The sequence below is a fragment of the Streptomyces sp. NPDC002701 genome (genome assembly GCF_042889045.1).
Taxonomy (GTDB): Bacteria; Actinomycetota; Actinomycetes; order Streptomycetales; family Streptomycetaceae; genus Streptomyces.
This window is the reverse complement of sequence record NZ_JBIAQL010000010.1, coordinates 230,687-285,322: the sequence shown is the minus strand read 5'-3', so window position 1 is coordinate 285,322 and position 54,636 is coordinate 230,687. Positions and strand designations below refer to the sequence as shown.

Genomic DNA, 54,636 nt, shown 5'->3' with positions numbered 1-54,636 from the left:
GCAGAGCGGTGTTCGAGTATTCGACGGTCTCCGCTCTCACCGACGGTGAAAACCGGAGCGCCCCGCGGCGGTCCGGTGAAGCTCTCAGGTCGCGATGACAGAGGGGGAGGCCGCTCGGGCCCCACACCGTGGTGCCCTCGAAGGTCGTCAGACCAGGAGGCCCCCGCCATGACCGCCCCTCGTATTCCGCTCTCCGAGCTCGAACAGGGAATCCCCTTCGAGCAGCGTCACATCGGGCCCGACTCCGAGGCCCGCGCCAAGATGCTCGCGCAGGTGGGGTACGGCTCGCTCGACGAGCTGACGGCCGCCGCGGTGCCGGACGTGATCAAGAACGCCGACGCGCTCGACCTGCCGGGCGCGCGCACCGAGGCCGACGTGCTGGCCGAGCTGCGCTCCCTCGCGGACCGCAACCAGGTGCTGGACTCCATGATCGGGCTCGGCTACTACGGCACCTTCACGCCGCCCGTCATCCTGCGCAATGTGATGGAGAACCCGGCCTGGTACACGGCATACACGCCTTACCAGCCCGAGATCTCCCAGGGGCGGCTCGAGGCCCTGCTGAACTTCCAGACCATGGTCGCCGACCTGACGGGGCTGCCGACCTCCGGTGCCTCCCTGCTCGACGAGGGCACGGCGGCCGCCGAGGCCATGGCGCTGTCGCGGCGCATGGGGAAGAACAAGAAGGGTCTCTTCCTCATCGACGCGGACACCATGCCGCAGACCGTCGCCGTGATCCGTACCCGCGCCGAACCCGCCGGTGTCGAGGTCGTCGTCGCCGACCTGAGCGACGGCATCCCCGCCGGGCTCGCCGAGCGCGACATCAACGGCGTGCTCCTGCAGTACCCCGGCGCCTCCGGTGCCGTACGGGACCTCAAGCCCGTCGTCGACCAGGCGCACGAGCTGGGCGCGGTCGTCACCGTCGCCGCCGATCTGCTCGCCCTGACCCTCCTCACCTCGCCCGGTGAGCTGGGCGCCGACATCGCCGTCGGTACGACGCAGCGCTTCGGTGTGCCGATGGGCTTCGGCGGGCCGCACGCCGGATACATGGCCGTACGGGAGAAGTTCGCGCGCAGCCTGCCCGGCCGGCTCGTCGGTGTCTCGGTCGACGCGGACGGCGACAAGGCGTACCGGCTCGCCCTGCAGACGCGTGAGCAGCACATCCGCCGTGAGAAGGCCACCAGCAACATCTGTACGGCGCAGGTGCTGCTCGCCGTGATGGCCGGGATGTACGCCGTGTACCACGGGCCCGAGGGCCTGCAGACCATCGCGCGGCGTACCCACCGGTACGCCACGATACTCGCCGCGGGCCTGGCGGCGGGCGGAGTCGAGGTCGTCCACGAGGCGTACTTCGACACCCTCACCGTGCGGGTGCCGGGCCGGGCGGCCGAGGTGCTCGCCGCCGCCCGCCGGGGCGGGGTCAACCTCCACCTGGTGGACGCCGACCACCTGTCCCTCTCCTGCGACGAGACGACCACGCGGGCCCAGCTGGCCGCCGTCTGGTCGGCGTTCGGCGTCGACGGCGACGTGGCGGCACTGGACGCGGCGGCCGAGGACACGTTGCCGGCGACGCTGCTGCGCACCGACGTGTACCTCGCCCACCCGGTCTTCCACCAGTACCGCTCCGAGACCGCGATGCTGCGCTACCTGCGCCGGCTCGCGGACCGTGACTACGCGCTGGACCGGGGCATGATCCCGCTCGGCTCGTGCACCATGAAGCTGAACGCGACCACCGAGATGGAGCCGGTCACCTGGCCCGAGTTCGGGCAGCTGCACCCCTTCGCGCCCGCCGAGCAGGCGCAGGGCTACCTCACGCTCATCCGTGAGCTGGAGGAGCAGCTCGCCGAGGTGACCGGCTACGACAAGGTGTCGCTGCAGCCGAACGCCGGTTCGCAGGGCGAGCTGGCCGGTCTGCTGGCCGTCCGCGGCTACCACCGGGCCAACGGCGACGAGCAGCGCACCGTCTGCCTGATCCCGTCCTCCGCGCACGGCACGAACGCGGCCAGCGCCGTGATGGCCGGTATGAAGGTCGTCGTCGTGAAGACCGCCGGGGACGGCGAGATCGACGTCGAGGACCTGCGGGCCAAGATCGAGCAGTACCGTGACGAGCTGTCCGTGCTGATGATCACGTACCCCTCGACGCACGGTGTGTTCGAGGAGCACGTCGCCGACATCTGCGCGCAGGTGCACGAGGCGGGCGGCCAGGTCTACGTGGACGGCGCCAACCTCAACGCGCTGGTCGGGCTCGCCAAGCCGGGTCACTTCGGCGGCGACGTCTCGCACCTCAACCTGCACAAGACGTTCTGCATCCCGCACGGCGGCGGTGGCCCGGGCGTCGGCCCGGTCGGGGTGCGCGCGCACCTGGCGCCGTACCTGCCCAACCACCCGCTGCAGCCCGCCGCGGGACCGGAGACGGGCGTGGGCCCGGTCTCGGCGGCTCCCTGGGGCTCCGCGGGCATCCTGCCGATCTCGTGGGCGTACGTCCGGCTGATGGGCGGCGAAGGGCTCAAGCAGGCCACGCAGGTCGCCGTCCTCAGCGCCAACTACGTCGCCAAGCGTTTGGAACCGCACTTCCCGGTCCTCTACACGGGTCCCGGTGACCTGGTGGCGCACGAGTGCATCATCGATCTGCGGCCGCTGACGAAGGCGACCGGTGTGAGCGTCGACGACGTCGCCAAGCGGCTCATCGACTACGGGTTCCACGCGCCGACGATGTCGTTCCCGGTGGCCGGCACGCTGATGATCGAGCCCACCGAGAGCGAGGACCTGACCGAACTCGACCGGTTCTGCGACGCGATGATCGCCATCCATGCGGAGATCGAGAAGGTCGGCTCGGGCGAGTGGACCGCGGACGACAACCCGCTGCGCAACGCCCCGCACACGGCGGCGGCGCTCGGCGGGACGTGGGAGCACGCGTACAGCCGCGCGGAGGCCGTGTTCCCGGGCGGCGTCTCGGCGGCCGACAAGTACTGGCCGCCGGTGCGGCGGGTCGACCAGGCGTACGGCGACCGGAACCTGGTCTGTTCCTGCCCGCCGCTGGACGCCTACGAGGAGTAGTCACCGCCGGACATGCGTCGGGGCCGGTCCCGGGAGTGTTTCCCGACCGGCCCCGCAGATGTCCGGGCGGCCTGCCCCGCCGCCCGTGGTGCGCCGTGCCGCTCAGGCGGCGGTCATCACATCCATGGCCAGCGGCCGGTGCGGAGCGATGATCCGGCCGTCCGGCAGGATCTCACCGGTGTCCTCGAAGAGCAGGACGCCGTTGCACAGCAGGCTCCATCCCTGCTCCGGGTGGTGCGCCACGAGGAGCGCGGCTTCCCGGTCGGCGGAGTCGGCTGTCGGGCACGGTCGCTGGTGCTGGCACATGGATGGGATCTTTCGCTTCGGTGTGAGGTCGGTGATCGATGTGTCGTCCGTCTTGCGGCTGGAACCGGTGTCCATGGCCGCCCCCCGTTTGTCAGATGGTCCGGAACCCAGTGTTGCCCTACGGGCGTCAATCCGCAGGGATTTTGCGGCAGCAGTCCTCACAGGTTGATGACGCATCACCCGTGCGGACGGTTCATCCCAACTCCGCCGTCTCTTCGGGTGGTTCGGCATGGCCTGATGGGGCTAGTCCGTACGGGCCGGGGGTGCGCAGCGTTCCCCTGACGTCACTCCACGCGACACCGCCCCCAGGGGTGCCCCGGGCACGCCGATGTGCCCCGCGGCCGGGGTGGCGGCCGCGGGGCACGGGAGCCGGGAAGCTCTCAGGCGGGTGAGCCGAGCAGCGGCGTGGGCGCCGGAGTGAGCCGGTGGGTCAGGACGGGCAGCAGGTCGGCCACGCGGTGTGGGCGGTGGGCGGCGATGCCGGGCGGGGCGGGCGCCAGGGGCACCAGCAGATCCGTGGCGGCCAGGAGACCTCCGGTGCCGTCGGCGGTGAAGTCGCCGTGCAGCCAGAGTGTGAGCATGTACAACTCGGGTACCGAGAGCAGACGTGGCTGGTACGAACCCGGCATCGTCTCCGCCTGGCGCAGCGCGCGCTCGGTCGCGGTGACGTACGGGCCCTCGAAGAAGTGGGAGAAGGCGTAGCCGTCGGGGGTCAGCCGGGTCTCCGCGGCGGCCACGGCGCGTTCGTGGCAGCGGATGAGGAAGCGCCATCCGGCGAGGCGGGTGGCCGAGGTGCCGGCCGGGGTGATCCGGTCGAGCACGTGGACGGGCAGGGGGAGTTCGGCGGTGAGGGGTCCCTGGGTGTCGCGCAGGGACGGGGTACGGGCTTCGCGGACCGCGGTGGGGGAACCGAGGGCCGTGAGCACGGTGCGCAGGGCCGGCGCGGGAGCCGGAGGGACGTGCAGCGGCATGGTGGATCGCCTCTCATTCGACAGGCATGGTGGCGCGGGGGCGGGGGCGGACGACGCTGTCAGCTTCCTGGGTCAAAGGGGGGCGGGGGCGCGGGGCCTGTCGTCGAAGGGACACCTGCCGCGCGATGTCCGGCGCGCGTGCTCACCGCATCGCCGGAGGGACCTGGTGGCGCCGCCATCAGATGTCTCCGGTGCCGTCGCGATCGCACGCACCGGACGCCGCGCGGCACACCCTTCGGCGAAGACGTCACTTCGACGACAGGCTCTGCGACCGCGGGCGCCAACTCTCTGCCTCGTTCGCGGAGTTTATACGACGTATGTTCAGGCGATGTTTCGGCTAGCCGTCCCGCACAGTGAGTGCAAGAGGCAATTAGGTCGTTGTGGCATGCGTTTGACCGGGGTTCCCGGCGGGTACGCGTCGATGACCTCGGAATACTCCGCCGAAGGGGACGGCCGGTTCTCGTCGGCGTTTTTCACGACAGTACCGACCGTCGACAAAACACGGCGCTTCATGCCTGGTGAATGTGCCCGGAGGAATCTGAGTCCAGAGTAGTGCCCGGGGGGTCGCTCCGGGGCGTTATCGATCATATTGGCTGGGCATCATCACCGGTGGCCCGGTACACCAGCGGCCGGTTCTTCGGGCTGCCCGGCCGAGGAGGGAAGCTCCGATGGGGGAGAACGTGGTGGCGGGGACGATCGGTCTGTCCGACCGCCGACGGTACCGAGAAAAGCTCCAGCAGTGCCTGGAGGGACTGGCGCGGTTGTTGGAGGAGAAGCAGTTCGACCGTCCCAAGAATCTCATGGGCATGGAGATCGAGCTGAATCTCGCAGGCCCTGACGGCATGCCGAGAATGATGAATGCGCAAGTACTGGAGCGCATCGCCAGTCAGGATTTCCAAACAGAGCTCGCCATGTTCAATCTGGAAGTAAACATAGCTCCCCACCGGCTGGAAGGCCGCGTATTCGACCGGCTCGCCGAGGAGTTGCGCACTTCTCTCGCGTATGCGCACCGGAAAGCGAAGGAGGTCGACGCCGGAATCGTGATGATCGGCATTCTGCCGACTCTCGCCCGCGACGACCTGATTTCCGCGAACCTCTCCGACGTGGACCGCTACACACTGCTCAACGACCAGATCGTCGCGGCCCGTGGCGAGGACTTCACCCTGGACATCGAGGGCGTGGAGCGGCTCAGCTGCACGTCGGCGTCCATCGCGCCCGAAGCGGCCTGCACCTCGGTGCAGTTGCACCTCCAGGTCACGCCCGACCGGTTCGCCGACGTGTGGAACGCCGCGCAGGTCGCGGCGGCGGCACAGATCGCCGTCGGCGCCAACTCGCCGTTCCTCTTCGGCCGCGAGCTGTGGCGCGAGTCCAGGCCGCCACTGTTCCTGCAGTCCACCGACACGCGTCCGCCCGAGCTGCAGGCTCAGGGGGTGCGGCCGCGCACCTGGTTCGGTGAGCGGTGGATCTCCTCGGCGTACGACCTCTTCGAGGAGAACCTGCGCTTCTTCCCTCCGCTGTTGCCCATCCGCGACGAGGAGGACCCGATGCGCGTCCTCGACGAGGGCGGCATCCCGCGGCTCGCCGAACTCGTGCTGCACAACGGCACCATCTACCGCTGGAACCGGCCGGTGTACGACATCGAGGACGGCGTCCCGCACCTGCGGGTCGAGAACCGCGTGCTGCCCGCGGGCCCCACCGTGATCGACACCGTCGCCAACGCGGTCTTCTACTACGGACTCGTACGCGCCCTCGCCAGCGAGACGCGGCCGGTCTGGACCAGGCTGCCCTTCGAGGCCGCGGCCGCCAACTTCGACCATGCCTGCCGGTACGGCATCGACGCACAGCTGGAGTGGCCGCGGCGCGGCCGGTACGGCGGGGTCACGCGGATGCCCGCGGTGCGGCTCGTGCTGGACGAGTTGCTGCCCCTCGCGGCGGAGGGCCTGGACGCGTGGGGCGTCGAGCCGGCCGACCGGGACCTCTACCTCGGCGTGATCGAGGAGCGGTGCAAGCGCGGGGTCAACGGGGCCTCCTGGCAGTCCCGCACGTTCCACGAGGCGCTGGAGAGCGGCATGGGGCGGGAGGCCGCGCTGGCCGCCACGACGAAGCGGTACAGCGAGCTGATGCACCTCGGCGAGCCGGTGCACACCTGGCCGGTCGGACCGCGGGAGCCCGCGGTGCCCCTGGGGTGACGAGGCCGAGGCCGGGAAGCCGGGTGATGGGGTCAGCTCCTGTTGCCCGCCTTCACGACGGCCTTCAGGATCACCGAGTGGATCTGGGACGGATCGGTGACCGAGTGTCCCGATCCGCCGGTGGCCTCGGCGACCTCGCTCAGCTCGTCCCGGTCGGCCGCCGGGCCCACGGCGATCGCGATCATGGGTACGGGGCGCTCCGGGTCGGTGAGGCGGCGCAGTGCGGCGACCAGCCCGGAGCGCGAGATGCTTCCCGGATCCTGGTTCACACCGTCGGTCAGCAGGACGAGCGCGTTGAACTTTCCCTTGCTGTAGGAGGCGGTCGCCGCCTTGTACGCGGCCAGCGTGGTGTCGTACAGGCCGGTCTGGCCCTTCGGGACCGGCTTGAGCCCGCTGAACGCCGCCGACAGCCGTTCCCGCTGGGTGCTGCCGCCCACCCGGTCACCCAGCCGGCCGGTGGGTACCAGGACGCGGTAGTCGCGCTTGCCGTCGAGCTTCGTGGAGAACTTCCACAGCCCGATCTCGTCCTCCGGGGTGAAGGTGGCCAGGGCCTGGAGCAACGCCGCCCTGGTCACGTCCATACGGGACTCGCTCGTGCCCGGCACCGGGTCCGACATGGACGAGGAGACGTCGACGACCGTGGTGAGCCGGGCGCTCTGCACGGTGATCGTCCAGGTGCCGAGGGCCTCGTCGATCTCCTTGTCCGTGGCCGGCTTCTCCGGCACCTCCTCGTACGGCTGCGGGGCGCGGCCGCCGGCCTTGGACACCAGCTCGGCCGGGATGTCGTCCTCGTCCGTACGGAAGCCGTGCCTCTCCAGGATCCTGCGGCCGTCGGCCTCGCCAAGGAGCGTCATGAACCGCAGCGCCGCCCGGCTCTCGTCCGTGGTCAGAGTCGGCTCGTCGACCAGCGCGAACGGATGGTCGAGCCGCGGCGCGCCGTCCTTCGGGTAGAAGAGGTCGAGGTCGTCGCCGCTGTCCGCCGACGCGTTGTAGGCGAACGCGGCCTGCTCGGAGAGGATCAGTGCCTGGTTGCGCTTCGGGTTGCCCTGCTCGGTGCCGGACAGATCGCGTGGCAGGGTGTCCAGGACCTGGGCGTCGCTGTCGGAGGTGCGCTGCGAGAGGGCTTTCGCGGTGGCCGCCGCGAGGGTGTCGCCGTCCTTCGACCTGCTCGCCGTCCGGGCCAGCTGGGTCAGCGCGAGCAGTCCGGTGGCGCTGCGCGCAGGGTCGCCCGCGCCGAGCTTCAGACGTTCGCTCGCCATGGTCGCGCCCGCCAGCTCGGTCCAGGAGTACTCCTTCTCCGGCCACCCGAGGGACTTCGCGGCCGTCGGGATCATGGCCACTCCGACGGGCGACAGGGCGACGTTGCCGGCGGGCGTCACCGAGGTCGACTGGTTGTCCGCCAGGACCCGGTTCACCCATACGCCCGAGTCCGGTACCCACGCCTCGAAGCCGGCCGCCTCCTTCCGCTTCGACCGCAGGGCGTCCGCGACCTCGTAGGAGTCGCGGGCGGTCACCTGGACGTCGAGGCAGCTGCCGTCGGAGGTCACGTCGTTGTCCCGGGCGTACTCGGCCGCGTCCTTGAGCGCGGGGGCGATGCCGGGAGCGGCGGCGATCCGCAGCCGCACCGAGTCGTCCCAGCAGGACGAGCCGAAGGAGAGCAGACCGCCGTCGACCGCGGCCACGGTGCCGGCGGCCAGGGCCAGCACGAGGGCTGTCGCGAGCGCCACCCTGCGGCGGCGCGCACGTGTCCGGGGGCCGGTGCCGCTCCTGCGTGGCCCGTCGGGCAAGCTGTGACGTCCCATGGCGGTGGTGCCCCTCCCTGATCGAGCCCGGAGCCGTTGAAGCCGTGAAAGGTGAAATGGCCGAATGGTATGGCACAGGGTGAGTGCGCCCCCCATGACGTCCGTCCGTCGACGGCCTGCCGCGCACGATCTTCGTATGTTCTTTCGAGACCCTAGCGGGGCGAAGATGGCGATGCGGCGGGATTACTCAACTGGAGGCAGGAGTGCAGGTGGCGCAGGGGCCGGTGGCTGATTCTTCCCCCGAGGGACGCCCCGCGCGGCGGATTCTCCGGGACGAGACACTGCTCGTGCTGGGAGTCTCGCTCGGGGCGAGCGGGGTCTCCGCGCTCATCAGCTTCGTCGGCTCGGTCACCAGACCCGGAGGTCTCAAGGACCAGGCGGCCACCCTCAACGCCTCGGCCGCCCCCGGCCGTCCGTGGCTCGACCTGGCCTGGCAACTGTTCGGCATCGCGTCCGCGCTGGTGCCGGTCGCCCTCGTCGCGCACTTCCTGCTCCGCGAGGGCGAAGGGCTGCGCACCCTCGGGTTCGACCGCACGCGTCCCTGGTTCGATCTGGCCCGCGGCGCCGGGATCGCCGCGGTCATCGGCAGCTCGGGCATCGCCTTCTACCTGGCGGCCCGCGGGCTCGGGTTCAACCTCACCGTGGTGCCGGAGGCACTGCCCGAGGTGTGGTGGAAGTATCCGGTGCTGATCCTCTCCGCGCTCCAGAACTCGGTCCTGGAGGAGGTCATCGTCGTCGGTTACCTGCTGCGCCGGCTCGGCCAGCTGGGCTGGACGCCGGTCACCGCCCTGGTCGCCAGCTCGGTGCTGCGCGGCTCGTACCACCTCTACCAGGGCATCGGCGGGTTCATCGGCAACATGGTGATGGGCGTGGTCTTCGTCTACCTGTACCGCCGCTGGGGCCGGATCGGACCGCTGGTGGTCGCCCACTCGCTCCTCGACATCGGGGCGTTCGTGGGGTACGCGCTGCTGGCGGGGAAGGTGGGGTGGCTGCCCACCGCCTGAGCGGAACGGCGGCAGGACGAAGGGGCGTACGGCCACACCGTGCGCCCCTTCGTCCTGCCTGCGCCGACACGCCCTAGGCGAGCAGGTCGCCCTCGATCACGGTCACCGCGCGGCCGGAGAGAAGGGTGCGGTCACCGCGCAGCTCGGTGCGGACCCGTCCTGAGCGGGGCGACGCCTGGAGCCCGGTGAGTTCGGGGCGGCCGAGGCGCTGCGACCAGAACGGGGCGAGGGCCGTGTGGGCGCTGCCGGTGACCGGGTCCTCGTCGATGCCGATGTTCGGGAAGAAACAGCGGGAGACGAAGTCGTAACCCCGGGAGGGGTCCTCGGCGCGGGCCGTCGCGATGATTCCGCGCTCGGAGTGGCGGCCGAGGGACACCAGGTCGGGTGCCAGGCCGAGGACGGTCTTCTCGTCGGCGAGTTCGACGAGCAGGTCGCCGATGTTCGGGCCGGTGTCGTGCGTGGTCAGCGGCTCGGCGCCGAGGTCCTCGGCGACACCGGGCGGGATCTCGACCGGGGTGAGCGGGGCGGTCGGGAAGTCCAGCGTGATGGAGCCGTCGTCGAGCGGCGTCGCGATGAGCACGCCGCTTCGCGTCACGAACCGTACGGGGCCCCGGGCGGCCCCCGTGGTGGCCAGGACGTGGGCGGTGGCGAGGGTCGCGTGGCCGCACATCGCGACCTCGGCGGCGGGGGTGAACCAGCGAAGCGCCCAGTCGGTGTCGCCGCCCTCCGGAAGGGGATGGGCGAACGCCGTCTCGGCGTGGTTGACCTCAAGGGCCACGTTCTGCAGCCAGGCGTCGTCCGGGAAGGACGCCGAGGCGTCGAGGAGGAGGACCCCGGCCGGGTTCCCGGCGAAGGGTCGGTCGGTGAAGGCGTCCACGATTCGAATCCGCATACGCCGGACGGTAGGCGCTGACCGGAGGCGCGGGCCAAGGCCAATCCGGGGTCGGTGGACTCGCGGTCCGCACGTCCGGGTTCGGTGAAGCCTTGCCTACCGAACTATTCCGATATATCGTTGACGCATCGCGACAGATCAACGATGGAATGGAGTGATGGCGATGCGTTCCCATGGAGAGGAATACGGACCGGGCTTCGGCCCCGGTCACGGACGGGGTCGTGGGCATGGCCGGGGTGGTCCCGGCGGTGCCGACAGGGGTGGCTTCGAAGGGCTGCGCGCGGCGTTCGGTCCCTTCGGGCCCGGTTTCGGTGGTCCCGGCTTCGGTCCGGGACCCTGGGGCGGGCGCGGAGGCCGGGGCGGACCGCGCGGCCGGGCGCGGCGCGGTGATGTGCGCGCCTCGATCCTGGCGCTGCTCAAGGACCGGCCCATGCACGGCTACGAGATGATCCAGGAGATCGTCGAGCGCAGTGGCGGCGCGTGGAAGCCCAGCCCGGGCTCGGTGTACCCCACCCTGCAGCTGCTGGAGGACGAGGGTCTGATCAGCAGTGCGACCGAGGGCGGCAAGAAGCTGTTCTCGCTGACCGAACCGGGTCGCGTCGCGGCCGACGAGGGTGCGGAAGCCCCCTGGGAGGACGCGGGCCGCGGGGTCGACTGGGAGGCGCTGAGCGACATCCGGCAGGCCGGCTTCGGTCTGATGGAGGCGTTCGGGCAGGTCTGGAAGACCGGCAGCAAGGAGCAGCGCGAGAAGGCCCTGTCCCTCATCAACGAGACGCGCAAGAAGCTGTATCTGATCCTCGCCGACGAGGACTGATGGCGCACCTGGTCCGAAGGGCCGTGACAAGGGGGTACTTCGCCTGCGAAGTACCCCCTTCTGCGTGTGTGCGTGCGGGGTGTCCCTACGTGACCGGCCCGCGCGGTGACAAGGCGGCGCGCGCGGCGACCGGGAGAACGGCGTGATGTCATCCGTGAGGAGGAGGCGCCGGACGCCGGGGCCCACCCTGTGTCGGACGCGAGAATGCTTCCCCGCGAGGATGACCGGGCGCAGGGGGACTGATGAGGTGGATACCGTGCAAGACCGTGATCCCCATCAGCAGGCCGACGGACGCGGCCCGGTCCGCGTGGACGTCGAGAGGTACCTCGGCGCGGAGCTGGCGGCCGTGGTGGCCGGTGCGCGCAGAAGGGCACTGCGGGACGGGGACCGGCAGATCGACACAGCCCATCTGCTGCACTCGCTCCTGGAGTCGGACCCCGAGGTGGGCGACGCCTTCGAGAGCGGCCCGCAGGTCGCCCGGCTGCTCGGCTACCTCGTCCAGCGCAGCATCGGCTACGGGCTCCGCTGGCAGACCTCCGTCGAGAACTCCGGGGCCGTGCCGGCGGTGTCCGGGGAGGCGTGGTCGCCGGTGGCGGCCCGTGCCGTGGTGGCCGCGTACGAGCGTGCCACGGGGCGGGGCGAGCGGCTCGCGGGCGGGGTCGACCTGCTCGCCGCCCTCGTCACCGAACCCGGGTCGCGGGCCGCGGAGGTGCTGGGGCGTGCGGGGATCGACGTGCGGGAGCTGCTGGTGCGCCTGGACGGCACGGCGGAGCGCGGAATAGGCGCCTGAGCCGCGCCGGGCGCGGTCGCCCGGGACGGTGCCGAGGTGCCGCCGAGGTGCCGCCGAAGTGCCCTGCTTGGCCGCGGGACGGTCCGGCACGTCCGACGGCGGGTCCAGCAGGACCAGTGCGTACAGCGCGTCCGGCGCGTCCAGTCGTTGAGACAGGTGTCAACGGACGTGACGCACCTGTCGTCGCCTGTCATCATGTGCCGGTGCATACGTCGACGAGCGGTGAAGGTTCCCACGGGAGAGGCGTCGGGCTCGGGCTGGCGCTCGGGTCGGCGGTCGCCTTCGGGGGATCGGGCGTCGCCGCCAAACCGTTGATCGAAGCGGGACTCGACCCCCTGCACGTGGTGTGGCTGCGCGTCGCGGGCGCCGCACTGGTCATGCTGCCGCTCGCCGTACGCCACCGGCGCCTGGTGCGAGAGCGTCCCCTGCTGCTCGCCGGGTTCGGACTGCTGGCCGTCGCGGGTGTCCAAGCCTGCTACTTCGCCTCGATCTCCCGCATACCCGTCGGGGTCGCGCTGCTCGTCGAATACCTGGCGCCGGCGCTGGTCCTCGGGTGGGTGCGGTTCGTGCAGCGCAGGCCCGTCACCCGCGCCGCGGCCCTCGGTGTCGTCCTCGCCGTCGGCGGGCTCGCCTGCGTCGTCGAGGTGTGGGCGGGGCTGAGCTTCGACGTCCTCGGGCTGCTGCTCGCGCTCGGCGCCGCCTGCTGTCAGGTCGGCTACTTCGTCCTGTCCGACCAGGGCGGCGACGCGGGCGAGGCGGCGCCGGCCCCGCTCGGCGTCATCGCGTACGGGCTGCTCGTCGGCGCCCTCGTCCTGACGGTCGTGGCGCGGCCGTGGGGCATGGACTGGTCGGTCCTGCGGGGCAGCGCGGACCTGGACGGCACGTCCGTCGCGGCCTCACTGCTGCTGGGCTGGATCGTGCTGATCGCGACCGTCGTCGCCTACGTGACCGGCGTCCTGGCGGTGCGCAGGCTCTCACCGCAGGTGGCGGGGGTCGTGGCGTGCCTCGAAGCGGTCATCGCGACCGTCCTGGCCTGGGTCCTGCTGGGCGAGCACCTCTCGGCGCCGCAGATCATCGGCGGAGCGGTGGTGCTGTGCGGTGCCTTCATCGCGCAGACGTCCACGCCCGCCAAGGCGTCCCCGGAGCCGGTGGCGCGCGGTGCCGCGGGCACCGAGAGCGAGCTGTCCGGGCGGGAAACCGCTGTCTGAGGGCCGGTAGGCGACCCGGCGGCGTCGCGTGACCTTGCCGGGTGGGCCCACCCCTGTAGGGCCCACCCGGCACGGACACGCGAGGGGCGTCAGAGCGTCGTCAGGTAGTCGGGGATCTCTATGCCGGGGGCCAGGTCGGCGGCGGGGACGGGTGCTCCGTGGGTCCTGTGGACCGGGACGACTCCGGTCCAGTGGGGGAGGCCGAGGTCCTCGGGCTCGTCGTTCGGACCGCCGGTGCGCAACTTGGCCGAGACCTCGTCGAGGTCCAGCCGCAGCACGGCGGTGGCGGCCAGTTCCTTGGCGTCGGCGGGCCTGGAGTCGTACGAGCGGCCGGGCACCACGTGGTCGACGAGCGCGTCCAGGGCCTGCCGCTTCTCGTCCGGGTCCGTCACCTGCTGCGCCACGCCGTGCACCACCACCGAGCGGTAGTTGATCGAGTGGTGGAAGGCCGAGCGGGCCAGCACCAGCCCGTCGACGTGCGTGACCGTGAGGCACACCGGCAGGCCGGGGTCGGCCTGCCCGGCCATCCGCAGCGGACGCGAACCCGTCGAGCCGTGCACGTAGAGCCGCCGGCCGACCCGCCCGTACAGCGTGGGCAGCACGACCGGCGCCCCGTCCCGGACGAACCCGAGATGGCACACGTATCCCTCGTCGAGGATCGCGTGCACCAGGTTGTGGTCGTACGCGGCGCGCTCCCGGGAGCGGGTGGGGACGGTGCGGTCGGTCGGGGTGTAGCTGTCGGGGCGCGGGGCGGCCGTCTCCGTCATGGTGTCTCTCCAGGTCAGCGTGGTCGTCTGTACGCGCGGGCGGCGGGCTGTCAGGCACCGCGTCCATCTTGCGAAGTGTTTTGCACTAGTGCATACTCTGCTTTGTGCTAGGAGAGTATCGGATCGAAGGCAGACGCGCAGCCGAGATTGCGGCCAGTGTCGAGCGCGCGGTGGGCTCGGGCGAGCTGGAGCCCGGGCAACTGCTGCCGCCCATGCGGGAGTTGGCGACACGGCTGGAGGTGAATCCCAACACCGTCGCGGCCGCCTACCGCACGCTGCGCGAGCGCGGGGTCATCGAGACGGCGGGCCGGCGCGGCAGCCGTGTCCGCCCCAAGCCCGTGACGACCGCTCGGGAGCTGTCCCGCCCGGACGTGCCGCCCGGGGTGCGGAACCTGTCCGACGGCAATCCGGACCCGGCTCTGCTGCCCTCGCTCACGGAGGCGCTGACGGCGGCCGCGGAGCTCTCGGACCGTGCACCGACGCTCTACGGAGCGGCTGCCGTGGATCCCGGCCTGGCGCGGCTGGCCCGCGCGGACCTCGACGCGGACGGCGTGCCGGACGGGCCGGTCGTCGTCACCTCGGGGTCACTGGACGCGATAGAGCGGGTACTGGCCGCCCATCTGCGGCCGGGGGACGCGGTCGCCGTCGAGGACCCCGGCTGGCACAGCGTGCTCGACCTGGTCCCGGCTCTCGGACTACGGGCCGTTCCGGTCGGCGTCGACGGCGACGGGCCGCTGCCCCGCGACGTGCGAGCCGCGCTGGAAGGCGGGGCGCGGGCCCTGGTCGTCACCGACCGTGCGCAGAACCCGACCGGCGCCGCGGTGGGCGCCACGCGCGCGCGTGCCCTTCGCGCCGTGCTGGAGGAGTACCCGCAGACCCTGCTCGTCGAGGACGACCACGGGCACCGCATCGTCGACCTGCCCCCGCATCCGCTGGCCGGCGTGACCCGGCACTGGGCGTTCCTGCGGTCGGTCGCGAAGGCGTACGGCCCCGATCTGCGGCTGGCGGTGGTCACCGGCGACACCGTCACCATGGACCGCGTCCAGGGGCGGCAGCGGCTGGGGCCCGGCTGGGTGAGCCTGCTGCTGCAACGGGCCGTCGTGCGGCTGTGGTCGGGCGGTGCCGTGGACACCCCGGCGGTCGCGTCGGCGTACGGGCGGCGCCGGGACGCGCTGATCGGCGCGCTCGCGGACCGTGGCATCGAGGCGCACGGACGCAGCGGTATGAACGTGTGGGTGCCCGTCCCGGACGAGACCGGGGCCGTCGCGCGGCTGCTGCACGCCGGCTGGGCCGTGGCGCCGGGGGCCCGCTTCCGGATGAACGCGGCACCCGGGCTGCGCATCACCGTGTCGACGCTCGCCCCGGGTGAGGCGGCGGCGCTGGCCGTCGCCGTCGCCGTGGCGGTGGGGCCGGCGCCGGCCCGGCGGTACGTCTGATGCGGTCACGCCGTCCGTGGCGGTGTGACCGCCGGTCCGTCAGGACGGGTTCTTCGGGCGGGACGGCGAGTTTCCGGCCCTGGTCTGGGTGAGTGCCGCACCCGCCAGGACGATGGCCGCGCCCACCGGCGTCGACCAGGTCAGCGACTCGCCGAGGATCGCGACCCCCGCGGCGGTGGCGATGACCGGGATGAAGTACGTGACCATCTGGGCCGTCGTCGGGCCGACCTCGGCGACCAGACCGTACTGGATGAGGACGGCGAAGCCCGTGCCGAGAGCGCCCAGCGCGATCACCGCGAGCAGCGGCACGAGCGCGAAGTGGGTCGGTGCCGAGGTGAACAGGGGTGTCACGACCGCCAGTTGCACCGTCGCGAGCAGCAGTTGGGCGCCGGTCAGCGACAGGTGGGAGTGACCGGAGCCGGCCAGTGTGCGGCGGACGTAGATCCAGCCGATCGGGTAGCTGAGCGAGGCCAGCAGGGCCATGGCGGTGCCGGCGGCGTCCAGGCCGTGGAAGCCCTGCCAGGCGCCGAGCACCGTCAGGACGCCGAGGAACCCGATGCCGAGGCCGGCCACGCGGCGGCGGTTGGGCCGGTCCTCGGAGAGGGCGACCATCGACAGGGCCATGCCCCACAGGGGTGAGGTCGCGTTGCAGATGCCCGCCAGCGTGGACGGGATCGTGAGCTCGGAGTACGCGAACAGGGAGAAGGGCAGCGCGTTGAGGAAGAGGGCCGCGACCGCCAGATGCCCCCAGGTGCGGGCCCCGCGCGGGAGGCGTTCACGCTTCCAGGCCATCGCGACGGCCAGCACCAGCGTGCCGAACAGCAGGCGGCCGAGGGTCACCTGGAAGGGTGCGTAGCCGTCCGTGCCCACCTTGATGAGGAGGAAGCTGAAGCCCCAGACGAGGGAGAGGGCACCGAAGCGCAGCCGCCAGTCGAGGGCCGGAGCCGGAGCCGCGTCCGGCGCCCGTACCGCAGTCGTGCCCGGAGGTGTGTGCGGCGGGTTCGGAGCTGTGTCCGGAGCCGGGCGGGGGTGGGGTGCGGCGGCGGGAAGGGAGGCACGGGACTCGGTCGGGGCGCTCATGCGGTTCACGATGACGGAAACGATCTCGTAGGACAAGCGAGAAAACTCGACCGGTATCTCGTAGTATCGCTTACATGTTGAATCTGGAGCGTCTGCGCACCCTCGACGCCCTCGCCCGCCACGGCTCGGTGAGCGGCGCGGCCGACGGACTGCATGTGACGACGTCGGCGGTCTCCCAGCAGATGTCCAAACTGGAGCGGGAGGTGGGTCAGCAACTGCTCGCGAAGAACGGGCGGGGAGTGCGGCTCACCGACGCCGGGCGGCTGCTCGCCGACCATGCCGCGCGCATCCTGTCCCAGGTCGAGCTCGCCCAGTCCGACCTGGAGGCGCAGCGCGGACAGGTGGTGGGGGAGCTGCGGCTGTCCGCGTTCCCCACGGCGGCGCGCGGGCTGTTCCCCGCCGCCCTGTCCGCGCTGCGCGCCGAGCATCCCGGGCTGCGCGTCCGCTCACGCGAGTCGGAGCCGGAGGCCGCGGTCGCCGGGGTGCTGCGCGGTGACATCGATCTGGCGGTCGTCCTCGACTGGTACAACAAGCCGCTGCCCATGCCCGAGGGGCTGGTCAAGACCTCGCTGCTCGACGACCCCACCGATGTGGCGATGCCCGCGGGACACCGTCTCGCGGACCGTGCGGAGGTGGACCTGGAGGACTTCGCCGACGACGAGTGGATCGCCTGGGAGGAGGGCGAGTTCTGTCACGAGTGGCTGCTCTTCACCCTGCGGGGCAAGGGGATCGAGCCGGTGATCGCCCACCGCGCGGAGGAGCACCACACCCAGCTCGCGCTGGTCGCGGCGGGGTTCGGCGTGTGCGTCGCGCCGAGACTCGGACGCGGCCCGCTGCCGGCCGGTGTGCGGACGGTCCCGGTTCGGCACCGGGTCACCAGGCATGTCTACGCGGTGTGGCGGGCGGACGCCGACCGCCGCCCGTCGATCCGCGCGGTGGCGGACGCACTGCGGACGGCGGGCTCGGCGCTCGGCTGACGGGGCCGGCGGAGCGGGCGGTCCCCGGCGGTGCGGGGCCGAGGGTGCGCCTGCGCCCCGGCGGCGCGGGGCCGGGGGTGCGGCCGGGCCGCCCACCGGCGGTGCCCGGCTGTGCCGAGACGGGGTGCGGCCGGGCCGCCCACCGGCGGTCCCCGGCGGTGCGGGGCCGAGGGTGCGCCTGCGCCCCGGCGGCGCGGGGCCGGGGGCGCGACCGGGCCGTCCACCGGCGGTGCGGGGCCGAGGGTGCGCCCCGGCGGTGCCGAGACGAGGGTGCGGCCGGGCCGTCCACCGGCGGTCTCCGGCGGTGCGGGGCGAGGGTGCGCCCCGGCGGTGCCGGGCCGGGTGCGCGGCCGGGCCGCGCACCCGGCCCTAACCGTCACAGCGCGGCGAGTTTGCGGAAGTCCCACGAAGCCGTCGCCTCCGGCGTGAGCCGCAGCCAGGCGTGCCTGCCGTCGTGCGGCAACTCCTCGATTCCGAAGTTCTTCCGGGCGAACAGCCGCTCCACGGCGTCGAGTTCGGGGCACGGCTCGCCCGTGCGCGGCACCTCGCCGACGACCTCGACCGAGCCCGACAGCTCGACGCCCCGCAGCTCGCCGTACTCCTCGCCCGTATCGACGACGACGGCCACCCGGGGATCGCGGCGCAGGTCGGCCCAGCGCTTGCTGCGCGTGATCGAGTACAGCCAGAGGGACTTGCCGTCCCAGGCGAACCAGAGGGTGCTGACGTGCGGGGCGCCGTCCGCGGAGACGGTCGCCACCCGGCAGGTGCGCTGGGTGGTCAGGAACTCGTCCAGCTCCTCGGGCGTCATCATGATCTTCCGGCCCCGGCGCTGCGTGGCGGCCATACACGTCCCCTTCTCCGCACTGTCCTCCGACGTCGGCACCGGTGCCGGGCCTGACGTCACGTCAGGAAATCATGGGTCGTCTTCCGTCCGCGCGCAATGGTGGCTACGCTCGCCCGCCACCGCCGCCCGCGACAGGGGACGCCATGCCCTCGTACGAAGAGCTCAGGGAACTCCTCGACCCCGCGACCACGGTGCTGCTGACCGTCGAGTGCCAGCAGGGAGTCGTCGGGCCGGACAGCGCGCTGCCGGAACTCGCTCGCGAGGTCCGCGCGTCGGGCGTGCTGGACCGGGTCGCCCGCCTCGTGGCCGCGGCCCACGGGAGCGGCGTACAGGTGATGCACGCGATCGCCGAGCGCCGTCCCGACGGCCGCGGCGCGAACCACAACGCCCGGCTGTTCCGCGCGGCCGAACGCCTGCCCGTGCGGCAGCTGGTGGGCAGTACCGCAGTCCGTGTCGCACCGCCCGTCGAGGTCGCCGCGGAGGACCTCGTCGTACGCCGCCTGCACGGACTCTCGCCCCTCACGGGCACCGACGTCGACGCACTGCTGCGCAACCTGGGCTGCCGCACGCTCGTCGTGACCGGGGTCTCCGCCAACGTGGCCGTGCCCAACACCGTGTTCGACGCCGTGAACCACGGCTACACGGCCGTGGTCCCCGGGGACGCCATCGCGGGCGTGCCCTCGGACTACACCCCCGCGATGATCCGCAACACGCTCGCCCTGGTGGCCACCGTCACCACCACGGACGACGTGCTGTCCTGCTGGCAGCGGCCCCGCCAGGTCAGGCGAGCGTGATCGAGTCCCCGGTCACGGTGATCTTGGCGGCGGTCAGTCCGCTGGTCGCGGGTCCCTTCTTGACGCCGCCGTCCGTGACGCTGAACTGGCTGCCGTGCGCGGGGCAGGTGATGAGGCCGTTGTCCACGCTGTTCACCCGCTGCTTCTGGTGCGGGCACACCGTCGAGAACGCCTTGAACTCACCGGCCGCCGGCTGGGTGACGACCACGCCCTCGTCGGCGAAGACCTTGCCCCCGCCCTCCGGGATGTCGGTGGTCTTGGCCAACGCCGCGCCGCCGGCGGAACCGGAGGAGGCGTCGGAGCCGGACGACGTGTCCGAGGAGCCGGACGACGAATCGTCGGAACCCCCGCACGCGGTCAGCGCGGCGGCGATACCGGCCGCGCCCAGCCCCGCCAGGAGGGTACGACGACAGAGTGCCGGTGCGGGCTGGAGCGATTCGCTGGACATAGTGGCGGTCCCTTCCACAGATGTGCAGTGTGCGGATGTGCGTTTACTTGAATGTGCGTCTATTCGACAAGGGGTACGGGCACGTCACCCGCATGGTTCAGGGTGTCCGGATATCCAGCGACTTCTTGATGACGCAGGGGACGCGTGAGCCTGGGTGCGTGCGTCACCGGAGAGCAGTGATCGTAGTGGTCCGGCCGCACATCCGGGTGTCCCGGGTGCCGCTCCTTCCAGTACGTGTCGTACAGGGTCCTCGATCACCGGCATCAGCCGGCGTCATGCGGACGGCTTCCGCGGACGGATTCGTCCGGACGAGTCCGGACGGGCGGGAAGCGCCGCATCGGCGGCCGGGAACGCCCCAGTAACCTGGGGCGATGCTCAAGGAAGTCAGCGCGACCCGCTACATCACGCCCCTGCGTGAGGGCGGCTCGCTGCCGGGACTGGTCGAGGCGGACGATCTCGGCATGTACGTCATGAAGTTCACCGGCGCGGGGCAGGGGCGCAAGACCCTCGTCGCGGAGGTCGTCTGTGGTGAACTCGCCCGTCGGCTGGGCCTGCGGGTGCCGGGACTGGTCACCATCGGACTCGATCCGGTCATCGGACTCGGCGAACCGGACCAGGAGGTTCAGGAGTTGCTCAAGGCGAGCGGCGGGCTGAACCTCGGGATGGACTTCCTCTCCCGGGCTGTCGGCTTCGACGCCCTCGCCCACCGGGTGAGCCCGGAGGAGGCCGGGAAGGTCGTCTGGTTCGACGCCCTGATCAACAACGTCGACCGGTCGTGGCGGAACCCCAACATGCTGGTCCGGGACGGTGACCTGTGGCTCATCGACCACGGAGCCACCATGATCTGGCACCACAACTGGCCCGGTGCCCGGGCTTCGGCGGCCCGTCCGTACGACGCCGCCGACCACGCGCTCGCCCCCTTCGGGCCCGACATCCGTGCCGCCGCGGAGGAGTTGGGCCCGCGTGTCACGCCGGACCTGCTCGCCGAGGTGACCGCCGCGATCCCGGAGGAGTGGCTGCGGGACGAGCCGGGGTTCGACTCGCCCGACGCGCTGCGGCGTGCGTACGCGGAGCCGCTCCTCGCCCGCGCCGCCACCGTCCACGAGCGCATCCGCATCGAGGACACTCAGGAAAATCAGGACGTCCAGAACATCCAGGGCATCCGGAAGGGGACGAAGTGAACGAGCGCGACGGCCGGGACGGCCGCGTCGTCTACGAGTACGCGGTGCTGCGCGTCGTGCCACGCGTCGAACGCGGGGAGTTCGTCAACGCCGGAGTGCTCGTGTACTGCCGCGCGCACTCCTACGTGGCCGCTCGCGTCCAGCTCGACGAGAGCAGGCTGCGGGCCCTCGACCCGGCGGCGGACGTGGCGGGCGTACGGGCCGCCCTGCGGGCCGTCGAGGGCGTCTGTGCCGGGGGCGCGGCGGCCGGGCAGGCCGCGGGCGACGACGCCGGGCGGCGCTTCCGCTGGCTGATCGCACCCCGCTCCACGGTCGTGCAGCCGGGCCCCGTCCACACCGGCCTCACGACCGATCCTGTGGCCGAGACGGCGCGATTGCTCGACCTGCTGGTCACCTAGGCCGTTTCTTCTGGGTCGGCCCGGGTCCGCGGCGCCCGGCACGGGCCCGGGCCGATCCGGCCTGATCCGAAAGAAACGCCCTGGTGGATCACTTGTCGGCAGGGTGATGGATCACATGCCAGGGCTTGCCGTTGACACTGGGTGCCAAGGCTTCTAGCGTCTCGTCTGCTGAAGGTACTAAGCGGTCGCTCACCAGTGGGGCGTACCGTGAGAGCCGCAGGTCCGGTCTTTCAAGGGCTTCCCCCAAGGGCGAGGAGAACCAGCAATGTCCACCACTGAGCAGCGCGTCGCCGTAGTCACCGGTGCCGCGCGCGGCATCGGCGCCGCGACCGCCGTACGACTGGCCGCCGAAGGCCGTGCCGTCGCGGTGATCGACCTCGACGAGGCCGCGTGCAAGGACACCGTGGAGAAGATCACCGCCGCCGGTGGCAAGGCGGTCGCGGTGGGCTGCGACGTCTCCGACGAGGCGCAGGTCGAGGCCGCCGTGGCGCGGGTCGCCCAGGAGCTCGGGGCGCCGACGATCCTGGTGAACAACGCGGGCGTGCTCCGCGACAACCTGCTGTTCAAGATGAGCGCGTCCGACTGGGACACGGTCCTGAACGTGCACCTGCGCGGCTCCTTCCTGATGACGCGCGCCGTCCAGAAGTACATGGTGGAGGCCAAGTTCGGCCGGGTCGTCAACCTCTCCTCGTCCTCCGCGCTCGGCAACCGCGGTCAGGTCAACTACTCCGCCGCCAAGGCCGGTCTGCAGGGCTTCACCAAGACCCTCGCGTTCGAGCTCGGCAAGTTCGGCGTCACCGCGAACGCCGTGGCACCCGGCTTCATCGTGACCGACATGACCGCCGCCACCGCCGAGCGGGTCGGTATGGGCTTCGAGGAGTTCCAGGCCGCGGCCGCCACCCAGATCCCCGTCCAGCGCGTCGGCAACCCGGACGACATCGCCAACGCGATCGCCTTCTTCACCGGCGAGGACGCGGGCTTCGTCTCCGGCCAGGTGCTGTACGTGGCCGGCGGACCGCTCAACTAGGACTGGGGACAGGCACATGACCACTGTGGAACTCTCGGGCAAGGTCGCCCTCGTCACCGGCGCCAGCCGCGGCATCGGCTACGGCGTCGCCGAGGCGCTGCTCGCCCGCGGCGACCGGGTGTGCATCACCGGCCGCAACGAGGAGGCGCTCAAGGAGGCCGTCGAGCGGCTCGGCGCCGACCGTGTCATCGGGGTCGCGGGCAAGGCCCACGACGAGGCCCACCAGGCCGTCGCCGTCGAGCGCACCATGGAGGTGTTCGGCCGCGTCGACCACCTGGTCAACAACGCCGGTACGAACCCGGTGTTCGGGCCGATGGCCGACCTCGACCTCAACGTGGCACGGAAGGTCTTCGAGACCAACGTGATCTCGGCGCTCGGCTTCGCCCAGCAGACCTGGAAGGCGTGGCAGGGCGCGAACGGCGGTGCGATCGTCAACATCGCCTCGCTGGCGGGCGTCTCGGCCTCGCCGTTCATCGGGGCGTACGGCATGAGCAAGGCCGCCATGATCAACCTGACCCTGCAGCTGGCGCACGAGTTCGCGCCTCTGGTGCGGGTCAACTCGATCGCGCCCGCGGTGGTCAAGACCAAGTTCGCGGAGGCCCTGTACGAGGGCCGCGAGGCGGAGGCGGCCGCGGGCTACCCGCTCGGCAGGCTCGGCGTGCCGTCGGACATCGGGGGCGCCGCCGCCTTCCTCACCTCGGAGCAGTCGGACTGGATCACCGGGCAGACGCTCGTGGTCGACGGCGGCATCTTCCTCAACGCCGGCGTGTCCTGACCGGAGTGTGGCCGCCGACCGGGGTGCCCGAGCGGTCCGGGTGCCGGAACGCCACGTTCCGACAACAAATCCGGCGTTTCAAACACTGTGTCGTACACGGGATTTCACGGGATGTCCGCGCGGACAATTCGCACCGTTGACGGATATGTTCCGCACAGATTCCAAACAACAGACGCAGAGCCGAAAAAAATCGAACAGATGATGTTCACGCACGTCAAGTGCCCCGCCGTCGACGGAGGTCGGCCGGCGGGGCACTGCGATATGGTCCTGCCCACCTTGGCGGGGCTCATCGAGGAGCGTGCGCGTGTTCAAGCCCAACCGGTCTCTGCGGCACCTGTCCGCGATCGCCTCCCTCTCCCTGGTGACGGGGTGCGGAGTGCTCTCCTCGGACACGTCCGAGGACGAGGGGCCGATCGTCGTGGGCACGACCAGCGCACCCAGCACCCTGGACCCCGCCGCGTCGTGGGACGGCTCCTGGGAGCTGTTCCGCAACATCTACCAGACGCTCCTGAGCTACCCCGTCGGCGCGTCCGCGCCGGAACCGGACGCCGCCGAGAGCTGCCGCTTCACCGACGACTCCCACCGCACCTACAGCTGCACACTGCGCGAGGGACTGTCCTTCTCCGACGGGCACGGACTCGACGCCGCGGCGGTCAAGCACTCCATCGACCGCATCCGGAAGATCGCCGTGGACGGCGGTCCCGCGGGGCTGCTCGGCAGCCTGGAGCGGGTCGACACGAAGGGCGACCGCGAAGTCGTCTTCCGCCTCAACAAGCCGGACGCCACCTTCCCGTTCGTGCTCGCCACACCGGCGATGTCGATCGTCGACCCCGAGGAGTACCCGGCCGACGCCCTGCGCGAGGACGGCAAGGTCACCGGCTCGGGACCGTACGGCCTGGACTCCTACGAGGAGGGACAGGAGGCCCGGCTCGTCCGCAACGACAAGTACAAGGGCTTCGCCGAGCGCAAGAACGGCGCCGTCACCATCCGGTACTTCCAGGACTCGGACGAGATGGTCGCCGCGCTGAAGGACCGGAAGATCGACGTCACCCTCCGGGGGCTCGCGGCCAAGGACATCGTCGACCTGGAGGAACGGCGGGGCAAGGACGAGATCCAGCTCGTGGAGGGCGCGGGCACGGAGATCCGCTACCTGGTCTTCAACCCGAAGGACCCGTGGGCGGACAAGGCCGCGGTCCGCAAGGCCGTCGCCCAGGTCGTCGACCGGCCGGCCATCGCCCACAACATCTACAAGGACACGGTCGAGCCGCTGTACTCCATGGTCCCGCGCGGACTGGCCGGCCACACCACGGGCTTCTTCGACGACTACGGCAGCCCCAGCACGTCCAAGGCCCGGCAGATCCTCCTGGAGGCGGGCATCGCCGAGCGCGTGCCGCTCACCCTCTGGTACACGACGGACCGGTACGGCTCCACGACCAGGCCGGAGTTCGAGGAACTCAGGCGGCAGCTCAACGAGACGGGACTGTTCAGCGTCACCGTCAAGGGCCGTCCCTGGAAGACGTACGAGGCGGGCTACCGCAAGGGCGAGTACCCCGTGTTCGGCCGTGGCTGGTTCCCCGACTTCCCGGACGCCGAGAACTTCATCGCGCCGTTCGTGGGCGAGCAGAACGCCCTCGGTACGCCGTACAAGTCCCCCCGCATCACGGACGTGCTGCTGCCCGAGTCGCGCCGGGTGAGCGACCGTGGCGAGGTCGTCGAGCAGTTCGAGAAGGCCCAGGACATCCTCGTCGACGACGCCCGGCTGCTGCCGCTGTGGCAGGGCAAGCAGTACGTCGCCGCCAGCGAGGAGATCTCCGGCGTGGAGCGCTCCATCGACCCGTCGACGATCATGCTGGTGTGGGAGCTGGCCCGCAAGACCAGCTGGTAGCGGCGAGCCGGGCGGCGGAACGGTCCGGGGCGCGGTGGGAGCCGGTCCGATTGTCAGTGGGCGGCGGTAGGTTCTGTGGACCGGAAAAGACCGCACTGTTAAGGAAGTTCACGTGACCGACACCGCCATGCTGCCCGAGTCCTGGCGCGGCGTCCTGGGCGAAGAGCTGCAGAAGCCTTACTTCAAGGAGCTCACCGAGTTCGTCGAGGAGGAGCGTGCGAAGGGGCCCGTCTACCCGCCCCGCGACGAGGTCTTCGCGGCACTCGACGCGACTCCGTACGAGCGGGTGAAGGTGCTCGTCCTCGGTCAGGACCCGTACCACGGCGAGGGCCAGGGCCACGGCCTGTGCTTCTCGGTCCGCCCCGGTGTGAAGACACCGCCCTCCCTGCGGAACATCTACAAGGAGATGAAGGAGGAGCTCGGCCACCCCGTGCCGGACAACGGCTATCTGATGCCGTGGGCCGAGCAGGGTGTCCTGCTGCTCAACGCGGTGCTGACGGTCCGTGCCGGTGAGGCGAACTCGCACAAGGGCAAGGGCTGGGAGAAGTTCACGGACGCGGTGATCCGGGCCGTGGCCGACCGGCCCGACCCGGCGGTCTTCGTGCTGTGGGGCAACTACGCGCAGAAGAAGCTCCCGCTCATCGACGAGGAGCGGCACATCGTGGTGAAGGGCGCCCACCCCTCGCCGCTGTCCGCGAAGAAGTTCTTCGGCTCGCGTCCCTTCACCCAGATCGACGCGGCGGTCGCCGAGCAGGGGCACGAGCCGATCGACTGGCGGATCCCGGACCTCGGCTGACGCCTTCCGGCAGACCGGCCCCGGGACCCGCCGCGTGACGTTCCCGGCGGCCGGTCCGGTCCGTCACCGGGGTGGCCCAGTGGCGTACGGGGCCGCCTGAGCCGGTTTGTCGGTGCCTGCCGTTAGCGTCGGGAGAGGTGGCAGCGGCAGGCGCGGGCGCGTCGGCCGGCGGACGAGCGGGCGGAGGGCGACGCGGTGGCGGAGCGACAGGAACAGGCGGCGGCGGACGCGGTGATGACCCGGATCGGGCAGGTCATCATGCTCCTCCACGGCGGCGACCGCGAGGAGGCCCGGGGCCGCTTCCTGGACCTGTGGGCGGAGATCGGCGAGGACGGCGACGCGCTGCACCGCTGCACGCTCGCGCACTTCATGGCCGACGCGCAGGACGACCCCTCGGACGAACTGGCCTGGGACCTGCGGGCCCTGTCGGCGGCGGACGAGCTAACGGACGCCCGGGTCGAGGAGCACCACCAGTCCCTCGCGGTGCGGGCCTTCTACCCGTCCCTGCATCTGAACCTCGCCGCCGACTACGTGAAGCTCGGCCGCGCCGAGGCGGCGCGGGGCCACCTGGGTGTGGCGCGGGACAGCGTCGGTGTCCTCGGCGACGACGCCTACGGCGACGGGATCCGGGCCGGCATCGGCCACCTGGAGTCGCGGCTCGACGAGGAGGGTCCGGGTGGGACCCCCGAACCCACGCCCGGACAGGGGAGAGGACCGGGCGGGCGGGGCGGACCGGGCGGGGAGACACTGGGACCGCCGCGCCCCCGCTCCTGACAGTCCTGGCAGGTCCGGGGGGCCACGCGGCTGGGGATCGGCGGCCCGCACCGGGCGTCACCGGCCGTAGACGTCCTCGCAGATGGCTGCCTCCGGACTGCCCGCCTTCCATCCGCCGTAGGCCCGGCCCAGGGCACACACGTCCGGGCCCGCCGGGGGTACGGCCGCGGGCGGTCGCGGGACGGCGCGGTGTTCGGGCCGCCGGGGCTCCCGGCGACGGGGCGGTTCGGCGGGAGCGCGCCGCGGCGGATCCGCCGGGCCCGCGACCGGGCCGGCGGGGGCGGTACGGGCCGGCGCGGGTGTCGTGGGTGCGGTGGGGCGGCGGGGCGGGCCGACGTGCTCCAGCGCCTCGCGGGCCGGGGCCTGCATGACCTGCGGTGCGATCCCGCCGCCCGGGCGCGGCTCCGACGCCGGCGGCGGTGGTGGTGACGACGGGCCGGGCGGCGGTGGTCCTTGGACGGTCATACAGCCCGAGACGGCCGAGACGGCCACGGTGACCAGGAGTGTTGCGGTGGTCGCGGTTCGATGCACGCGCGCAACTCTGCTGTGCCGGGCCCGACGTGGGGCGCGGACGGACAAGATGTGCCCCGCACGGGTGAACAGCCAACGGCCCGGCCCTGTCCGGCCGCACGAGATGCCGGGAGTTGGCGGGCTGGTCCCGGTCCGTCGCACGTGATGCGGAAGGTTGGCGGGCCGGTCCTGTCCGGCTGCACGTGCTGCCGGGAGCCGGTGGGCTGGTCCCGGTCGGTCGCACGTGCTGCCGGGAGCCGGTGGGCCGGTCCCGGTCGATCGCACGTGATGTGGGGAGTTGGTGGGCTGGCCCCGGCCAGCCGCGCGCGGTGCCGGGAGCACTGTGCTCCCTGAGCTGAGGCCGGACCGGCCTCCGTCCTGTGCGGTTCCGGCGGGATCGTCGGCCGGCGGTCGGCGTGGTCGCCGTATGCTTCCGGCGAGACGCACGCACGCGTGCCGTGCATCCGCGTCACCCCCTCGTACTCCCTCGGAGGAGATCCCCGTGAAGGTCGGCTGCATCGGACTCGGCGACATCGCGCTCAAGGCGTACCTGCCGGTGCTCGCCACCCGCCCGGGACTCGAACTGCATCTGCACACGCGGACACCGGCGACGCTCACCAGGGTCGCCGACAGTCTGCGTGTCCCGGCCGGGCAGCGGCACACGGACCTCTCCGGCCTGCTCGCGCAGGACCTGGACGCGGCGTTCGTGCACGCGCCCACGCACGCGCACCCCGAGATCGTGACCCGGCTGCTCGAAGCGGGCGTCGCCACGTACGTAGACAAGCCGCTGGCGTACGAACTCGCGGACTCCGAACGGCTGGTGCGGCTCGCGGAGGAGCGGGGGACCGGCCTGGCGGTCGGCTTCAACCGGAGGTACGCACCCGGGTACGCGCAGTGCGTCGAGCACCCGCGTGAGCTGATCCTGATGCAGAAGAACCGCGTCGGCCTGCCGGAAGAGCCCCGCACGATGATCCTCGACGACTTCATCCACGTCGTGGACACCCTGCGGTTCCTGGTCCCCGGACCGGTCGACGACGTGACCGTGCGGGCCCGCGTCGAGGACGGGCTCCTCCACCACGTCGTGCTGCAGCTGGCCGGGGACGGGTTCACGGCGCTCGGCGTGATGAACCGGCTCAGCGGCTCGGCCGAGGAGATCCTGGAGGTTTCCGGGCAGGACACCAAGCGTCAGGTGATCAACCTCGCCGAGATCGTCGACCACAAGGGGCAGCCGACGGTACGGCGGCGCGGCGACTGGGTGCCGGTGGCCCGCCAGCGCGGCATCGAGCAGGCCGTGCTCGCCTTCCTCGACGCCGTCCGCGCGGGCAAGGTCCTCAGCGCCCGGGACGCGCTGGCGACCCATGAGCTGTGTGAGCGTGTGGTGCGCGAGGTGACGGAGCGCTCCGCCCGAGCCGCCTGAGCCGCAGCGACCGTACGCCCGCGGTGGCGGCGAGGGCGGCCAGGATCAGCAGGGCGGCGTGCAGCGGCCAGGCGCCGAAGCGCGCGTACGGGGTGGCACCGTGCGCCAGCGGCACGTCGTACACGGCGGACGCGCTCGCGTCGGTGCCGAGCCAGGAGCCGACGCGCCCGCCGTCCGGACCGTGGACCGCCGAGACGCCGGTGAGCGTCGCGTGCACCATCGGCCGGCCCGTCTCGGCGGCCCGCAGCGCCGCGAGCGACGCGTGCTGCTCGGGAGCCCAACTGCTCTGGAACGACGAGGTCGACGACTGCGCGAGGAGCACCTCGGCGCCGTCCCGCGCGAGATGCCGGCTGATGTCGGGGAACGCCGACTCGAAGCAGACCATCGGGCCCACCCGCAGACCGTCGCCGACGGTCATCACCACCTGCTCGGTGCCGCGTCTGCGGTCCTCGCCCGCCGCCTTGCCCACGGAGGTGGCCCAGCCGAGGAGCGAACGGGCCGGGACGTACTCACCGAACGGCACGAGCCGCATCTTGTCGTAGCGGTCACCGGTCGGACCCCGCGGACCCACGAGCACAGAGCTCTTGTATATCCCCGGCACGTCCGAGCGGCGCGCGTCCACGTTGACCATGATGTCCGCGCCGACCTCGCGGGAGAGCGCGGCGAGCCGGTCCGCCAGGTCGGGGCGGCCGGCGAGGTCGAAGCCGACACTGCTCTCGCCCCACACCACGAGGTCGAGGTCCTGTCCGGCCAGCTCCCGGGTGAGCGCCTCCTCGCGCGCGAACCGCTTGCCGGGGCTGCCGACGCCGTTTATCACGCCGGGCTGCACGACGGCGATCCGGGCCCGGTCGCCGTCGTCCTGCGGGCGCGGCGACCAGAACCAGACCGCCGAGGTGGCCGCGGCCGTCGCGACGAGCCCGGCGACGGCGGGGACGCGGGACGACCGCACGGCCACGAGCAGGGCGACCGCCACGTTCACCCCGACGAGCAGGAAGCTGAGCAGCCACACTCCGCCGACCGAGGCGAGCCGCAGCGCGGGCTCCACGTCCCACTGGCTCGACCCGAGCACGCCCCAGGGCCCGCCCAACCCCTCCCAGGAGCGCACCAGTTCGACCATGAGCCAGCCGGAGGGCAGCACGAACAGAGCGGCGACCACCCGGCTCGGCGAGGGCACACCGGACAGGAACCAGCGCACCAGCAGGCCCCAGGGAGCCCAGAGCGCGCCCAGCAGCGCCGCCAGCACGACGGTGAAGACATGGAGGCTCGGCAGCAGCCAGTGGTGCACGGCCAGCATGAAGCCGAGCCCGCCGAGCCAGCCGTCGAACGCCGCCCGGCGCCCCGTCGGAGCCGAGCGCACGAGCAGGATCCACGGCACCAGCGCGACGTACGCGAACCACCACAGGGAGGGCGCCGGGAAACTCAGCATCGGCAGCGCACCGGCGAGGACGGCTGCCGCGCCGCGCCGCCACGGAGAGGCGGGACGTGGGCGCCCGTCAGTGGCGGACAGGTTCATCCAGCGCCTCCCTCGGCCCCCCGGAGCACGGTGCGTGCCTCCAGTGTGCGTACCCCGGGACGATCTACATAAGGGGGCCCGGCCCGGCCGGGCGCGCGCGGAGGCGCCGGACCGCAGGACCTGGCGCAGCCACCGGCAGGGCGGAACCTCCGGCAGGGCGGAACCTCCGGCGGGGCGGAACCTCCGGCCGGGCGGAACCTCCGGCCGGGCGGCCCCGCTCAGGTGGTGACGGGTTCCTGCCGCTGCGCGCCCCGGCGCCACTTCTCGTGCACGACCACCTCACTCAGGCGCCAGCCCTCGTCCGTCCGCAGCAGTCCGAAGGCGTACCGGCCGCCGCACACGAGATCGGGCTCGGTGGAGCCGCCGTCGTGCCCCGCGAAGCGCATGGGGTTGACGTAGTCGGCCTGCACCCGTGCGGTGTCGCCGGTGTCCTGCTCCAGCAGGCCGAAGCGCACCCGCCGGTTGACGATCAGGTGCTGCCGCATCGGGAACAGGGCCAAGGTCTGCGACAGCCATCCGGCGATCCGCCCGGCGTCTCCCTCGATCCCGCCCGCGGACCGGTAGTCCGCCCGTCCCTCCGGCGTGAACAGCCGCCGGTACGCCCTCCAGTCCCCGTCGTCGACCGCCACCGCGTACTCGGTGACCACCTCGTCCACCGCGAGCCGGTCCATCACCGTCGCCAGTTCCACGCGCTGCGTCATCGGCTCAGTGTTGGCCACGGGGGAGACCGCGCCAAGGGGGTGTGCAGGACATTCACCGGTGCAGATGTCGGGGATCACCGCCCGGTTCAGCGCGCGACGTCCAGGACTCTCGCGGTGAACGCGGCCAGCTCTGCCCGGAGCCGCTCGCGGGGCGTGCCGCGGCGGTCGGTCAGGTATTCGACGAGGTCGGCGCGGACCGCGGCCAGCAGCGCGTGGGCGGTGAAATCGCCGTCGTCGAACCCGGGAAGCTCCGTCAGGACGTCTCGGAGCGTGGCGTGCCACCAGCCGTAGTGCCCCGCGCTGTACGGGCTGCCCGTCCCGGCCTCCTCCAGCGCCAGCGAGAGGTGCTGGTGGTCGAGCTTGAAGCACAGGAGGGCGTCCAGCAGGGCCGGGGCGCGCTCGCCCGGCGGGGTGCCGGGCCCGAGGGGCCGGGGGCCGTCGGTGACGGCTCGGCGGATCGGTTCCAGCCGGGCCTCGAAGAGGGCGTGGATCAGACCCGTGCGGTCGCCGAAGCCGCGGAAGAGCGTCCCTTTGCCGACTCCCGCCTCGGCCGCGATGTCCGCCATGCTCACGTGTTCCGGGTGGTCGCTGCGGGCGAAGAGCCGGTCGGCCGCGGCGAGTACGGCTTCCCGGTTGCGCACGGCGTCCGCACGGGGCTTGCGCTCTGGCACGGGATTCCCTCCTGGGTTCTGTGGCTGACGAAGGGCTGAGGGCCGGGGGGCCGGGGGCGGAGGCCCGGCGAGGAGCCGACGGGGTCGACGAGGAACTGCTGACGGGGCGACGAGGGGCTGACGGGGGCGGCGAGGCGTGCAGGGGGCGAGGGTTGCGTAAACGGACCAGCGGTCCGTATGGTCGAGTCAATGCGGACCGCTGGTCCGTATCGTATCGGAGGAGATCCATGAGCATCACCACGACCGCGCACGCACACGCGGCCCCTCGTCCGGCGGACCTGTTCCGCCACGGCCTGCGGCTGCTGCTCGACAAGGACATTCCGGGCTGGGTCGACCTGTGGGACGACCGCGGTGTCCTGGAGTTCCCCTTCGCGCCCCAGGGGTGGCCGAAGCGGCTGGAGGGCAAGCAGGCCGTCGCCGACTACATGCGCCACTACCCCGACCATGTCGACCTGCACGACTTTCCCGACGTGCGGATCCATGAGACCGGCGACTCCGGGACGATCGTGGTGGAGATGCGCGGTGTGGGGCTGCTGGTCGAGACCGGGGCTCCGTTCGACATGACGTACATCGCCGTGGTGACGGTGGCCGACGGTCTCATCACGCACTACCGCGACTACTGGAACCCGCTCGTCGTCGTCGAGGACAGCGCGGCCGACTTCACGCGGAGCAGCCGATGACCGCCACCGGCGCCGCTCTCGTCCTCGGGGCCACCGGCACCGTCGGCAGCCGCGTGGCGGCCCGCCTCGCCGCGCGGGGGAGCCGGGTCAGGGCCGCGAGCCGACGCGCGGCACCCGTCGACGGCGCGGAGTCCGTCCGTTTCGACTGGTACGACCCGGCGACGTGGGCGTCGGCGCTGAGCGGAGTGGACCGCGTCCACCTCGTCGCACCCGTGGACTCCGCGACGCCGGCCGATGTCATGCTGCCCTTCCTGGAACAGGCCCGGGCGGCCGGCGTGCGCCGTGCGGTGCTGCTCAGTTCCTCCGCGATCCCGGCGGGAGGCCCGGCTGTCGGACAGGTGCACGAGGCTCTGCCCGGCCTGTTCGGCGAGTGGGCGGTGCTGCGTCCGTCGTGGTTCATGCAGAACTTCACCGGCGACCATCTGCACGCCCGCAGCATCCGGGAGGAGGGGGTGGTCCGGACCGCGGCAGGGGAGGGCCGGGTGGCCTTCGTCGACGCCGACGACATCGCGGCCGTCGCCGTACACGCCCTGACCGACGTCCCGGCACCCTGCACCGACCTGGTCGTCACCGGCCCGGAGGCGCTGAGTCACACGGACGTCGCGGCCGTCCTCACGGAGGTGACCGGTCGCACGGTCGTCCATCGACCGCTGGGATACGAGGAGATGCGGGACCGGCTGGCCGCTTCGATGCCCCTCGAGTACGCCGCGATGCTCGCCGGCCTGGACCGCGCCAACGCGGGAGGGGCGGAGGACCGCACCACCGACACGGTCCTGCGTCTCACGGGGCGTCCGGCGAGCAGCTTCCGCGACCACGTGACGCGTACTGTGCGACCGGCGCGGGCTGTGTGACCGGTGGGAGGTGAGTGACCGGTGCGGGCAAGGGGGGTGGAGCGGGCGAGACGACGGTGTCGGCGGGGTGGTCGGCGGTGGTGAGTCGGCCGGCGGCGGCGAGATGGCAGGCGGCCGGCTCCGCCGCGGGGTTCAGGCCGCCTCGACGATCTCGTCGCGTACCGCAGCGGCCCACTGCACGATCAGCAGTTCGTACTCGGCACGCTCCTGCGTGGAGAGGGAACCGCCCGCGCGTATCCATAACGCTCGGATCTGCTCGTTCAGCACGGCCGCAGACCGTGCGGAACCAGTGGTCGGAGAATCGGGGGACATGCGCATCAGCGTAAGGCCAAGGGCTGACGGTGCGCTACCGGACGACTACCCGCGCCGTATGTGGTTGGTCACGCGATAAACCCGTCGGGGCCGGTGAGTTGGCCAGGGCGGGGCTCACTGTCGTGCCGCCCACGTGTGTGACCAGTCGAGCAGCGGACCCATCGCCGTCACGAGGTCCTCGCCGAGCGGGGTGAGGTGCCAGGCCGACTCGTCCGTGGGGGCGGCGATCCCCGCCTCGCGGAGGTCACCGAGCCGGGCGGAGAGCACGCTGGAGGACATGGCGTCGCAGCGACGCTGGAGGTCGCGGAAGCCGATCGGCGCGCCGCCCTGGTGGAGTTCCCAGACGACCCGCAGGGTCCAGCGCCGCCCCAGGAGGTCGAGCGCGGCCATCACAGGACGACCGGCTGGTACCGCACCACCGCGTACGTCGCCAACGGGCTGGAGATCGCGCACGAACCCTGGGCGAAGCAATTCCCCACCGCGTGACCGGCGATCAGGAGCCCGGTCGTACCCGGCTCTATTCGGGTGCCCGCGCAGGCACCAGCCGATACCGTCAGGCGTGTCCGGGTGCGCAGACAGCCCTGGACGCCGAGCACGGGCCGCCCGCCACGGGGGATGTCAGGCGGGCGGCTCCGTCATGCCGGGACCGGGGCGTCAGCCCGCGGACTCCGCCGCGTGCGGGCTCAGCGCGCCGATGCTGACCAGCACGATGATGAGGATGCCGAGCAGGATGCGGTAGTAGACGAACGGCATGAAGCTCTTGGTCGTGATGAACTTCATGAACCACGCGATGACCGCGTAGCCGACCAGGAAGGCGATGATCGTGGCGAAGATCGTCGGACCCCAGGTGACGTGGCCGCCCTCACTCGCGTCCTTCAGTTCGAACGCGCCGGAGGCCAGCACCGCCGGGATGGCGAGCAGGAACGAGTAGCGGGCCGCGGCCTCACGGGAGTAGCCCATGAGGAGACCGCCGCTGATGGTGGCGCCGGACCGGGACACACCGGGGACGAGGGCCATGGCCTGGCAGACGCCGTAGATCAGGCCGTCCCGCACGCTCAGGTCCTTGAGCGTCTTGCGCTCCGTCGCCGCCCTGTGCTTCCCGCCCGTCTCGTCGCGTGCCGCGAGCCGGTCCGCCACGCCCAGGATGATGCCCATCACGATCAGGGTGGTCGCGGTGATGCGCAGATCGCGGAACGGCCCCTCGATCTGGTCCTTGAGGGTGACGCCGAGCACGCCGATCGGGATCGAGCCGATGATGACCAGCCAGCCCATCTGGGCGTCGTGGTCGCTTCGCATCGCCTTGTTCGTCAGCGAGCGGAACCAGGCCGAGATGATCCTCGCGATGTCCTTGCGGAAGTAGATCAGCACCGCCGTCTCGGTGCCGATCTGGGTGATCGCCGTGAAGGCCGCTCCCGGGTCCTCCCAGCCCGCGAACGCCGCGGTCAGCCGCAGGTGCGCGCTGGAGGAGATGGGCAGGAACTCGGTCAGCCCCTGGACGAGTCCGAGGATGAGGGATTCAAACCAAGACATGAAGTTTCGTGATCCAAGTGCTGATGGCGGGAGCGGGGTGAATGGGCAGGCGGACGTGCCGTGTTGCGACAGTTGACGTCTGCGGTGATCAGGCGCGCCCGGGGCAGCGTAGCGTCCCCGGCCGACCGGGCGACGACAGGGCCTCCCCAGTGCCGGTCTTGTGCGGTGACGGGGGTGTTGACCCGCGACGACGCCCCCGCTTACGTTGCCGCGAGGAGCGAAAGCGCTTGCTGTCGCCGTGTGCCGTCCCGTGGGCTGTCCCGTGGACCGTCCCGTGGTCACCTGGCGGGCGGGCGTCCGCCGGCTCCGCCGCCACGTCCGATGGAGTGCTGATCCCGTCCATGCGTATCTCCCGCGACGCCACCACCCCCGGCAGGACCACCGAGCACGAGGACGCGGGGCCGGCCGCGGTCCCGCTCGACGGCCGCCGTGTCAGGGCCGCCGTCATCGGCACCGGAGCCATCGCCTCCGGCAGTCATCTGCCCGCGCTGGCCGCCCTCGCCGCCGAGGGCGAGGTGGAGATCGTCGCCGCGGTCGACATCGACGCCGGGGCGGTGCAGCGGTTCTGCGCGGGCGGCGGCGTCCCGCACGGGTACACCGACCTCGGCCGGATGCTGGCGGAACAGCGCCCGGACCTGGTCTGCGTCTGCACCCCGCCGACCCTGCACCGCGAGCAGACGGCCGCCGCGCTGCGCGCCGGCGCATGGGTGTGGTGCGAGAAACCGCCCGTGCCGTCCCTCGCCGACTTCGACGCCGTCGAGGCCCTGGAGGGGGCCGACGGCGGCCCCTACGCCTCCATCGTCTTCCAGCACCGTTTCGGTTCGGGCGCGCGGCACGTACGCCGCCTCATCGCCGGCCGGGCGATGGGACGGCCCCTCGTGGCGCACTGCCAGACCACCTGGTACCGCGACGCCGCCTACTACGCCGTGCCCTGGCGCGGCCGGTGGGAGACCGAGGGCGGCGGGCCCGCCATGGGACACGGCATCCACCAGATGGACCTCCTGCTCGACCTGCTCGGACCGTGGAGCGAGGTGCGGGCCATGGCCGGACGCCTGGTGCACGACGTGCAGACGGAGGACGTCTCCACCGCCCTGGTGCGCTTCGGGAGCGGTGCCCTCGCGACCGTGGTGAACAGCGTCCTGAGCCCGGACGAGGTCAGCCGCATACGCATCGACTGCGAGCGCGCCACGGTCGAACTGACCCACCTCTACGGGCACGGCAACGACAACTGGCGGATCACCCCGGCGCCGGGCGTACCGGCCGAGGACGTGGCGGCCTGGCGGGACTTCGGCGCCGACGTGCCCAGTTCGCACCTGGCCCAGCTGCGCGAACTCGTCGCGAGCATGCGGGCGGGCGAGCGGCCGCGCAGCAGCGGCGCCGACGGGCGCACCAGCCTCGAACTGATCACCGCGCTCTACAAGTCGGCGTTCACGGACACGACCGTCCGCGCCGGCGAGATCGGCCCCGGCGACCCCTACTACACGGTCCTGCACGGCGGGGCGCCCGGCTGGGCACCCGCGACGCACGAGGAGGCATCGGCATGACGGCACGAGGCGGCCTGCGCATCGTCCACGCCCACGGCGACCGCGTCACGGTCACCGAACCCACCACCGGCGTGGACCTGTTCCGCTATGTGTACGGTCCGGAGGCGGCCTGGGAGGCCCCGAAGCCGTATCTGCACCCGCTCAGGACGCTCGCGGGCAACGTTGTCACGGACTACCGGCCCAACGACCACCGCTGGCACAAGGGTTTGCAGATGACCGCCTCGCATCTGTCGGGGGCGAACCTGTGGGGTGGCAACACATACGTCCACGGGAAGGGGTATCTCGAACTCCCCGAGCGTGTCGGGTCGATGCGGCACGTCACGTTCGACCAGGTCGGGGCGGGCGGGGCCGGCCCGGGCGGTGCGGTCATCGCCGAGCGGCTCACCTGGCATCCGTACGACGGCGCGTTCTGGGCGGAGGAGGAGCGCCGCGTCGAGGTGCACGACGTGGACCCGGTGTCCGGCTCGTGGGCGCTGACCTGGACGACCTCCGTCACCAACCGCCGGGACGAGCCCCTGCGGTTCGGCAGTCCGACGACGGCCGGGCGGGAGATGGCCGGCTACACGGGCCTGTTCTGGCGCGGCCCCCGCGGCTTCCGGGGCGGGCGGATCATCGGCCCGGACGCGGAGGGTCCCGGCCTGATGGGGCAGCAGGGAGCGTGGCTCGCGTACTCCGCGGAGCACGACGTCAGCGACGGGTACGCGACGCTCGTCTTCGCGCACGCGCCCGGCAACGACCACACGGGCGAGGGCGGCGCCCACCCCGCGCACTGGTTCGTCCGCAACGAGCCCTTCGCGGCCGTCGCGCCCTCCTTCGCCTTCTTCGACGAACTGGAACTCGCGCCCGGCGACACACTCGCCCGCCGTTACCGCGTCGTCGTCGCCGACGGTGCCTGGGAGCGCGAGGAGATCACCAAGTACCTGGCGGAGCACCCGTGGTGAGCGCCGACGAACGCTCCACCGGCCCACGGCCGGGCTTCACCGGCCTTCCCGGCGGGGTGGCCGTGTCGCACCTCTCGGTCTACGACTGGCCGGCCGGCGACGGCGTGTGCGGCGGCACTCCCCATCTGCATCTGACCTGCTCGGAGGCGTACGTCGTCACCGGCGGACGCGGCGCGGTGCAGACCCTGACGGCTTCCGGGTACGAGGTCACGCCACTCGCGCCGGGCACGGTGGCCTGGTTCACGCCCGGCACCGTCCACCGGCTCGTCAACGAGGACGGCCTGCGCATCACCGTCCTCATGCAGAACAGCGGGCTCCCGGAGGCGGGGGACGCGGTGCTCACGCTGCCGCCCGAGTACCTGACCGATCCGCGGACCTACGCGGCCGCGACCGTCATCCCGGCGGACGCGCCCGAGGAGGAGAAGGAGCGGATCGCCCGCGCCCGGCGCGACCTCGCCCTGGAGGGGTACCGGGCGCTGCGCGCGGCGGACGGGCCCGAGCCCCTCGCCGCGTTCCACCGGGCCGCCGCGGACCTCGTGCGGCCCCGGCTCGCCGAGTGGCGCGAGCGGTGGCGCCGCGGTGCCGAGGCGGCGGCCGCGACGACGGGCGCGCAGCTCGAACGGCTGGAGCGGGGGGACGTCTCCCACCTCGCGGAGGCCGTGGTACGGGCCGAACAGCCGTCGTCGCGCGGGAAGTTCGGGATGTGCGGGCGGCTCGACGTGTACCCGGGCTGATCCAGCAGAAGCGCCCTGGGGCCGTCACCCCTGTGCGGATACCGCCGCGGGCCCCGTGAGCGTCCACCCCGGGGCCTGCGGGTGGGCCGTCAGGTCGTCGTGGCGGACCTCCTCGCCGCACTCCGCGCAGGTGACGACCGGGACCAGTTCGTGGCCGGCGCCGGGGCCGGGGCCGCCGACGTGTTCGAGCACCATGGGGCGGTCGCCGTCGGAGAGATGGCGGTCGCCCCACGCCATGAGCGTGAGCAGTACCGGCTCCAGGTCGAGGCCGGCCCGCGTGGGCCGGTACTCGTAGCGCGGCGGCTTCTCGCTGTACGCGACCTTCGCCAGCAGGCCGGCGTCGACGAGCCGCTTCAGCCGGGTCGTGAGCACGTCACGCGGAGCACCGATGTTGCGGACCAGCTGGTCGAACCGCGTGGCGCCCAGGGACACCTCGCGCAGCACGAGCGGGGAGTACTTCTCGCCGACGACAGCGAGCGTGCGGGCGATCGAACAGGGGCGGGCGTCCTTCATGCGCACCAGTCTACGGGGTGGGTTGGTTCCTCCAACTTACTCGGTTACTGTGGAGTCACTTGGTGAGTTGGAAAAACAAACCCACTCCACTGACTCCGAGGGGGCCAGACCATGCGCGACGCCGTCATCGTCGAAGCCGTACGCACCCCGATCGGCAAGGGAAAGCCGAACGGTTCGCTCGCCCATGTCCATCCCGTGGAACTCCTCGCCCACACCCTCCGTACGCTCGTCGAGCGGTCCGGGGTCGACCCCGCGCTCATCGACGACGTGATCGGCGGCACGGTCGACCAGGTCGGCGAGCAGGCCATGAACACCACGCGGTACGCGGTCCTGTCGGCGGGCTTCCCCGAGTCGGTGCCCGCGACGACGGTGGACCGCCAGTGCGGCTCCTCCCAGCAGGCCGTGCACTTCGCGGCGCAGGGCGTCATCTCGGGGGCGTACGACCTGGTCGTGGCCTGCGGGGTGGAGTCGATGAGCCGCGTGCCCATGTGGTCGAACGTGTCGGCGGGCAAGGACCCCTTCGGGCCCGGGGTGGCCGAGCGGTACCCCGAGGGGCTCATTCCGCAGGGCATCAGCGCCGAGCTGATCGCGGCCAAGTGGTCGATCTCCCGGGAGCAGATGGACGCCTTCGCGGTGGAGTCGCACCACCGGGCCGCGGCCGCGTGGGAGAGCGGGCTGTTCGCCGACGAGGTCGCGCCGCTGGAGGGGGTGACACGCGACGAGTGCGTGCGGCCCGGCAGCACCGTGGAGGTCCTGGCAGGGCTGAAGCCCGCCTACCACGACCCGGACTTCGGGGAGCGCTTCCCACAGATCGACTGGAACGTCACCGCGGGCAACGCCAGCCCCGTCAACGACGGCGCCTCGGCCGTGCTCATCACGTCCGGCGAGACCGCGGCCCGGCTCGGCCTGCGGCCACTGGCCCGGCTGCACAGCTTCGCCGTCACCGGGTCCGATCCGCTGCTGATGCTGACCGGGGTCGTCCCCGCCACGGAGAAGGTCCTGCGCAGGGCCTCGCTCACCCTGGACGACATCGACCTCTTCGAGGTCAACGAGGCGTTCTCCAGCGTTGTCCTCGCCTGGCAGCAGGAGACGGGGGCCGACCTCTCCAAGGTCAACGTCCACGGCGGGGCGATCGCGCTCGGCCACCCGCTCGGTGCGAGCGGGACGCGACTGACGACCACGCTCGTCCACGCGATGCGGGCCCGTGGGGCCCGGTATGCCCTCCAGACGATGTGCGAGGCGGGTGGGTTGGCCAACGCGATGGTCCTGGAGGGGGTGTAGTTGTTGGGGCGGGTCTCGGTGAGGTGTCGGGTGCGGGCCGTCTGTGGCCGAGCGCGCAGTTCCCCGCGCCCCTGAAGCCGGGGCTGCGCCCCAGGCTTTCGTCTTTCAGGGGCGCGGGGAACTGCGCGAGCGGCCCCCACCGGGGCCGCAGCCGACCACGTCGCCCGAGTGGGCGGGGCCGCCTAAGGAGCCCGGAAGTGGTGGCGCTTGCGCCAGGCGACCATCGCGCCCGCCAGTGCCGGGAGGGCGATGAAGGCCATGGCGATCAGGAAGGCGGGGGAGGTCGGGGTCGAGGCACGGGCGCCGGCGACCGCGTACGCCGCGGTGTTGGGGATCGAGCCCAGACCGGTGGCGAGGAGGAACGGGAACCAGCCCATGCGGGACACGGACGCGCAGTAGTTCGCGGCCCAGAACGGCACCCCGGGGAAGAGCCGTGCGGCCAGCATCGAGCGGAAGCCGTGCCGGCTGAGCTGCCCGTCGGCGGCCAGCAGCCAGCGGCCGCGCAGCAGCGGCCGCAGCGCGTCCTGACCGAGCATCCGGCCGAGCCCGAAGGCGATCCCGGCGCCGAGGACCGTACCGGCGAGCGCGGCCCCGAGCCCCAGTTGCGAGCCGAAGAGGGCGCCCGCCGCGAGGTTCAGGATCGGCCGGGGCACGAAGGCGACCGTGCACAATCCGTACGCCACCGCGAAGATCACGGCCGCCGCGGCACCGTTCAGCTGGGGCGGCCAGCCGTCGGCCAGCAGCTTCTGTGGCTCGAACAGCAGCACCGTGGAAGCGGCGGACAGCAGCAGCGCCACCAGCAGGGCGAGCCGGGACCATGGCGAGAGCAGTGCTCTCGTGCAACGGGCGGCCAGGCCCGTCGGCGCGGCGGCGAACTCGGCGGGGACGAGTTCTGTCGTGGGGAGTGGGGGAGTGACCGTGGCGGTGCCCCCAGAGCGGGTGGTGGCATCGAGCATCCGGCGACACTAACCGACCCATGTGTGTGATCGCCGTATGGTTCGTCTCATGGGCGTCACAGCTTCCGGAACGTCAGACGGCCGTTCGGAACCGCCGCACAGCGTTCTCGCGGACACCGTGCTGGCGCGGCTGACCGCCACCTACGCCGCCGCGGCCGATCCGGAACGGGCCGCGCCGATGCGCGCGTACATGAAGGACATCGCCCCTTTCCTGGGCCTGACCACGCCTGATCGCCGCGCGCTCTCCCGCACGGTCCTGCTGGGGACACCCCGGCCGGACGAAGCCGACTGCACGGCCGTGGCGTTGCGCTGCTGGCGGTTGCCGGAGCGCGAGTACCAGTACTTCGCCGTCGACTATCTCCGCCGGCATGTGAGGCGTCTCTCGTCCGGTTTCCTGCCCGTGGCACGTCATCTCGTCTCCACGGCCTCCTGGTGGGACACCGTCGACCTGCTCGCCGCCCACGTGGTCGGAGGGCTCGTGGCCGCCGATCCAGAACTGCGGACCGAGATGGACAGGTGGATCGAGGACGACGACCTGTGGGTCGCCCGCACCGCCCTCCTCCACCAGCTCCGGTACAAGGAGGCCACCGACACCGAACGTCTCTTCGCCTACTGCGTCCGCCGGTCCGGGCATCCCGACTTCTTCCTGCGCAAGGCGATCGGCTGGTGTCTGCGCGAGTACGCCAGGACGGATCCGGACGCCGTACGGGACTTCGTCGCCCGCGAGCGCGACCGGCTCTCACCGCTCTCCGTGCGCGAGGCACTCAGGAACATCGGCGCCTGACGCGGTGCGCGGCGGCCGAGGACCAGCGAAAACCATTCGACTCGGCCGGCCCCGTCAGCGATGATCGCCTCATGTTCCGGTACGCCTTCCCTTTCGCAGCGCCCGCAGTCGCGGACGCCCCGGAGGCTGCCGTCCTGAACACCGTGGCCGCCACAGAAGGCGCCCGAAGCTGACCCTTCCCGGATCGTCCGGCGGACCCCGCAGGGGGAGGGTCGGCAGGTCCTCGGGGTCCCCGTTCCGGCCGATCTGACGCCGGGGCCATCACTCAGCTCCGCTGAAACCCAAGAGGCTTCGAGGTACAGCCATGCCCAAGACGGCTTACGTGCGCACCAAACCGCACCTCAACATCGGCACGATGGGTCATGTCGACCACGGCAAGACCACCCTGACCGCCGCCATCACCAAGGTCCTCGCCGAGCGCGGCTCCGGCACCTTCGTCCCTTTCGACCGCATCGACCGGGCGCCGGAGGAGGCCGCGCGCGGCATCACCATCAACATCGCGCACGTCGAGTACGAGACCGACACCCGGCACTACGCGCACGTGGACATGCCCGGCCACGCCGACTACGTCAAGAACATGGTCACGGGCGCGGCCCAGCTCGACGGGGCGATCCTGGTGGTCTCCGCGCTCGACGGGATCATGCCCCAGACCGCCGAACACGTGCTGCTCGCCCGGCAGGTGGGCGTCGACCACATCGTCGTCGCCCTGAACAAGGCCGACGCGGGGGACGAGGAGCTCACCGACCTCGTGGAGCTCGAGGTCCGCGAGCTGCTGACCGCGCACGGTTACGGGGGCGACTCCGTACCGGTCGTCCGGGTCTCCGGGCTCCGGGCGCTGGAGGGCGACCCGCGGTGGACCGAGGCGATCGGCGCGCTGCTGGACGCCGTGGACACGTACGTACCCATGCCCGAGCGGTACGTGGACGCGCCGTTCCTGCTGCCGGTGGAGAACGTGCTCACGATCACCGGCCGCGGCACGGTCGTCACGGGGGCGGTCGAGCGCGGCACGATCAGGGTGGGCGACCGGGTCGAAGTGCTGGGGGCCGCCGTGGACACGGTGGTCACCGGTCTGGAGACGTTCGGCAAGCCCATGGACGAGGCGCAGGCCGGTGACAACGTGGCGCTGCTGCTGCGCGGTGTCCCGCGCGACGCCGTGCGCCGCGGTCACATCGTCGCGGCGCCCGGCAGCGTCGTCCCCGGCCGTCGTTTCTCCGCGCAGGTCTACGTCCTGTCGGCGCGGGAGGGCGGGCGGACGACGCCGGTGTCCACCGGCTACCGGCCGCAGTTCTACATCCGCACCGCGGACGTGGTCGGCGACGTCGACCTCGGCGAGGGCGTGGTCGCGCGGCCCGGCGACACCGTCACCATGACGGTCGAGCTCGGGCGTGACGTACCGCTGGAGCCGGGGCTCGGGTTCGCGATCCGCGAGGGCGGCCGGACGGTCGGCGCGGGCACGGTGACTGCCGTCGGCTGAACCGGCACCGCTGACTGCCGTCGGCTGAACCGGCAACGCTGACCGGCGCCGAACCGGCGTTCGGCAACCGGCTCACGGCCGGGACTGGCGCACGGCCGGGACTGGCTCGTGCCGGGACCGGCTTACGCCGAACCGGTTTGTGCCGGGGCCCTGTTGTCGAACCGGTGCCCGTCTTTCGTTGTGTGCGGGAGGCGGGCGCCCGCGCGGCGTGTCAGCCCGCCCGGGCCCGGCCCGCCCGGGCTCGGTCCGGTCCAGGCTCGGTCCGGTCCGGTCCGACTCGGCCCGACTCGGCCCGGGGCGGTAGGAACGTGAGTGCGTTTCGGGGTGGTGCGGGCGAGGATGGGGGCCATGACGAGTCAGCAGGCACGCCGTAGAGCCGAGATCTTCGCCGCGACCGGGGAGGCCGGACAGGACGGCCGCTTCCGTACGTCCGCCACCGTCGGCGAGCGCCGCATGCTCGGTGACGTCCTGGGCGCCCAGCGGGCGACGCTGGAGATGAAGTGCGCGGGACTGACGGGCGAGTTGGCCCTGCGGTCCGTGGCGCCCTCGACCCTCTCGCTGCTCGGACTCGTACGCCACCTCACCGACATGGAACGCCGCTGGTTCCGACGGGCGCTGGCCGGACAGGACGCCCCCGCGCTGTTCTCCTCGGCGGAGCGCCCCGACGACGACTTCGACGGCGCGGTCGCGGACCCCGCGGTGATCGCCGGCGCCTGGCGGGCATGGCGTGCCGAGGTGGAGTTCTCGGACCGCTTCGCCGCCGAGGCGTCCGGCCTCGACCTGGTCGGCGAGGACTCCTGGCGCGGGCCGGTCTCGCTGCGCTGGGTCCTCCTCCACATGATCGAGGAGTACGCCCGCCACAACGGCCACGCCGACCTCCTGCGCGAGCGCATCGACGGAGCCATCGGCGTGTGACCCGTGACGCGGGCACAATGGACCCGTGGACGAGCCGATACCCGTGACCAGGACCGTGGATCACGGGACCGCCAAGCTGATGCCGGACGTCGACCGGGACCGGGCCTGGCTGCTGACGGTCGACGGCGCGCCGCAGTCGTACGTCGACCTGGATGAGCCGACACACCTGGAGTTCGAGTACGCGCGGCGGCTCGGCCACGTCCTCGACTCCGTCGCCGTGCCGGGGCGCCCGCTGGACGCGCTGCACCTCGGCGGCGGGGCGCTCACGATGCCGCGGTACCTCGCCGCGACCAGGCCCGGGTGCCGGCAGGACGTGGTGGAGGCCGACAGCGGACTCCTGGACCTCGTCGTCGAACACCTGCCCGTCCCCGCGGACGCGGGCATCGCGCTGCACGGCGCGGACGCCCGCGCCTGGCTCGAAACCGCTCCCGACGCCTCCGCCGACGTCCTGATCGCCGACGTCTTCGGCGGCTCGCGGGTGCCGGCGCACCTGACCTCGGCGGCGTACGCGCGTCAGGCCGCGCGGGTGCTGCGGCGCGACGGCGTGTACCTGGCCAACCTCGCCGACGCCGCGCCCTTCGCCTTCCTGCGCTCGCAACTCGCCACGTTCGCCACCGTGTTCGAGGAGCTGGCGCTGATCGCCGAACCGGGCGTGCTGCGCGGCCGCCGCTTCGGCAACGCGGTGCTCGTCGCCTCGCACCGGCCGCTCGACACCGCCACGCTCATGCGCCGCACGGCTTCCGACGCCTTTCCGGCACGGGTCGAGTACGGGGACACGCTGCGGATCTTCATGGGCGACGCGGAACCCGTACGCGACGAGGACGCGGTGCCGTCGCCGGAGCCGCCGGACGGGGCGTTCAGCATCGGCTGAGCTCCGGAGCCGGGCCGGGGCGTGGGCAGGGTAGGGGCGGTCAGAGGGCCGGGCGGCTCTCGGAGGGGGTCGGGTCGGTCTTCGTCGGCAGCCCCTGCGCCACTTCCTTCGTGCGGCGCGTCAGATTGCGTACGTCGGGCACGAACAGCACCGCGGCCGTCACCACGATCACCAGGACCGCGCAGCCCCACAGGGACGCCGTACGTCCGAAGACCGACTCGGCGGGGCCCGCCAGGGCGGTGGCGAGCGGGACCATGGCGATCGACCCGAACCAGTCGTACGCCGAGACACGGGAGAGCTTGTCCTCCGGTATCTCCTGGTGCAGCGCGGTCATCCACGAGACGCCGAACACCTCGATGGAGACGCCGGTCACGAACATCACCGCGCACAGGGCGCCGACGGGCAGCGGGACCGCGAGCGCGGCGGACGGCAGGGCGAGCGGGAACACGCAGAGCGTTCCGGCGAGAAGCAGCCGCCGGGGTTTCCAGCGCATCATCAGCAGCGCGCCCCCGACGGTGCCCCCGCCGAACGCGGCGAGGGCCAGGCCCCACGGGCCGGCGCCGCCGAGGCTGTCCCGGGCCACCAGTGGGCCGTACACCGCCTCGGCCGCGCCGACGACGGCGACCACGACCGAGAACTGGGCGACGATCGCCCACAGCCAGGGCCGCCCGACGACCTCCCGCCAGCCGTCGCGCAGGTCGGTGAGCAGGCCGGTGCCCGGGACCCGGGGCGGTATGTGCCCGACGTCGAGGAAGGCGCGCAGACCGCCCGCGACCGCGAAGGCCACCGCGTCCACCGCCAGCACCCAGCCGGGGCCGACCACCGCGACCATGGCACCGCCGAGCGCGGCGCCGCCGAGCCCCGCGCCGTGCATGGCGAGGCGGAACACCGCGAAGGCCCGGCCGGCCTGCTTGCCGGTGACGGAGGAGAGCAGCATGCCCTCGGCGGCGGGGTTGAAGAACGCCTGCCCGGTGCCGCCGAGCGCGGTCAGCAGCATCATCTGCCAGAGCTGCGGCTCACCGGCGATCACGAGTGCCGCGAAGGCCGCCTGGGAGACGCAGTTGAGCGCGTTGGCCGCGACCATCACGCGGTGCCGCGGCAGGCGGTCCGCGACCGCGCCGCCGATCAGCAGGAAGAGCACGAGGGGCAGGGTGCGGGCCGCCGCCACCAGTCCCACGTCGCCGCCGTCGCCGCCCTCGTCCAGGACGGCGAACGCCGCCGCGATCAACGCACCCTGGCTGCCCAGGTTCGTCACGACCGCGGCGGCGGTCAGCAGGGTGTAGTTGCGGCCCGCCCAGGCGGGGCGGCGCAGTCGGGCGGCGGAGTCGGCGACGGGCTTCACCTGGCGACTATCCCCGCCGGCGGGCCGACTTGCCAAACCGGTTCTCGGCCTCTTCCGCGACGAGACGCCCTAGCCGTCCGTCGGCGCGTCCTCGGTGAGGCGTACGGTGCTCAGGATCTTCTGGACCGTCGCCTCGGGGATCTCGTCCCCGACGCCCTTGGCGCCGTACAGGTTCCAGGTGACGAAGTCGCCCGCGCCGTTCTTGAACGCGAAGGTGATGGCCTTGCCCTCGCTGTCGCACTTCTCGTTCTGCGGCGTGTTGCTGGAGTACGCCTTCGCGACGCTGCCCGACAGGCCCGACTTCGTCGTGTACGGCTTCGCCTTGTCGAACTTCACGCTCTTCTTGTCGGGCTGCGTGTAGCCGCCGAAGATCCACCACGGCACGCGGGTCTCGGCCGCCTCGGCCGCGTCCTTGGCGCCGTTCTCGCCGCGCGTCCCGGCGGTGGCAAGCGCCGTGTCCTCCTCGCGGCCGTCCTTGTCGCTGTCGCTCGTGCACCACTTGGACTTGAGGTAGGCGGGGGCGGTGACCGTGGTGCGGTCGGTCTTGCCCTTCTCCTCCCACTCGAACCCGACGCTCGTGTCGGTGCTCTCGATCTCCCACTCGGCGGGCACGTCGAACATGGTGCCGAAGCGGGGATTGATCACGACCTTCCAGCCCGCGACGGTCGGCTTCTCGGTGTCCGTACCACGCGGGTTGTCCTCACCGGTGGACGCGGACGCGCTCGGGTCCGCGGGCGCGCTCGCCGACGGCGACCGCTTCGCCTTGCCGTCCTTGTCGCCGCCCGCCTCGTCGTCCTTGTCGCCGCCCAGGACCAGCAGGCCCGTGACACCGGCCGCGACGACCACGGCTGTGGCCGCCACGATCGCGACGAGCTTCGTCCTGTTCCCGCCACCGCCGCCCGACGGGGGCTGCGGCGCGCCGGGCGCGCTCCAGCCGGGCTGCATCGGCTGGGTGTGCGCCTGCGGTCCCGGCTGCTGCCATCCGGGCTGCTGGTACGGATTCGGCTGCTGGTACCCCGGCTGCTGGTACGGGTTCTGGTTCGGGTCCTGCGGGTTCTGCTCGCCCCCGGGCGGCTGGTTTCCTGGCCACATGGCCAGTAACCCTAGTGCCGCGTCGGACACGGTGGGGTCACTGCCCCTCGTCAGGCGTGTACCGGAACAGGAGTCAGATACGTCCTAATGGAGACGTACCGGTACCGGGAGTGCCGTCGCGTGTGATCCGGAGCAGGTGTGATCCTGCTGTTCAGAAATCGCTACTCGTGGGTAACATTCGGCCATGAGCGCAGATCAGATGTCGATCGGCGAGATGCTCGCCGCCACGGTGCCGATGGTCCGGACCCTGAAGCTGGAGTATCTCGAGACCACTCCCGAGAGGGCCGTGCTCGCGCTGCCCGATCAGAGCGAGTACCACAACCACGTGGGCGGACCCCATGCCGGCGCGATGTTCACGCTGGGGGAGTCGGCGAGCGGGGCGGTCGTGCTGGCCGCGTTCGGGGATCAGCTGGCGCGGGCCGTGCCGCTCGCGGTGACCGCCGAGATCGCCTTCAGGAAGCTGGCCCGGGGGCCCGTCACGGCCACCGCCACACTGGGCCGCCCGATCGCCGACGTCGTCGCCGAACTCGACGCGGGGCAGCGGCCGGAGTTTCCGGTCGCCGTCGCCATCCGGCGCGAGGACGGCGCCGTGACCGGTGAGATGACGGTCACCTGGACACTGCGCCCCAACAGCTGACGACACCGCCCGAACCGCCCCCGGCCGTCGCCTCCGACGCGTCACCCCTGGACGTCGGCGGCGGCGGTCTCCGGCGGCATGTTGTACGGGGTGACGACCTGGATCGCCGACGGGAGCGAGGGGGCCGGGTCCGCGGGCAGGGCGTCGTGGGCGCGCATGATCGCCCGGCAGGCGGTGCGCATGTCCTGGCGCAGATCGTGGTGGAGCACGGCGGACAGGCGCCCGGCGCGCAGCAGACGGGCGTTGTCGTGGTCCAGGTCGTGGGCGACGAACACGTCGCACGGCCGCCCGACGGCGTCGAAGGCGTCCAGCGTGGCGTTGTTGCCCCCGCCCATCGAGTAGACCGCCCTGAGGTCCGGGTCCTGCCGGAGCGCGTCGAGCACCAGGTCGTACTGGGTGGCGTCCAGGCCGTCGCTGTCGGTGACCTCCACCAGGCGCCGGGCCGGACGCAGCGTCCGCATCGTGGCCCGGAACCCCATCTCGCGCTCCTCCTCACCGCGGAAGAAGCCGCGGCTGATGGTGGTGAGGACGTGACCCGGGCCGTCGCCCAGCCACTGGCCCATCAGGTATCCGGCGGTGGCGCCCGCCGCCCGGTTGTCTATGCCGACGTAGGCGAGCCGCCCGCTGGCGGGCAGGTCCGTCACCAGGGTCACCACCGGGATGCCCGCGGTCACCAGCCTGCCGACGGCCGCCGTGACCTCCGGCACGTCGGGAGCCTTGAGGATCACGCCCTGGGAGCCGCGCCGGGCGATCCGGTCCAGCGTCGCGATCAGGCCGTCCGGCGCGCCGGTCTCCCGGAAGTGGAAACGGCAGCGCAGCACCGCCGGGTGCAGCGACGGCAGTTCGGCCTCCAGCGCCGTGCGCACCGCCGTGGAGAACCGCTCCGGCGTCTGCATGACGATGTCCGTCATGAAGGTGCGGCCGGTGAGCCGGACCTGGGTCCGCTGCCGGTCGAGGTCGGCGACGGCCTGGTGCACCGACCGGGCCGTGCTCTCCCTGACGCCACCCCGCCCGTTCAGGACCCGGTCCACGGTCGCCTCGCTGAGGCCCGCCTGACGGGCTATCTCCCTGATCGCGTACGGGTGGCCCATGCGCCGGCTCCTTGAGGGGTTTTTGACGGCTCGCTGACGATTGCCTGAGGGGTGCGGCGTCACAAGAATGACATCAACGCGTCGCCACGGTCCCGGACGGTACGCGGCGACCGCCGAGGACGACCCCGAGAGGACGACGATGTCCCGCACCCTTACAGGACCCCGCACCCCGGCGGGACCCCGCACCTGGCTGTCCGCCGACGACTGCGATCTCGACGCCTTCCGCGAGCTGGTCGAGCGGGAGACCGACGTGGCGGATCACCCGTACGCCGCCGCGGTCGAGCGGAACGTCCTGCTGTACGACAGCGAGCGCCTGCGCGCCGAGATCCGTACGCCCCAGGGCCGCCGGGACGTCCAGGCGGAACTGGTCCGGGCGCTCGCCGAAGGCCCCGGCATCGTGGTGTTCAAGGGCGCCTTCCCCGACCGGGGGATCCTCGACCGGGCGAGCGGGACCTTCGACGCCCTGATCGCCGAGCAGCGCGCCTCCGGCGCCACCGCGGGCGACCACTTCGCCACGCCGGGCGCCAACGACCGGGTCTGGAACGCGCTGGAGAAGTCGGCCCTGCGGGACCCCGAGGCGTTCGCGGACTACTACGCCAACGACATCCTCGCCCTGGTCGCGCACGCCTGGCTCGGCCCCGGCTACCAGGTCACCTCGCAGATCAACGTCGTGAACCCGGGCGGCGCCGCGCAGACCGTGCACCGCGACTACCACCTGGGCTTCCTGAGCAACGAGGCCGCCGCCGCGTACCCCGCGCACGTCCACCGCCTCTCTCCGGTGCTGACGCTCCAGGGCGCGGTCGCCCACTGCGACATGCCCGTCGAGTCCGGCCCGACCATGTACCTCCCGCACTCGCAGAAGTACGAGCCCGGCTACCTCGCCTGGCGGCTGCCCGAGTTCCAGGCGTACTTCGAGGCGCACCACGTGCAACTGCCGCTCGCCGCCGGAGACGCCGCGTTCTTCGACCCCGCCCTCTTCCACGCCGCCGGACACAACAGGTCGGCGGACATCCGCCGCATGGCCAACCTGCTGCAGGTCTCCTCCGCCTTCGGCCGGGCCATGGAGACCGTGGACCGCGAGGCCGTCTCGAACGCCGTCTACCCGGTGCTGCTCCGGCGCGCGGCGCAGGGCGCGAGCCAGGAGTGGCTGGACACGGTCGTCGCGGCCGGCGCGGAGGGCTACCCCTTCCCGACCAACCTGGACTCCGACCCGCCCGTCGACGGGCTGGCGCCGCCGTCCCAGGCGGACCTCGTCCGCCGCGCCCTGACCGAGGGCTGGGATCCGGACCACCTGCGTGACGCACTGCGGGCCGCCGCGGGGCGCCGCGAGAGCTGAGGGGAACACCGAGCATGGGACTTCTCGAGGACAAGGTCGTCCTGGTCAACGGCGGAAGCCAGGGCGTCGGCGCGGCCGTCGCCCGGGCCGCCGCCCGCGAGGGCGCGACCGTCGCCGTCACGGGCCGGCGTCCCGGGCCCGGCGAGGCACTGGTCACCGAGCTGACCGGCACCGGCGCCAAGGCCCTGTACGTACGGGCCGACCTCGCCGACGCCCGGCAGGCACTCAGCAGCGTGGCCGAGGTGACCGCCGCCTTCGGCCGCGTCGACTGCCTGGTCAACTCCGCCGGGCTCACCTCGCGCGGCACGCTCCTCGACACGACCCCGGAACTGTTCGACGAGCACATCGCGATCAACCTCAAGGGCCCGTTCTTCGCCATGCAGGCCGCCGTGGCCGACATGGTGGCCCGGAAGGCACCCGGCACGATCGTCAACGTCATCACCAGCTCCGCGCACGGCGGACAGCCCTTCCTCGCGCCGTACGTCGCCGCCAAGGCCGGACTCGCCGGCCTGACCCGCAACGCCGCCCACGCCCACCGCTGGGACCGGATCCGGATCAACGGCCTGAACATCGGCTGGACGGCGACCGAGGGCGAGGACGCCACCCAGCGGACCTTCCACGACGCGGGGGACGACTGGCGCGAACAGGCCGCCGGGCGGCTTCCGATGGGCAAGCTCGGGCAGCCCGACGAGATCGCCGACTTCGTCGTGCTGCTGCTCTCCGACCGCAGCGGTGTCGTCACCGGCTCGGTCATCGACTGGGACCAGAACGTCCTCGGCGGACTCGACTGATCCGCCGCACGGCGGACCCGGCCCCGAACTCAAGCACGTCATCAAGGAGCCCCTGAACCATGCGTATCGGCATCCTCGGCCTCGGCCGGATCGGCGCCTTCCACGCCGAGACCCTCTCCCGGCTCGACGTGGTCGAGTCCCTCGTCGTCGCCGACCCGTACCGGGGCGCGGTCACGGCGGCCGTCGAACGCTTCGGCGCCGAGGCCAAGGACTCGCCCGAGGCCGTCCTGGCCGCCGGCGTGGACGGCGTGGTCGTCGCCGCCGCGACCGACGCCCACCCCGGGCTGCTCCTCGCCGCCGTCGAGGCGGGCGTGCCGGTCTTCTGCGAGAAGCCCGTCGCCCGCACCATGAAGGAGGGCGTCGAGGTCCTGCACGCCGTGCTCGACAGCGGTGTGGAGATCCAGATCGGCTACAACCGGCGCTTCGACGCCGGATTCGTGGCCGCCCGCACCGCCGTCCGCAGCGGCGAACTCGGCCCGCTGCACACCGTGCGGTCCACCACGCTCGACCCGGCGCCGCCCCCGGCCGCGTACGTCGCGGCCTCCGGAGGGATCTTCCGGGACTGTTCCGTGCACGACTTCGACATCATCCGCTGGGTCACCGGGCGCGAGGTCACCGAGGTGTATGCGACCGGCAGCAACCGCGGGGAGCCCTACATCGCCGAGGCCGGGGACGCCGACACCACGGCGGCGGTCCTCACCCTCGACGACGCCACCCTCGCGGTGGTCTCCAACTCCCGCCACAACGCGCGCGGCTACGACGTCCGCATGGAACTGCACGGCTTCCGGGACAGCATCGCGGTCGGCCTGGAGGACAAACTGCCGCTGCGCTCCGTCGAGCCCGGCGTCACCTTCCCCGCGGGCACTCCGCACGACTTCTTCATGGACCGCTTCGCCGAGGCGTACCGTGCCGAACTGAGCGCGTTCACCGATGTCGTCGCCGGCCGGCTGACCTCTCCGTGCACCGTCGCCGAGGCGCTGGAGGCCGGCTGGATCGCCGAAGCCTGCACACTCTCCCTGCGGGAACACCGCACCGTGACGATCGAGGAGGTACGCGGCGCATGACCGTCCCGGTCGAGCCACTGCGCATCGGAGTGCTGGGCGCCGCCCGCATCGCCGATCTGTCCCTCGTCGGCCCGGCCCGCGTGACCGGCCACCGTCTCGTCGCGGTGGCCGCCCGCGACCGGTCCCGGGCCGAGACGTTCGCCGCCGAGAACGACGTCGAACGGGTCCTGGACTCGTACGCCGACGTGATCTCCGACCCCCGGGTCGAGGTGGTCTACAACCCTCTGGCGAACGGTCTGCACGGCCCGTGGAACCTCGCCGCGCTCGCCGCGGGCAAGCACGTGCTGACGGAGAAGCCCTCCGCGAGCAACACCGAGGAGGCCCTGGAGGTCCAGGGCGCCGCCGACAAGGCGGGCACCGTATTCATGGAAGCCTTCCACTACCTCTTCCACCCCGTCACCCGGCGCCTGCACGAACTGCTGGAGTCCGGCGAGCTCGGGGAGCTGCGGCACGCCGAGGCGTTCGTCGCCGTCCCCGCCCCGCCCGCCGAGGACCCGCGCTGGTCGTTGCCGCTGGCCGGCGGCGCGCTCATGGACCTCGGCTGCTACAGCGTGCACGCCCTGCGGATGCTGGCCCCCTGGGCGGGCGGGGCACCCACCCTGGTCGCCGCCAGGGGCGGTGGCCGCGAGGGCGCTCCCGAGGTCGACGAGTGGCTGGACGCGGACCTGGCCTTCCCGGGCGGGGCGACCGGGTCCGCGCGCTGCCACATGGACCACGGCGAGCTGCGGATGACCTGCCGGATCGTCGGGTCCCGGGGTGAGGCGACCGCGATGAACTTCGTCCTGCCGCACCGGGACGACCGCGTCGTCGTCCGCACGCCCGAGGGGGAGCGGACCGAGCAGCTCGGCAAGCGGTCCTCGTACACGTACCAGTTGGAGGCGTTCGCGGCGCATGTGCGGGGGCGGGGGGTGCTGCCGCTCGATGCGGGGGACGCGGTGGCGACGATGCGGTTGATCGACGACTGTTACCGGGGCGCCGGGTTCGCGCCCCGGCCCCGTACGGAGATCTAGCGCGCGCGGCCGGTTCGTCGGGTGCGGGTGCGTGGGGGCTGGTCGCGCAGTTCCCCGCGCCCCTGACGAGAACGCGCAGTTGCCCGTGCCCCTGAAACGAGCGCGCAGTTGCCCGTGGTGGTCAGGTGTAGAAGGGCGGGCGGTCTACGAGGGTGACCTCTGTGCGGGTGCCCTCCTGCTGGGCGCGGACGCCCGCCTCGCAGACCGCGGCCGTGGCGTAGCCGTCCCAGGCGCTCGGCCCGGTGACCTCGCCCCGCCGGGTGGCGTCCACCCATGCCTGCATCTGGCGGTCGTACGCGTCCTCGAAGCGCTCCGTGAAGTCCTGCGCGATGGCGCCGCCCCAACGGCCCGCCTGGTGGGTGACCAGGGCGTGGCCGTCCCCGATACGGGCCGTGCCGCGCTCGCAGACCACCTCGGCCTGCACCTGGTAGCCGAAGCCGCAGTTGACGTTGATCTCGACGTCCACGATCGCGCCGCCGGCGGTCTCGAACACGACGAACTGCGGATCCTGCAGGCCGGTGGGGGCGTTCTCCGACGGTGTCGGCTTGAGCACGGTGACCGCGGTGATCTCGTGGCCGAGCAGCCAGCGCGTGATGTCCATCTCGTGCACGACGGAGTCGTTGATGAGCATCTCGCTGGTGAAGCCGGGCGGGGTCGCCACATTGCGGTGCCGGTTGTGCAGCATCAGCGGCCGGCCCAGCTGTCCCGTGTCCAGCAGCGCCTTGAGCTTCACGTACTCGGCGTCGTACCGGCGCATGAAGCCCACCTGCACCCTGCGGTGCCCGAGCCGCTGCTCGGCCTCCAGGACGCGCAGGGCCGAGGCCGACCCCGGCGTCAGCGGCTTCTCGCACAGGACCGGCAGGTCGTGCTCGAAGGCCGCCAGCAGGGCCGCCTCGTGGGCGGGCCCCGGGGAGGCGATCAGGACGGCGTCGACACCGTCCGCGGCCATCGCGGCGGCCGGGTCGGTGTACGCGGAACAGCCCTCGATGCCGTCGGCGATGCGCTTGACCCGTTCCGCGTCGACGTCGACCACCGCGGCCACACGGGCCCCGTTCGTCACCTCGTGGAGCCGGCGCACATGGTCGGCCCCCATCTTTCCGGTGCCGACGACGGCCACGCCGAGGGTCGAGTCGCCGGCCATCAGGACTTCCCCTCCGACGCCGCGAGCGGGGCCCGTACGTCCTGGGCCTCGGGCAGTCCGTCGACGTCGACGCCGCGGACCTGGGCCAGCTCGTGTTTGAGGGCGGCGAGTTCGGCCCCGCCGGCCATGTGGTTGGTGAGCTCTTCGAGCGTCACGTCGCTGCGGGCGGCGGAGAGTTCCATGGTGCCCAGGCGCAGGACGCTGAAGTGGTCGCCGACCATGTAGGCGTGGTGGGGGTTGTGGGTGATGAAGATGACACCCAGGCCGCGGTCGCGGGCGGCGGCGATGTACTTGAGCACCACGCCGGACTGCTTGACGCCCAGTGCCGCGGTGGGCTCGTCCAGGATGAGGACGCGGGCACCGAAGTAGACCGCCCGGGCGATGGCCACGGACTGCCGCTGGCCGCCCGAGAGGGTGCCGATCGGCTGGTCGAGGTCGTCCAGGACGATGCCCATGGCGCGCAGTTCGGCGTCCGCGGTCTCCTTCATCGCCGCGATGTCCAGGCGCCGGACGGGCCAGGGCCCCTTGGTCATCTCCGAGCCCAGGAAGAAGTTCCGCCACACCGGCATCAGGGGCACGGTGGCCAGGTCCTGGTAGACGGTGGCGATGCCCCTGTCGAGGGCCTCGCGCGGCGTGCTCAGCCGCACCGCCTCGCCGTCGATGAGGAACTCGCCCTCGGTGTGCTGGTGCAGCCCGGAGATGATCTTGATCAGGGTCGACTT

54 protein-coding genes (1 of these 54 running past the window's edge) are annotated in these 54,636 nt (G+C 72.2%); 32 read left to right on the top strand and 22 right to left on the bottom strand.

Annotation, left to right across the window (positions count from 1 at the left end):
• Positions 1-168 precede the first annotated feature (168 nt).
• Entirely contained in the window at positions 169-3,054 is a 2,886-nt protein-coding gene (gcvP, locus tag ACFYXC_RS26045; protein ID WP_389554252.1) for an aminomethyl-transferring glycine dehydrogenase, read from the top strand.
• Positions 3,055-3,156: 102 nt separating this feature from the next.
• Here gcvP and ACFYXC_RS26040 read toward each other — a convergent pair whose 3' ends face one another.
• Both ACFYXC_RS26040 and ACFYXC_RS26035 read right to left on the bottom strand, forming a co-directional pair.
• Positions 3,157-3,360, bottom strand: a complete 204-nt coding sequence (locus tag ACFYXC_RS26040; RefSeq protein ID WP_388920377.1) for a DUF5999 family protein — start codon at positions 3,358-3,360, stop codon at positions 3,157-3,159.
• A gap of 380 nt (positions 3,361-3,740) precedes the next feature.
• Positions 3,741-4,331, bottom strand: coding sequence for a hypothetical protein (locus tag ACFYXC_RS26035; RefSeq protein ID WP_389554251.1), 591 nt, complete (start codon positions 4,329-4,331; stop codon positions 3,741-3,743).
• A 668-nt stretch (positions 4,332-4,999) separates the two neighbouring features.
• Between ACFYXC_RS26035 and ACFYXC_RS26030 the strand changes: the two genes are divergently transcribed.
• Positions 5,000-6,520, top strand: a complete 1,521-nt coding sequence (locus tag ACFYXC_RS26030) for a glutamate--cysteine ligase (RefSeq protein ID WP_388920326.1) — start codon at positions 5,000-5,002, stop codon at positions 6,518-6,520.
• Between the two features lie 32 nt (positions 6,521-6,552).
• Here ACFYXC_RS26030 and ACFYXC_RS26025 read toward each other — a convergent pair whose 3' ends face one another.
• Entirely contained in the window at positions 6,553-8,322 is a 1,770-nt protein-coding gene (locus tag ACFYXC_RS26025; protein ID WP_389554250.1) for a substrate-binding domain-containing protein, read from the bottom strand.
• Positions 8,323-8,525: 203 nt separating this feature from the next.
• Here ACFYXC_RS26025 and ACFYXC_RS26020 point away from each other — a divergent pair, with 203 nt between their 5' ends.
• A complete protein-coding gene (locus ACFYXC_RS26020) occupies positions 8,526-9,326 on the top strand; it encodes a CPBP family intramembrane glutamic endopeptidase (RefSeq protein ID WP_388920320.1) in 801 nt (266 codons plus the stop codon).
• A gap of 73 nt (positions 9,327-9,399) precedes the next feature.
• Here ACFYXC_RS26020 and ACFYXC_RS26015 read toward each other — a convergent pair whose 3' ends face one another.
• On the bottom strand, positions 9,400-10,218 hold the full coding sequence (locus ACFYXC_RS26015) for a PhzF family phenazine biosynthesis protein (RefSeq protein ID WP_389554249.1): 819 nt from the start codon (positions 10,216-10,218) through the stop codon (positions 9,400-9,402).
• Positions 10,219-10,381: 163 nt separating this feature from the next.
• Between ACFYXC_RS26015 and ACFYXC_RS26010 the strand changes: the two genes are divergently transcribed.
• The 3 genes from ACFYXC_RS26010 to ACFYXC_RS26000 all read left to right on the top strand — a co-directional run bounded on the left by ACFYXC_RS26010 (position 10,382) and on the right by ACFYXC_RS26000 (position 13,030).
• Positions 10,382-11,032 carry a PadR family transcriptional regulator gene (locus tag ACFYXC_RS26010; protein ID WP_389554248.1) on the top strand — a complete coding sequence of 217 codons (651 nt, stop codon included), beginning with the start codon at positions 10,382-10,384 and terminating at the stop codon, positions 11,030-11,032.
• 256 nt (positions 11,033-11,288) lie between these two features.
• Positions 11,289-11,822 (top strand): Clp protease N-terminal domain-containing protein, encoded by a 534-nt coding sequence (locus ACFYXC_RS26005; RefSeq protein WP_389554247.1) that lies wholly within the window; start codon positions 11,289-11,291, stop codon positions 11,820-11,822.
• Between the two features lie 197 nt (positions 11,823-12,019).
• Complete coding sequence (locus ACFYXC_RS26000) at positions 12,020-13,030, top strand: DMT family transporter (RefSeq protein ID WP_389554246.1); 1,011 nt, start codon at positions 12,020-12,022, stop codon at positions 13,028-13,030.
• Between the two features lie 89 nt (positions 13,031-13,119).
• On the opposite strand, the gene ACFYXC_RS25995 is transcribed toward ACFYXC_RS26000, so the two are convergent.
• Positions 13,120-13,797: a pyridoxamine 5'-phosphate oxidase family protein gene (locus ACFYXC_RS25995; protein WP_389554245.1), complete on the bottom strand. Its 678-nt coding sequence runs from the start codon at positions 13,795-13,797 to the stop codon at positions 13,120-13,122.
• 104 nt (positions 13,798-13,901) lie between these two features.
• On the opposite strand from ACFYXC_RS25995, the gene ACFYXC_RS25990 reads away from it, so the two are divergent.
• Positions 13,902-15,233: an aminotransferase class I/II-fold pyridoxal phosphate-dependent enzyme gene (locus ACFYXC_RS25990; protein WP_389554244.1), complete on the top strand. Its 1,332-nt coding sequence runs from the start codon at positions 13,902-13,904 to the stop codon at positions 15,231-15,233.
• A 39-nt stretch (positions 15,234-15,272) separates the two neighbouring features.
• On the opposite strand, the gene ACFYXC_RS25985 is transcribed toward ACFYXC_RS25990, so the two are convergent.
• A complete protein-coding gene (locus ACFYXC_RS25985; protein ID WP_389554243.1) occupies positions 15,273-16,349 on the bottom strand; it encodes a DMT family transporter in 1,077 nt (358 codons plus the stop codon).
• 38 nt (positions 16,350-16,387) lie between these two features.
• Here ACFYXC_RS25985 and ACFYXC_RS25980 point away from each other — a divergent pair, with 38 nt between their 5' ends.
• On the top strand, positions 16,388-17,290 hold the full coding sequence (locus ACFYXC_RS25980) for a LysR family transcriptional regulator (protein ID WP_389554242.1): 903 nt from the start codon (positions 16,388-16,390) through the stop codon (positions 17,288-17,290).
• A 376-nt stretch (positions 17,291-17,666) separates the two neighbouring features.
• Here the strand turns inward: ACFYXC_RS25980 and ACFYXC_RS25975 are convergent, their stop codons facing one another.
• On the bottom strand, positions 17,667-18,134 hold the full coding sequence (locus ACFYXC_RS25975; protein WP_389554241.1) for a pyridoxamine 5'-phosphate oxidase family protein: 468 nt from the start codon (positions 18,132-18,134) through the stop codon (positions 17,667-17,669).
• Positions 18,135-18,277: 143 nt separating this feature from the next.
• Here ACFYXC_RS25975 and ACFYXC_RS25970 point away from each other — a divergent pair, with 143 nt between their 5' ends.
• Positions 18,278-18,928 (top strand): cysteine hydrolase, encoded by a 651-nt coding sequence (locus ACFYXC_RS25970; protein ID WP_389554240.1) that lies wholly within the window; start codon positions 18,278-18,280, stop codon positions 18,926-18,928.
• Here the strand turns inward: ACFYXC_RS25970 and ACFYXC_RS25965 are convergent.
• The gene (locus ACFYXC_RS25965; RefSeq protein WP_389554239.1) at positions 18,915-19,376 is read right to left on the bottom strand and encodes a Rieske (2Fe-2S) protein; all 462 of its coding nucleotides are present in this window, start codon (positions 19,374-19,376) and stop codon (positions 18,915-18,917) included. The two genes, ACFYXC_RS25970 and ACFYXC_RS25965, sit on opposite strands and share 14 nt — an antisense overlap.
• 371 nt (positions 19,377-19,747) lie before the next feature.
• Here ACFYXC_RS25965 and ACFYXC_RS25960 point away from each other — a divergent pair, with 371 nt between their 5' ends.
• The 7 genes from ACFYXC_RS25960 (at position 19,748) to ACFYXC_RS25930 (ending at position 26,212) form a co-directional block, all read left to right on the top strand.
• On the top strand, positions 19,748-20,557 hold the full coding sequence (locus tag ACFYXC_RS25960; protein WP_389554238.1) for a HipA family kinase: 810 nt from the start codon (positions 19,748-19,750) through the stop codon (positions 20,555-20,557).
• Positions 20,554-20,955 (top strand): DUF3037 domain-containing protein, encoded by a 402-nt coding sequence (locus ACFYXC_RS25955; protein WP_389554237.1) that lies wholly within the window; start codon positions 20,554-20,556, stop codon positions 20,953-20,955. The genes ACFYXC_RS25960 and ACFYXC_RS25955 overlap by 4 nt, the downstream gene beginning before the upstream one ends.
• Before the next feature lie 265 nt (positions 20,956-21,220).
• A complete protein-coding gene (gene fabG, locus ACFYXC_RS25950) occupies positions 21,221-21,982 on the top strand; it encodes a 3-oxoacyl-ACP reductase FabG (RefSeq protein ID WP_388920279.1) in 762 nt (253 codons plus the stop codon).
• Positions 21,983-21,998: 16 nt separating this feature from the next.
• Complete coding sequence (locus tag ACFYXC_RS25945) at positions 21,999-22,757, top strand: SDR family oxidoreductase (RefSeq protein WP_389554236.1); 759 nt, start codon at positions 21,999-22,001, stop codon at positions 22,755-22,757.
• 304 nt (positions 22,758-23,061) lie between these two features.
• Entirely contained in the window at positions 23,062-24,642 is a 1,581-nt protein-coding gene (locus ACFYXC_RS25940; RefSeq protein ID WP_389554235.1) for an ABC transporter substrate-binding protein, read from the top strand.
• A gap of 112 nt (positions 24,643-24,754) precedes the next feature.
• Positions 24,755-25,438 (top strand): uracil-DNA glycosylase, encoded by a 684-nt coding sequence (gene ung, locus ACFYXC_RS25935; RefSeq protein WP_388920270.1) that lies wholly within the window; start codon positions 24,755-24,757, stop codon positions 25,436-25,438.
• Positions 25,439-25,633: 195 nt separating this feature from the next.
• Complete coding sequence (locus ACFYXC_RS25930; protein ID WP_389554234.1) at positions 25,634-26,212, top strand: hypothetical protein; 579 nt, start codon at positions 25,634-25,636, stop codon at positions 26,210-26,212.
• Positions 26,213-26,269: 57 nt separating this feature from the next.
• Here the strand turns inward: ACFYXC_RS25930 and ACFYXC_RS25925 are convergent, their stop codons facing one another.
• Positions 26,270-26,743 carry a hypothetical protein gene (locus tag ACFYXC_RS25925; RefSeq protein ID WP_389554233.1) on the bottom strand — a complete coding sequence of 158 codons (474 nt, stop codon included), beginning with the start codon at positions 26,741-26,743 and terminating at the stop codon, positions 26,270-26,272.
• Positions 26,744-27,224: 481 nt separating this feature from the next.
• On the opposite strand from ACFYXC_RS25925, the gene ACFYXC_RS25920 reads away from it, so the two are divergent.
• Positions 27,225-28,139 (top strand): Gfo/Idh/MocA family protein, encoded by a 915-nt coding sequence (locus tag ACFYXC_RS25920; RefSeq protein WP_389554232.1) that lies wholly within the window; start codon positions 27,225-27,227, stop codon positions 28,137-28,139.
• On the opposite strand, the gene lnt is transcribed toward ACFYXC_RS25920, so the two are convergent.
• The 3 genes from lnt to ACFYXC_RS25905 all read right to left on the bottom strand — a co-directional run bounded on the left by lnt (position 28,054) and on the right by ACFYXC_RS25905 (position 31,024).
• Positions 28,054-29,652, bottom strand: a complete 1,599-nt coding sequence (gene lnt, locus ACFYXC_RS25915; protein WP_389554231.1) for an apolipoprotein N-acyltransferase — start codon at positions 29,650-29,652, stop codon at positions 28,054-28,056. The genes ACFYXC_RS25920 and lnt overlap by 86 nt on opposite strands.
• 218 nt (positions 29,653-29,870) lie before the next feature.
• The gene (locus tag ACFYXC_RS25910) at positions 29,871-30,353 is read right to left on the bottom strand and encodes a nuclear transport factor 2 family protein (protein WP_389554230.1); all 483 of its coding nucleotides are present in this window, start codon (positions 30,351-30,353) and stop codon (positions 29,871-29,873) included.
• Positions 30,354-30,439: 86 nt separating this feature from the next.
• Positions 30,440-31,024: a TetR/AcrR family transcriptional regulator gene (locus tag ACFYXC_RS25905; RefSeq protein WP_389554229.1), complete on the bottom strand. Its 585-nt coding sequence runs from the start codon at positions 31,022-31,024 to the stop codon at positions 30,440-30,442.
• A gap of 227 nt (positions 31,025-31,251) precedes the next feature.
• On the opposite strand from ACFYXC_RS25905, the gene ACFYXC_RS25900 reads away from it, so the two are divergent.
• Complete coding sequence (locus ACFYXC_RS25900) at positions 31,252-31,704, top strand: nuclear transport factor 2 family protein (RefSeq protein ID WP_388920249.1); 453 nt, start codon at positions 31,252-31,254, stop codon at positions 31,702-31,704.
• Positions 31,701-32,555: an NAD(P)H-binding protein gene (locus ACFYXC_RS25895; RefSeq protein ID WP_389554228.1), complete on the top strand. Its 855-nt coding sequence runs from the start codon at positions 31,701-31,703 to the stop codon at positions 32,553-32,555. Before ACFYXC_RS25900 ends, ACFYXC_RS25895 begins: the two co-directional genes overlap by 4 nt.
• Before the next feature lie 132 nt (positions 32,556-32,687).
• Here the strand turns inward: ACFYXC_RS25895 and ACFYXC_RS25890 are convergent, their stop codons facing one another.
• The 3 genes from ACFYXC_RS25890 to ACFYXC_RS25880 form a co-directional block, all read right to left on the bottom strand.
• Entirely contained in the window at positions 32,688-32,867 is a 180-nt protein-coding gene (locus tag ACFYXC_RS25890) for a hypothetical protein (RefSeq protein ID WP_388920244.1), read from the bottom strand.
• A 114-nt stretch (positions 32,868-32,981) separates the two neighbouring features.
• Positions 32,982-33,257, bottom strand: coding sequence for a winged helix-turn-helix transcriptional regulator (locus ACFYXC_RS25885; RefSeq protein ID WP_389554227.1), 276 nt, complete (start codon positions 33,255-33,257; stop codon positions 32,982-32,984).
• Positions 33,258-33,521: 264 nt separating this feature from the next.
• Positions 33,522-34,397: an undecaprenyl-diphosphate phosphatase gene (locus tag ACFYXC_RS25880; protein WP_388920234.1), complete on the bottom strand. Its 876-nt coding sequence runs from the start codon at positions 34,395-34,397 to the stop codon at positions 33,522-33,524.
• Between the two features lie 341 nt (positions 34,398-34,738).
• On the opposite strand from ACFYXC_RS25880, the gene ACFYXC_RS25875 reads away from it, so the two are divergent.
• From ACFYXC_RS25875 to ACFYXC_RS25865, 3 genes are read left to right on the top strand one after another with little or no spacing between them, the layout of a single operon-like run.
• Positions 34,739-35,941 carry a Gfo/Idh/MocA family protein gene (locus ACFYXC_RS25875; RefSeq protein ID WP_389554226.1) on the top strand — a complete coding sequence of 401 codons (1,203 nt, stop codon included), beginning with the start codon at positions 34,739-34,741 and terminating at the stop codon, positions 35,939-35,941.
• Positions 35,938-36,882 (top strand): PmoA family protein, encoded by a 945-nt coding sequence (locus ACFYXC_RS25870; RefSeq protein WP_389554225.1) that lies wholly within the window; start codon positions 35,938-35,940, stop codon positions 36,880-36,882. The genes ACFYXC_RS25875 and ACFYXC_RS25870 overlap by 4 nt, the downstream gene beginning before the upstream one ends.
• Positions 36,879-37,616, top strand: a complete 738-nt coding sequence (locus ACFYXC_RS25865) for a cupin (protein WP_389554224.1) — start codon at positions 36,879-36,881, stop codon at positions 37,614-37,616. The genes ACFYXC_RS25870 and ACFYXC_RS25865 overlap by 4 nt, the downstream gene beginning before the upstream one ends.
• Positions 37,617-37,640: 24 nt before the next feature.
• Here ACFYXC_RS25865 and ACFYXC_RS25860 read toward each other — a convergent pair whose 3' ends face one another.
• Positions 37,641-38,129: a winged helix-turn-helix transcriptional regulator gene (locus tag ACFYXC_RS25860; RefSeq protein WP_389554223.1), complete on the bottom strand. Its 489-nt coding sequence runs from the start codon at positions 38,127-38,129 to the stop codon at positions 37,641-37,643.
• 111 nt (positions 38,130-38,240) lie between these two features.
• Between ACFYXC_RS25860 and ACFYXC_RS25855 the strand changes: the two genes are divergently transcribed.
• Positions 38,241-39,410 carry a thiolase family protein gene (locus tag ACFYXC_RS25855; RefSeq protein ID WP_389554222.1) on the top strand — a complete coding sequence of 390 codons (1,170 nt, stop codon included), beginning with the start codon at positions 38,241-38,243 and terminating at the stop codon, positions 39,408-39,410.
• Between the two features lie 182 nt (positions 39,411-39,592).
• On the opposite strand, the gene ACFYXC_RS25850 is transcribed toward ACFYXC_RS25855, so the two are convergent.
• Positions 39,593-40,366 (bottom strand): TVP38/TMEM64 family protein, encoded by a 774-nt coding sequence (locus ACFYXC_RS25850; RefSeq protein ID WP_389554221.1) that lies wholly within the window; start codon positions 40,364-40,366, stop codon positions 39,593-39,595.
• Positions 40,367-40,415: 49 nt separating this feature from the next.
• Between ACFYXC_RS25850 and ACFYXC_RS25845 the strand changes: the two genes are divergently transcribed.
• From ACFYXC_RS25845 to ACFYXC_RS25830, 4 genes are all read left to right on the top strand, one after another.
• Entirely contained in the window at positions 40,416-41,150 is a 735-nt protein-coding gene (locus ACFYXC_RS25845; protein WP_388920213.1) for a DNA alkylation repair protein, read from the top strand.
• Between the two features lie 304 nt (positions 41,151-41,454).
• Positions 41,455-42,624 (top strand): elongation factor Tu, encoded by a 1,170-nt coding sequence (tuf, locus tag ACFYXC_RS25840; protein ID WP_389554220.1) that lies wholly within the window; start codon positions 41,455-41,457, stop codon positions 42,622-42,624.
• 348 nt (positions 42,625-42,972) lie between these two features.
• Positions 42,973-43,539, top strand: a complete 567-nt coding sequence (locus ACFYXC_RS25835) for a DinB family protein (RefSeq protein WP_389554219.1) — start codon at positions 42,973-42,975, stop codon at positions 43,537-43,539.
• 25 nt (positions 43,540-43,564) lie between these two features.
• Positions 43,565-44,410, top strand: coding sequence for a spermidine synthase (locus ACFYXC_RS25830; protein ID WP_389554218.1), 846 nt, complete (start codon positions 43,565-43,567; stop codon positions 44,408-44,410).
• A gap of 40 nt (positions 44,411-44,450) precedes the next feature.
• On the opposite strand, the gene ACFYXC_RS25825 is transcribed toward ACFYXC_RS25830, so the two are convergent.
• Positions 44,451-45,752: an MFS transporter gene (locus tag ACFYXC_RS25825; RefSeq protein ID WP_389554217.1), complete on the bottom strand. Its 1,302-nt coding sequence runs from the start codon at positions 45,750-45,752 to the stop codon at positions 44,451-44,453.
• Positions 45,753-45,821: 69 nt separating this feature from the next.
• Positions 45,822-46,844: a hypothetical protein gene (locus ACFYXC_RS25820; protein WP_388920197.1), complete on the bottom strand. Its 1,023-nt coding sequence runs from the start codon at positions 46,842-46,844 to the stop codon at positions 45,822-45,824.
• Between the two features lie 199 nt (positions 46,845-47,043).
• Here ACFYXC_RS25820 and ACFYXC_RS25815 point away from each other — a divergent pair, with 199 nt between their 5' ends.
• Positions 47,044-47,481, top strand: coding sequence for a DUF4442 domain-containing protein (locus tag ACFYXC_RS25815; RefSeq protein WP_388920374.1), 438 nt, complete (start codon positions 47,044-47,046; stop codon positions 47,479-47,481).
• A 41-nt stretch (positions 47,482-47,522) separates the two neighbouring features.
• Here the strand turns inward: ACFYXC_RS25815 and ACFYXC_RS25810 are convergent, their stop codons facing one another.
• Positions 47,523-48,572, bottom strand: a complete 1,050-nt coding sequence (locus ACFYXC_RS25810) for a LacI family DNA-binding transcriptional regulator (protein WP_389554216.1) — start codon at positions 48,570-48,572, stop codon at positions 47,523-47,525.
• Positions 48,573-48,711: 139 nt separating this feature from the next.
• Between ACFYXC_RS25810 and ACFYXC_RS25805 the strand changes: the two genes are divergently transcribed.
• Genes ACFYXC_RS25805 through ACFYXC_RS25790 form a run of 4 tightly spaced genes read left to right on the top strand, consistent with a single transcriptional unit; the run spans position 48,712 to position 52,773 of the window.
• Positions 48,712-49,908 (top strand): phytanoyl-CoA dioxygenase family protein, encoded by a 1,197-nt coding sequence (locus ACFYXC_RS25805; protein ID WP_389554264.1) that lies wholly within the window; start codon positions 48,712-48,714, stop codon positions 49,906-49,908.
• Positions 49,909-49,922: 14 nt separating this feature from the next.
• Positions 49,923-50,699 carry an SDR family oxidoreductase gene (locus ACFYXC_RS25800; protein ID WP_389554215.1) on the top strand — a complete coding sequence of 259 codons (777 nt, stop codon included), beginning with the start codon at positions 49,923-49,925 and terminating at the stop codon, positions 50,697-50,699.
• Positions 50,700-50,758: 59 nt separating this feature from the next.
• A complete protein-coding gene (locus ACFYXC_RS25795) occupies positions 50,759-51,763 on the top strand; it encodes a Gfo/Idh/MocA family oxidoreductase (RefSeq protein ID WP_389554214.1) in 1,005 nt (334 codons plus the stop codon).
• The gene (locus ACFYXC_RS25790; RefSeq protein ID WP_389554213.1) at positions 51,760-52,773 is read left to right on the top strand and encodes a Gfo/Idh/MocA family protein; all 1,014 of its coding nucleotides are present in this window, start codon (positions 51,760-51,762) and stop codon (positions 52,771-52,773) included. The genes ACFYXC_RS25795 and ACFYXC_RS25790 overlap by 4 nt, the downstream gene beginning before the upstream one ends.
• A 121-nt stretch (positions 52,774-52,894) precedes the next feature.
• Here ACFYXC_RS25790 and ACFYXC_RS25785 read toward each other — a convergent pair whose 3' ends face one another.
• Positions 52,895-53,914 carry a Gfo/Idh/MocA family protein gene (locus ACFYXC_RS25785; RefSeq protein WP_389554212.1) on the bottom strand — a complete coding sequence of 340 codons (1,020 nt, stop codon included), beginning with the start codon at positions 53,912-53,914 and terminating at the stop codon, positions 52,895-52,897.
• Positions 53,914-54,636, bottom strand: the 3' portion of a protein-coding gene (locus ACFYXC_RS25780) for an ATP-binding cassette domain-containing protein (protein WP_389554211.1). The gene runs 249 nt beyond the window's last position; 723 of the gene's 972 nt are visible here — the last part of the coding sequence; its start codon lies beyond the right edge, outside the window; the stop codon is at positions 53,914-53,916. The genes ACFYXC_RS25785 and ACFYXC_RS25780 overlap by 1 nt, the downstream gene beginning before the upstream one ends.

What these genes read in the sequence shown, in the direction of transcription:
- ACFYXC_RS25850 (WP_389554221.1), bottom strand. Translation starts at nt 40,366, where the DNA reads ATGCTCGATGCCACCACCCGCTCTGGGGGCACCGCCACGGTCACTCCC.
- ACFYXC_RS25845 (WP_388920213.1), top strand. Translation starts at nt 40,416, where the DNA reads ATGGGCGTCACAGCTTCCGGAACGTCAGACGGCCGTTCGGAACCGCCG.
- ACFYXC_RS26015 (WP_389554249.1), bottom strand. Translation starts at nt 10,218, where the DNA reads ATGCGGATTCGAATCGTGGACGCCTTCACCGACCGACCCTTCGCCGGG.
- ACFYXC_RS26025 (WP_389554250.1), bottom strand. Translation starts at nt 8,322, where the DNA reads ATGGGACGTCACAGCTTGCCCGACGGGCCACGCAGGAGCGGCACCGGC.
- fabG (WP_388920279.1), top strand. Translation starts at nt 21,221, where the DNA reads ATGTCCACCACTGAGCAGCGCGTCGCCGTAGTCACCGGTGCCGCGCGC.
- ACFYXC_RS26010 (WP_389554248.1), top strand. Translation starts at nt 10,382, where the DNA reads ATGCGTTCCCATGGAGAGGAATACGGACCGGGCTTCGGCCCCGGTCAC.
- ACFYXC_RS25880 (WP_388920234.1), bottom strand. Translation starts at nt 34,397, where the DNA reads ATGTCTTGGTTTGAATCCCTCATCCTCGGACTCGTCCAGGGGCTGACC.
- ACFYXC_RS25860 (WP_389554223.1), bottom strand. Translation starts at nt 38,129, where the DNA reads ATGAAGGACGCCCGCCCCTGTTCGATCGCCCGCACGCTCGCTGTCGTC.
- ACFYXC_RS25805 (WP_389554264.1), top strand. Translation starts at nt 48,712, where the DNA reads ATGTCCCGCACCCTTACAGGACCCCGCACCCCGGCGGGACCCCGCACC.
- gcvP (WP_389554252.1), top strand. Translation starts at nt 169, where the DNA reads ATGACCGCCCCTCGTATTCCGCTCTCCGAGCTCGAACAGGGAATCCCC.
- ACFYXC_RS25835 (WP_389554219.1), top strand. Translation starts at nt 42,973, where the DNA reads ATGACGAGTCAGCAGGCACGCCGTAGAGCCGAGATCTTCGCCGCGACC.
- ACFYXC_RS25785 (WP_389554212.1), bottom strand. Translation starts at nt 53,914, where the DNA reads ATGGCCGGCGACTCGACCCTCGGCGTGGCCGTCGTCGGCACCGGAAAG.
- ACFYXC_RS25910 (WP_389554230.1), bottom strand. Translation starts at nt 30,353, where the DNA reads ATGACGCAGCGCGTGGAACTGGCGACGGTGATGGACCGGCTCGCGGTG.
- ACFYXC_RS25970 (WP_389554240.1), top strand. Translation starts at nt 18,278, where the DNA reads ATGCCCTCGTACGAAGAGCTCAGGGAACTCCTCGACCCCGCGACCACG.
- ACFYXC_RS25945 (WP_389554236.1), top strand. Translation starts at nt 21,999, where the DNA reads ATGACCACTGTGGAACTCTCGGGCAAGGTCGCCCTCGTCACCGGCGCC.
- ACFYXC_RS25870 (WP_389554225.1), top strand. Translation starts at nt 35,938, where the DNA reads ATGACGGCACGAGGCGGCCTGCGCATCGTCCACGCCCACGGCGACCGC.
- ACFYXC_RS26030 (WP_388920326.1), top strand. Translation starts at nt 5,000, where the DNA reads ATGGGGGAGAACGTGGTGGCGGGGACGATCGGTCTGTCCGACCGCCGA.
- ACFYXC_RS25975 (WP_389554241.1), bottom strand. Translation starts at nt 18,134, where the DNA reads ATGGCCGCCACGCAGCGCCGGGGCCGGAAGATCATGATGACGCCCGAG.
- tuf (WP_389554220.1), top strand. Translation starts at nt 41,455, where the DNA reads ATGCCCAAGACGGCTTACGTGCGCACCAAACCGCACCTCAACATCGGC.
- ACFYXC_RS26035 (WP_389554251.1), bottom strand. Translation starts at nt 4,331, where the DNA reads ATGCCGCTGCACGTCCCTCCGGCTCCCGCGCCGGCCCTGCGCACCGTG.
- ACFYXC_RS25790 (WP_389554213.1), top strand. Translation starts at nt 51,760, where the DNA reads ATGACCGTCCCGGTCGAGCCACTGCGCATCGGAGTGCTGGGCGCCGCC.
- ACFYXC_RS25875 (WP_389554226.1), top strand. Translation starts at nt 34,739, where the DNA reads ATGCGTATCTCCCGCGACGCCACCACCCCCGGCAGGACCACCGAGCAC.
- ACFYXC_RS25815 (WP_388920374.1), top strand. Translation starts at nt 47,044, where the DNA reads ATGTCGATCGGCGAGATGCTCGCCGCCACGGTGCCGATGGTCCGGACC.
- ACFYXC_RS25810 (WP_389554216.1), bottom strand. Translation starts at nt 48,572, where the DNA reads ATGGGCCACCCGTACGCGATCAGGGAGATAGCCCGTCAGGCGGGCCTC.
- ACFYXC_RS25800 (WP_389554215.1), top strand. Translation starts at nt 49,923, where the DNA reads ATGGGACTTCTCGAGGACAAGGTCGTCCTGGTCAACGGCGGAAGCCAG.
- ACFYXC_RS25995 (WP_389554245.1), bottom strand. Translation starts at nt 13,797, where the DNA reads ATGACGGAGACGGCCGCCCCGCGCCCCGACAGCTACACCCCGACCGAC.
- ACFYXC_RS26040 (WP_388920377.1), bottom strand. Translation starts at nt 3,360, where the DNA reads ATGTGCCAGCACCAGCGACCGTGCCCGACAGCCGACTCCGCCGACCGG.
- ACFYXC_RS25795 (WP_389554214.1), top strand. Translation starts at nt 50,759, where the DNA reads ATGCGTATCGGCATCCTCGGCCTCGGCCGGATCGGCGCCTTCCACGCC.
- ACFYXC_RS25960 (WP_389554238.1), top strand. Translation starts at nt 19,748, where the DNA reads ATGCTCAAGGAAGTCAGCGCGACCCGCTACATCACGCCCCTGCGTGAG.
- ACFYXC_RS25890 (WP_388920244.1), bottom strand. Translation starts at nt 32,867, where the DNA reads ATGTCCCCCGATTCTCCGACCACTGGTTCCGCACGGTCTGCGGCCGTG.
- ACFYXC_RS25895 (WP_389554228.1), top strand. Translation starts at nt 31,701, where the DNA reads ATGACCGCCACCGGCGCCGCTCTCGTCCTCGGGGCCACCGGCACCGTC.
- ACFYXC_RS25820 (WP_388920197.1), bottom strand. Translation starts at nt 46,844, where the DNA reads ATGTGGCCAGGAAACCAGCCGCCCGGGGGCGAGCAGAACCCGCAGGAC.
- ACFYXC_RS25855 (WP_389554222.1), top strand. Translation starts at nt 38,241, where the DNA reads ATGCGCGACGCCGTCATCGTCGAAGCCGTACGCACCCCGATCGGCAAG.
- ACFYXC_RS25965 (WP_389554239.1), bottom strand. Translation starts at nt 19,376, where the DNA reads ATGTCCAGCGAATCGCTCCAGCCCGCACCGGCACTCTGTCGTCGTACC.
- ACFYXC_RS25980 (WP_389554242.1), top strand. Translation starts at nt 16,388, where the DNA reads ATGTTGAATCTGGAGCGTCTGCGCACCCTCGACGCCCTCGCCCGCCAC.
- ACFYXC_RS25900 (WP_388920249.1), top strand. Translation starts at nt 31,252, where the DNA reads ATGAGCATCACCACGACCGCGCACGCACACGCGGCCCCTCGTCCGGCG.
- ACFYXC_RS25885 (WP_389554227.1), bottom strand. Translation starts at nt 33,257, where the DNA reads ATGGCCGCGCTCGACCTCCTGGGGCGGCGCTGGACCCTGCGGGTCGTC.
- lnt (WP_389554231.1), bottom strand. Translation starts at nt 29,652, where the DNA reads ATGAACCTGTCCGCCACTGACGGGCGCCCACGTCCCGCCTCTCCGTGG.